A 48,321-nucleotide genomic window follows, 5' to 3' on the forward strand; every position below is an offset into this window, starting at 1 on the left:
ATCCATGGCGGTAGACTCGGTCTAAACAGACCCGTGCCACCCCATCAATTCCTTTTGATAGCCAAGTAAAGAAAAAGTAGCGACACGTGCGGGTACTGCTTTCTTGCTCAGCACCATGCGTGATCTCAAACGCGCATTTCTAGCCCCCTAAACATCTCAGAGAAATTTCCGGCTAATTTAAAGAGGTGGCCTACAAATTCATCCAGTCGAACAAGGGATTGGCCCGATGTTTCCAATGCGATGTTTAAGTCCCGCGCAACAGGCATAAAAAATCCGGGGCCTTTGTCAGACTCCGGATTTTTCAGCTGTTCAAGGATTAATCAATCATTCTCAAGTGAACAACATTGCGCGTCAGGCCGGCTGTTCGACGCTGCCGATAAAATTCGCCAGCTCCGGCGTTTGCGGACGGGCAAACAGCGCCTTGGGGTCGCCCACTTCATGCACCTTGCCCTGGTGCATGAACACCAGCTTGTCGCCGACTTCCCGGGCGAAGCGCATTTCGTGGGTGACCATGATCAGGGTCATGCCTTCCTTCGCCAACTGGCGGACCACGCTGAGCACTTCATTGACCAGTTCCGGGTCCAGGGCCGAGGTGATTTCGTCGCACAGCAGCACCTTGGGCGACATCGCCAGGGCCCGGGCAATCGCCACGCGCTGCTGCTGGCCGCCGGACAGGCGCTCCGGGAAGGCGTCGAACTTTTCCCCCAGCCCGACCCGTTCGAGCATCTGCCGCGCCAGCTCGGCGGCCTTGGCCTTGGGCATTTTCTGCACCACCTGGGGCGCGAGCATGACGTTTTCGCCGACGCTCAGGTGCGGGAACAGGTTGAACTGCTGGAACACCATGCCCACCGTTTGCCGCAGGCTGCGCAAATCGGCGCGGGCGGCGTCCAGGTAGTGGCCGTCGACCTCGATCACCCCGTCGTTGATCGACTCCAGGCCGTTGAGGGTACGCAGCAGGGTGCTCTTGCCCGAGCCGCTGCGACCGATGATCGCCACCACCTGGCCTTCCTCGACACTGAGGTCGATGCCTTTGAGCACATGGTGATCGCCGTAGTACTTATGCAGGGCAGAAACTCTAAGAAGCGGCATGCAGTCTCCTTTCCAGGTAGCGCGCACTGAGGGACAGGGGGTAGCACAGCAGGAAATAACCGAGGGCTACCAGGCCATAGATCATGAAGGGTTCGAAAGTGGCATTGGCGAGCATGCCGCCGGTCTTGGTCAGTTCGGTGAAGCCGATGATCGAGGTCACGGCCGTGCCCTTGATCACCTGTACCGAAAAGCCCACGGTCGGCGCCACGGCAATGCGCAGCGCCTGGGGCAGGATCACATGGCGCAGTTGCTCATACGGGGTGAGGGCCAGGCTCGCCGAGGCTTCCCACTGGCCGCCTGGAATCGATTCGACGCAGCCGCGCCAGATCTCCGCCAGGTAGGCGCTGGTGAACAGCGTCAGGGCAATGGCCGCCGCCAGCCAGGGCGAGATATCCACCCCGAGCAAGGCCACGCCGAAAAACACCATGAACAGTTGCATCAGCAGCGGCGTGCCCTGGAACAGCTCGATATAGGCCCGGGCGAAACCCCGGGCAAAGCCGTTGTCGCTGATGCGCAGGACCATCACCAGCAGGCCGATCAGCCCGCCGCCGGCAAAGGCCGCCAGTGACAGGGCGATAGTCCATTGCAGGCCCACCAGCAGGTTGTCGAGGATGTCCCACAAGGTGAAATCCATCAGCGGTTCCTCGTGATGTAACGGCGCCCCAGCCAGTTCAGCAACTGGCGGATCAATAGCGCCATGACCAGGTAGATCAGGGTGGTCAGGGTGTAGGTTTCAAAGGCGCGGAAGTTGCGCGACTGGATGAAGTTGGCGGCGAAGCTCAGCTCCTCGGTGGCGATCTGCGAGCAGACCGCCGAGCCGAGCATGACGATGATGATCTGGCTGCTCAGGGCCGGCCAGACCTTGCCCAGCGCCGGCAGCAGGACCACATGGCGAAAGGTTTCGAAGCGGGTCATGGCCAGTGCCGCGGCGGCTTCCAGTTGTCCGCGGGGGATCGCCTGGATACCGGCGCGAATGATCTCCGTGGAATAAGCGCCGAGGTTGATCACCATTGCCAGTACAGCGGCCTGCCACTCGGAAATTTGCAGGCCGAGGGACGGCAGGCCGAAGAAAATGAAAAACAGCTGCACCAGGAACGGTGTGTTGCGGATCAATTCGACGTAGACGCCGAAGATCGCCGCGAAGGGGCGGATCTGCCAGGCCCTGACCACGGCCCCGACAATGCCCAGGCTGACCCCGAGCAAAGTGCCGATGGCGGTCAGCTCCAGGGTGAACAGGGCGCCGCGCAACAGCAGGTCGGCGTTGTGCAGCACCGGCAGGAAGTCGAACTGATAAGCCATGGAGCGGACCTCAGGCGAGCGCGATCAGAGATCGGCCGGAAGCGGTTGCTTGAGCCACAACTGGGCGTTCTTCTCCAGGCTGCCGTCGGTCTTGGCCGTGGCGAGGATCTGGTTCACTTTTTCCAGCAACGCCGGCTCGTTCTTGTTCACCCCGACGTAGACCGGCGAGTCCTTGAGCTTGACCTTCAGGGCGGGGATACGTTTCGGGTTGCGTTCGGCGATGGCGACCATCACCACGTTGCCGCTGGCGATCAGGTCGACCTGCTTGGCCAGGTAAGCGGCGATGGTGGTGTTGTTGTCCTCGAAGCGCTTGATGGTCACGCCCTCGGGCGCCACGGCGGTCAGCTCGATGTCCTCGATGGCGCCACGGGTGACGCTGATGGTCTTGCCCTTGAGATCACCCAGACCGTTGATCTTGGCGTCTGGCGGACCAAAGACCGCGAGGTAGAAGGGCGCGTAGGCACGGGAAAAGTCGATGACCTTCTCCCGCTCGGGGTTTTTACCGAGGCTGGAGATCACCAGGTCGACCTTGCCGGTGGTGAGGAACGGAATGCGGTTGGTGCTGTTGACCGGGGTCAGTTCCAGCTTGACCTTGAGTTGTTCGGCCAGCAGCTTCGCGGTGTCGATGTCCAGGCCGCGGGGTTTCATGTCCGGGCCCACCGAGCCGAACGGTGGGAAGTCCTGGGGCACGGCGACCTTGAGGGTGCCACGGGCGATGATGTCGTCCAGGCCATTGGCGTGGGCGGGGGCCTGACTCAGCATCAGGCTGGCCAGCAAGGCGGTGAGCAGGGTGCTGCGGCGTTTGGTCATGGCGTCTCTCCGAATCCAGAAGGGCGATCTCTGTCCGGGGCAGTGCACAGCCCATGCCACACTTGGCCGAAGCCGTGTCCCTGCTGGTATGGCTGGGTTTTTCATGGTCTTACTGGTCTGAACAGTTGCGCGGCTTTCGCACCCTTATCGAGCATGGGCTCGTGGCGCTGAACCAGTGCTGGGCGTGACTTGCCGGATCTTGCCAATAGCTTTACAACTAGCGTTTTCCCGGACCAACAGCTGAAAAAAACAATGAATTCGATCTCCCGCGCCGTCCCGGAAGTGGCGCTGCAAGCCATTCGCAAACTGATTGCCGACGAGGGGTTCGGCCCGGGCGACGTGCTGCCCTCGCAGCGCGACCTGGCGCTCCGGCTGGGGGTGAGTCGGGCGTCGCTGCGCGAGGCGCTGTCGTCCCTGAGTGCCCTGGGGGTGATCAGTGTGCAGCCGGGCAAGGGCGTGTTCGTGCAGGCGCCGGTGGAGTTGGCGCCGGCGGCCGGCGGCCTGGCGTGGCCGTTCGCGGCCCAGGCATCGGCGCAAGATATCTTCCAGTTGCGTTATGCCCTGGAGGGCTTTGCCGCCGGCCTGGCGGCGGTGACCTTGAGCGCCGATGAGCTGGATGCCTTGGAGGACAATGTCGAGGCCCTGCGGCTGGAACTCAAGGCCGGAGATTTCAACGCGGCCGCCCGGCTGGACTTCGATTTTCACCGGCGCATCCTGCTGGCCAGTGGCAACCAGGCCATGGTCGGCATCCTCAGCGCCAGCGCCGAGCTGTTCCTGGAAAGCCAGAAGCTGCCGTTCATCCGGGCGGAGCGGGCCATGGAAACCTGGCAGGAGCACCGCAAGATTCTCCGCGCCCTGGCGCGGCGCGCCTCGGGCCCGGCACAGAAGGCGATGCAGGAGCATGTGCGCAACGCGGCCCTGCGCACCGGCATTGTCTTCGTCACGCCCGGCTGATCGTCCCGACCGAGGCTGACACGGACCCTGTAGGAGCCAGGCTCCTGCAAGGCGCGGCGGTGCTCACGCGCGTGCATTTGTGCAGAAGAAATCGGATTGGGCTATACCCAAACTGATGATTTGTCATAGTTAGACTCAATCAACTGCGGCTTCCTGTACGTAGGAAGGCCAGCTATGATGAGCGACGTTTTTTGCTTACAACCTGGAGACTTCCATGAGCAGCGATCTGATCAAACACGTTAGCGACGCTAGCTTCGAGGCCGATGTAATCAAGGCCGAAGGCGCTGTACTGGTCGACTACTGGGCTGAATGGTGCGGTCCCTGCAAGATGATCGCCCCGGTCCTGGACGAGATTGCCACGACCTACCAAGGTAAACTGGTCGTCGCCAAACTGAACATCGACGAAAACCAGGAAACCCCGGCCAAGCATGGCGTGCGTGGTATCCCAACGCTGATGCTGTTCAAGAACGGCAACGTCGAAGCGACCAAGGTCGGCGCGCTGTCCAAGTCCCAGCTGACGGCTTTCCTCGACGCCCACCTGTAAGGTCGGCATCGTCAAAAAAGGCCCCGCAAATAGCGGGGCTTTTTTCGTTGTCAGGGGCTAGACGTCCAGAATTGCAGGTGTTACATTCGGCCCCGCACTGGTTTCTCCACTGCCCCCTGCAAGCCGTCGCCGACGCACTCCTTTTCGAACAAGTACGCGATCCTGTCGCCTTCTCTGCGGCGCGGCCTCATTAAGCCAAAAGCTTAATTTCTCCCCCCTCCATAAATGATTACGTCATTCCTATATGAATCTGACTGAACTCAAGCAAAAGCCGATTACCGAACTGCTCGAATTGGCCGAACAGATGGGCATAGAAAATATGGCCCGTTCGCGCAAGCAGGATGTGATTTTCTCCCTGCTGAAAAAGCACGCGAAAAGCGGCGAGGAAATCTCCGGTGATGGCGTGCTGGAGATCCTCCAGGACGGCTTCGGCTTCCTCCGCTCTTCGGATGCCTCCTACCTGGCCGGCCCGGACGACATCTACGTCTCGCCGAGCCAGATCCGCCGCTTCAACCTGCGCACCGGTGACACCATCGTCGGCAAGATCCGTCCGCCGAAGGAAGGCGAGCGTTATTTCGCTCTGCTCAAGGTCGACACGATCAACTTCGATCGTCCGGAAAACGCGAAGAACAAGATTCTCTTCGAGAACCTGACCCCGCTGTTCCCGACCGTACGCATGAAGATGGAAGCCGGCAACGGTTCCACCGAAGACCTCACCGGTCGTGTGATCGACCTCTGTGCACCGATCGGCAAAGGCCAGCGCGGCCTGATCGTGGCGCCGCCGAAAGCCGGCAAGACGATCATGCTGCAGAACATTGCGGCGAACATCACCCGCAACAACCCGGAAGTGCACCTGATCGTTCTGCTGATCGACGAGCGCCCGGAAGAAGTGACCGAAATGCAGCGCACCGTGCGCGGCGAAGTGGTCGCCTCGACGTTCGACGAGCCGCCAACCCGTCACGTGCAAGTGGCCGAAATGGTCATCGAGAAGGCCAAGCGCCTGGTCGAGCACAAGAAGGACGTGGTGATCCTGCTCGACTCCATCACCCGTCTGGCGCGTGCCTACAACACCGTGATCCCGAGCTCCGGCAAGGTCCTGACCGGTGGTGTCGATGCCCACGCCCTGGAGAAGCCAAAGCGTTTCTTCGGTGCCGCGCGTAACATCGAGGAAGGCGGTTCGCTGACCATCATCGCCACCGCGCTGGTTGAAACCGGCTCGAAGATGGACGAAGTGATCTACGAAGAGTTCAAGGGTACCGGCAACATGGAACTGCCCCTGGACCGCAAGATCGCTGAAAAGCGCGTCTTCCCGGCGATCAACATCAACCGTTCCGGCACCCGCCGCGAAGAGTTGCTGACTGCCGACGACGAGCTGCAGCGCATGTGGATCCTGCGCAAGCTGCTGCATCCGATGGATGAAGTCGCGGCCATCGAGTTCTTGATCGACAAGCTGAAACAGACCAAAACCAACGATGAGTTCTTCCTCTCGATGAAACGCAAGTAAGTCGAGCAGGGCCGCAAAAGCCGGGGAAACCCGGCTTTTTGCTGTCCGGGCGCTGTTCGATTGCGCGATATCGGGGCGAACCGGGTAAACTGCCCACCCCGAACGCCACGGATCTACGAGGCTCACGCATGCAGTATCGCGACTTGCGCGACTTTATCAGCGGCCTGGAACAGCGCGGCGAACTCAAGCGCATCCAGGTTCCAGTGTCGCCTATCCTGGAAATGACCGAGGTCTGCGATCGCACCCTGCGGGCCAAGGGACCGGCGCTGCTGTTCGAAAAGCCCAGCGGTTTTGATATTCCGGTGCTCGGCAACCTGTTCGGCACGCCCGAGCGCGTGGCCCTGGGCATGGGCGCCGAAGCGGTCAGCGAACTGCGGGAAATCGGCAAGTTGCTGGCCTTCCTCAAGGAGCCGGAGCCGCCCAAGGGACTCAAGGACGCCTGGTCCAAGCTGCCGATCTTCCGCAAGATCATTGCCATGGCACCGAAGGTGGTCAAGGACGCGCCCTGCCAGGAAATCATCATCGAAGGCGATGATGTCGACCTCGGCAAGTTGCCGGTCCAGCATTGCTGGCCGGGCGATGTCGCGCCGCTGATCACCTGGGGCCTGACGGTGACCAAAGGACCGAACAAGGACCGCCAGAACCTCGGCATCTATCGCCAGCAGGTGATCGCCCGCAACAAGGTGATCATGCGTTGGCTCAGCCACCGTGGCGGTGCGCTGGATTATCGCGAGTGGTGCGAGAAACACCCGGGCCAGCCGTTCCCGGTGTCCGTGGCCCTGGGCGCGGACCCGGCGACCATTCTCGGCGCGGTGACCCCGGTGCCGGACAGCCTCTCCGAATACGCTTTTGCCGGCTTGCTGCGGGGCAACCGTACCGAGCTGATCAAATGCCGCGGCAATGACCTGCAAGTGCCGGCTTCGGCGGAAATCGTTCTGGAGGGCGTGATTCATCCGGGCGAAATGGCCCCGGAAGGGCCGTATGGCGACCACACCGGCTATTACAACGAAGTCGACAGCTTCCCGGTGTTTACCGTGGAGCGCATCACCCACCGGATCAAGCCGATCTACCACAGCACCTACACTGGCCGGCCGCCGGATGAGCCGGCGATTCTCGGTGTGGCACTGAACGAAGTGTTCGTACCGATCCTGCAAAAGCAGTTCCCGGAAATCACCGACTTCTACCTGCCGCCGGAAGGTTGCTCGTACCGCATGGCCATCGTCACCATGAAGAAGTCGTATCCGGGCCACGCCAAGCGCGTCATGTTGGGCGTCTGGTCGTTTTTGCGACAGTTCATGTATACCAAGTTCGTTATCGTCACCGACGACGATATCAATGCCCGCGACTGGAACGACGTGATCTGGGCCATCACCACGCGCATGGACCCCAAGCGCGACACGGTGATGATCGATAACACGCCGATCGACTACCTCGACTTCGCCTCGCCGGTGTCCGGCCTGGGCTCGAAGATGGGGCTCGATGCCACGCACAAATGGCCCGGCGAGACCACGCGTGAGTGGGGCCGGGTGATCGTCAAGGATGAGGCCGTGACCCGACGGGTCGATGCCATTTGGAATCAGTTAGGAATAGATTGATGCGTGTGACCTTGCAGCCGTCCGGCGCCGTCCTTGAGATACGGCCCGGCGAGCGGATTCTCGACGGTGCCCGGCGCCTGGGCTATGACTGCCCGCAAAGCTGTCGCAACGGCAACTGCCATGTGTGCGCGGCGCTGCTGGTGGAAGGGCGGGTCGCGCAGGCCGGCGACGTGCGTGACCATGGCGAGTTCTACACCTGTATCGCCGAACCCCTGGAAGACTGTGTGCTGCTTTGGGATGGCGTGCTCGCGCAGGGGGAGCTGTCGGTGCGCAAACTGGCTTGCCAGTTGATCGAATGCGCCGAGATCGGCGGCGATGTCTGGCGTGTGCGCCTGCGCGCGCCGGCGGGCAAGCCGCCGCGTTATCACGCTGGCCAGTACCTGATGATCGAGCGCGACAACGGCGAGAAATCGGCGTTTTCCCTGGCCTCGGCACCGCACGCCGGACGTGATCTCGAGTTGCATGTGCTGGTGCGTGAGGCCAGCGCCCAGAGTTTGATCGAGCAGTTGCAGCGCAACGGCATGGCGCGGGTCGAGTTGCCGTTTGGCGATACCCACCTGGCCCAACTGCCCGATGGACCGCTGGTGCTGATCGCCGCGGGCACCGGCATGGCGCAGATGAACAGCCTGATCGAGCATTGCCGTTCCGCTGGCTTCCAGCACCCGGTGCACTTGTACTGGGGCGTGCGTCGGCCCGAGGATTTCTACACGCTGGAGCACTGGGACGAGTGGAAGCAGCTACCGAATCTGTTCCTGCACAAGGTGGTCAGCGATTTGTGTGGTTGGGAAGGGCGTTGCGGCATGCTGCATGAAGCGGTCCGCGAAGACATTGCCGACCTGTCGGGGGTGAGTGTCTATGCCAGCGGCTCGCCGGCGATGATTTATGCGACGCTGGATGCACTGGTGAACGCCGGGATGGATGCGCACCAGATGCGTGCCGATGTGTTTGCCTATGCGCCCAGGCCCTAACCCCGCAGTTGCTCCTGTACGGGTGACACCTTGTGGCGAGCGGGCTTACCCGCGCTGGGCTGCGAAGCAGCCCCGAAACCAGTGATCGAGGAGTATCAGGTAAAACGAGGTGTTAGCTTTTAGGGGCGCTTCGCGCCCCAACGGGGGCAAGCCCCCTCGCCACTGAGGCCCTCAAGACCGCTAAACCCTTAGAAACGCACCCCGGCGGTAAGCATCGCCGCATTAAAACCCAGCAACACCACCTCCGCCGCCACCGGCCCGTAATGGGTGCCGACGGAAGGAATGATCACCGGTGCAACGCCCAAGTGGTTCAGGGGGATCTTGTCGCGATATTCGCCTTTGTAACCCTGCAGCAAGCCACCTGTGACTTTCAGGTACACCGGATAATTGGTGCTCTCGAACCGCTTGCCGGCATAAGCGTAATACGAGCGTTGTCTGAACGAGTTGCGAAATGTCGCTGCCCCATAAAGAAACCCCGAAGCGTCATTGCGTTCCAGGCCGATCAGGTCCTGGTGATTGGTGTGGTCCGGGTCCGGTGAGAAATGCCGGGTGACGACGCTGGTCTGCAGGTACCAGAAGCCCTTGTCCGCACCGTTCGAATCGTTCGACGCCCAGACGGCGGGCGCCAGCAGGAACAGGCACAAGCCCCGAATAAGGAATGATTGCTTCATGGTCATTGGCCCCTGGTGAAACGTAGCGATTGAAGTAGGCGGCCGTTATACGTAAGTCGAAATCGGATTGTCAGACCGTGGCCTCTGAAGTGTATGTAGGGTTTTTCCCGTACGCGATGTTTAGCTTATCGTTATGCGATTTTAATATTTAATTTATTTGTTACGGGACATTAAGATATATAGCCGCCGGGCCGCTGGCCTCCATCGAGTCAGCAATGGCTACATCGATAACGGCGGCATCCTGACCTGCAGCACTTTTTCGCCGTACGGTTACAGCGGCGCGTTTTATTACGGTAAAGTGACTTACAACTGGTAATGATCAGGAACCCCACGCAATTTGTCATGACCGCTATCGATCCTGCGTTGTCGAGTTTGGCCTATCCGCCGCGCCTGGAGCTGGGGGCGCAACTGACCCACGAGCAACTGCTCTGCTCCATGCAGGCCACCATGGCCCGGCACAAGGGCGGACCGGTCTGGCTGTTCGCCTACGGCTCGTTGATCTGGCGTCCCGAGTGCTCCGCCGTGGAGCGGGTACGCGGGCGGGTTCATGGTTACCATCGGGGCTTGTACCTGTGGTCCCATGAGCACCGGGGTACGCCAGAGTTTCCGGGGCTGGTGTTCGGCCTGGACCGCGGCGGTTCCTGTAGCGGTTTTGCCTATCGCCTGCCGGACGATCAACTGGAAGCGTCGCTCTATGCCTTGTGGCAGCGGGAGATGCCGGTGCCGTCCTATCGACCGCACTGGCTCAATTGTCGCCTGGTCTCGGGGCAGACGGTTCAGGCGCTGGGCTTTGTGCTGGAGCGGCACCTGCCCAGTTATGCCGGCAACCTGCCGGACCATGTACTGAACCAGGTATTCGAAAGCGCCTGCGGGCGCTATGGCACCACCCGCGACTACGTCGAGCAGACCGCCAGCGCCTTGCGCAGCCACGCCATGCCGGATCGCAACCTGGAGGCGCGACTCAAGCGCTGCCGCTCGGCTTCTCACTAATACCAAGCACGCCACGAACCTGCAGGAGCCGGCTTGCCGGCGATGAGGCCGGTAAGTCCTGCATCGACTATCCGGCCGCCGTCGCCGGCAAACCGGCTCCCACAAGGGATCGTGTTCGCTTCGATGGATCGGTAAACCCATGTAACGCAGTGCGATCATGTCGATGATCGAGTGGCCGGCATAACTATTAAAAGAAGTAAGGGGAAATATACCTGGTTATTTTTATCGTCGTCAAAAGCGCTATTTGATATCGATGTGGCAGGCGTTATCGATGGGCTGGTTAATGTTTTATTGGGCGGTTTCGTGTTCAAGAATTGTTTCATTGTTCACGTTTATCCGTTTGCTGGGGCGGTGCTATAACAACTGATCTTTTGCGGTCGAGTGAAGTTATAGATGAAACTGAATATAACCCGTGGCCTGTCCGCCATTATCAGTACCGGTATGCCAATACAGCATGGTCGGGCCTTTCAGCGTGTGGCCGACGCTCACAACTGTGTCATTGCCGTGCGGGCCGTGGGGCCTTGTGCCACTGGTTTGTTGTTGGAAAGTTATGCCACCAAGGGGTTTCACAATAAAGCCAAAAGTTGCACCTGGGGGCCAATGGCCGGGTTTGTTCTGGCGGACCCGCGATTCACCAAGAACCCGGACTTCTCCAGTCAGCGAGAAGCACTGCAAGAGGCCGTGGACTTTGGCGCGGACGAAGCACCCTTGTATATTACCGATCACCGCCGTCAAGCGTTGGAGGGCCCGTTGAAGTGCATGACGTTGGTGGGTGGTAATCACCAGGAAATGCGTTATACGGCGCACGGACCGCTGGGCCTTTGCATGAACTTTATCTTGAAATATACAACTTCGGTTGCCGGCGCCAGGGGCGAGGGACTTTGGGGCGTGTTTTATGGGCCGCAAGAGCGCCGGTTGTCCAATAGCCTGACGGGTCTGAATCAGACGCCGGATCGGACAGACCTGCTCCCGGTCATGGCCATCGTCGATCCCGCTTGCCCGGAGGAGGTGCGCCCTACTTATCGGGCCGCGACCACCTGCGATTATGACCTGTGGGCGGTCTTTCCCGGACGCGCCAGCTATTCCCGTTCAGGGGCGGACCGGCGCAGGGTGCCGGGCAGTGATCGCTGGCGCTACGACGAGAGTTTTTTCGATCAGCATGAGGATCCGCATCGGGGCAACATGACGCCGCGTCTCAACCTGCTCCGAAAAGCCCTGAACGCAGCGGTTCGTTCGCAAGGCTATCAAGGCGGTGATGTGGTGCATCACAGCGACGAAGCGGGCCGGCCGCTGGTTTACGATATTGATTTTCCCTGCCTGTTCTTTACGCCCCATGAAGAGGCTTATTGCGCCCGGAGTGTGCAGGATCTGAAGCAGTTGCTCCGTCAGTTGAGCTTCGACTACGTGCTCGGTTTGAATCCGGGCTGGCATCGGCAGTTGGGGCTCACGATGAGCCCGAAAGGACACTACGAGGTCTAGTGTCGCTCCTTCTGCGTCTCAGCCGGGAAATGGCGGTTCCTGGACTTTCTCGCTGCGGGATTCGATCAGTTGCCCTTTATGGTCGAAGCGCAGCACGATCAGCCAGTCATACACCTCTTCCGGCCAGCGCTTGTACCCGGTGAGCTTCTTCGCATCGCCGCCGAAGGCTTCGATCAGATTGTCGATATGTCCGTGGTGCCAGGCGATCAGTACCACCGACGCGCTGTTGTCCTTGCCCAGGGACTTGACCAGCTTGTCGACTTCTTCGTCGGCATAAGGTTGTTCGATAGGCCGTTTCAGGTGCTGCGACAACGGCGTGAGGGTCAGGCGCGGGCGGTCGCTTTCCTTGCTGTCGCGGGTGGCGATCAGGCGTTGCGGGGTCAGTTGCGCGCCGTCCAGCGACAAGGGATCGAAGTAGCTGGCGTAGGCCTGGGCCCGATGTTCTCCGGCGGCACTGAGCCCGCGGCCCTGGTCGGGTTTCTCCGCGTGGCGGACGATCAGTACCGTGACGTCGCGCAGGCCGTCGTCCTTTTGGGCCATGGCCGGTGTGGCGAGGACCAGCGCGCAGAAGGCGAGTACACCGGGCAGCAGGGGCTGTAGCAGTTTGAGCATGGATTTGCCTCGATGGGACACAGGGGCGCGCCCGTCATGAGCGCGCCTCGATCAAGGGCAAAATATAACGGTATTCAGTCGTCTTGCCGGGTGAAACTGTTGTCAGGTGCTCAGCGCACCTGCACCACCACTTTGCCGACAGCCTTGCGCTGGGCCAGGTCGTTGATGGCCTGGCCGGCCAGCGCCAGTGGATAAGTCTGCGACACCAGCGGCTTCAATTTGCCCTCGGCGTACCAACTGAACAATTGCTGGAAGTTGGCGGCGTTGTCCTGGGGTTGGCGCTGAGCGAACGAGCCCCAGAACACCCCGACCACCGAGGCGCCCTTGAGCAGCGCCAGGTTCACCGGCAGCTCCGGGATGCGCCCACTGGCAAAACCCACCACCAGCAGGCGACCATTCCAGGCGATGGAGCGGATGGCCTGGTCGAACAGATCGCCGCCGACCGGATCGTAGATCACGTCGACGCCGTTGCCGTCGGTCAGGCGCTTGATTTCATCCTTGAGATTGTCCAGGCCATAGTTGATCAGCTCGTCGGCGCCGAGGGCCTTGGCCACCGCGAGTTTCTCGGCACTGCTGGCGGCGGCGATCACCCGGGCACCCATGGCCTTGCCGATTTCCACGGCGGCCAGGCCCACGCCTCCGGAGGCACCGAGCACCAGCAGGGTTTCCCCCGGCTGTAACTGCGCGCGCTGCTTGAGCGCGTGCATGGAGGTGCCATAGGTCATGCTGAAGGCGGCGGCGGTGGTGAAGTCCATGGCGGCGGGGATCGGCAGTACGTTATAGCCGGGTACTTTCACCTCTTCGGCAAAACTGCCCCAGCCGGTCAGGGCCATCACCCGGTCGCCGACCCTGAGGTGGTTGACCTTTTCACCCACCGCGGCGACCACACCGGCCGCCTCGCCACCCGGGGAAAACGGGAAGGGTGGCTTGAACTGGTACTTGCCCTCGATGATCAGCGTGTCCGGGAAGTTCACCCCGGCGGCGTGCACCTGCAAGAGGATCTCGTTCTTCGCGGGCACCGGGCTGGCGACCTCTTCCAGCACCAGCGTTTCGGCGGGGCCGAAGGCTTTGCAGAGCACGGCTTTCATCGGGCTATTCCTTTGGGAGTGATGGCCGATAAGTGTAGGTGTGTGAATAGAAGGGTCAACGAGCATGCCCCACCCTGATAGCCCGCCATAAGCTTTTTGCTTGGGCAGGGCGGTGCGGGTCGCTATGCTAGACCGTAAACCGGATAAGGAGCGAATTGTGAAAGCGTTGATCATGTTGATGTTGGCCCTGTCCCTGCCACTGGCGGCAGTGGCGGCGGAAGAAGCCAAGGAAGGGCAAGCGGCGGGCCCGAAAGTCAGCTATATCAGCCTGACGCCGCCGTTTGTCGGTAACTATGGCCTCGATGGCAGTCCGAAACTCAAGGTGTACAAGGCCGATGTGGCTCTGCGCGTGACCGGTGACGAGGCGGCCAAGGCGGTCAAGGCCAACGAGCCGTTGATCCGTAACCAACTGGTGGCACTGTTCGCCCAGCAGACCGTGGAGTCGATGAGCAATGTCGAAGCCAAGGAAAAGATGCGTCAGGAAGCGCTGAAGCAGGTTCAGCAGGTGATGAGCGATGAAACCGGCAAGCCGGTGATCGAAGACCTGCTGTTCAATAACCTGATCGTTCAGTAACGCTCAAGAGGCATACCGGGCCCCGTGTGGCGAGCGGGCTTGCCCGCGCCGGGGCGTGAAGCGGCCCTGAAACCGGCTATCTCGGTCTACCTGACACACCCATTTCTCCGGTTTTAGGGGGCTTCGCCCCCAGCGCGGGCAAGCCCGCTCGCCACAAGACCGTGCTCGGCTTTGGCTGAGTGGCAACTCAGGACGCCAGGCTCTTGCGAAACCGCGCCAGGGCAATCGAGAAGAACACCAGGCCGATAGTCGCCAGCGCCAGTACATCCGGCCAGACCACGCTGACCCCGGCATTGCGGAACAGGATCGCCGACGCCAGGCTGACGAAGTGTGTCGACGGCGAGCCCTGCATCACCCATTGCAGCCAGGTCGGCATGCTGTCCAGCGGCGTGCTGCCACCGGAGAGCAGGAGCATCGGGATGATCACCGGGATCGCCAGCAGGCCGAACTGTGGGGTCGAGCGGGCCAGGGTCGCGAGGAAAATCCCCAGCGCCGTGCTGGCGAACAGATAAAGCGCCGTCACCCCCAGGAACAACCCCATCGAGCCGGCCAACGGCACGCCCAGCGCGCCCTTGACGATCACCTCCAGCGACACCCAGGTGCAGATCACCACCACCAGCAGGTTGCTCCAGATTTTCGCCAGCATGATTTCCAGGGCCGTGAGCGGCAGCACCAACAGGTGATCCAGGGTGCCGTGCTCGCGTTCGCGCAGCAGTGCGGTGCCGGTGAGGATGATCGCCAGGATGGTGATGTTGTTGACGATCTGGATCACCGCCAGGAACCAGCCGCCCTCCAGGTTGGAGTTGAACAACGCCCGACTGGTCAGTAGCACCGGCGTCTGGCTCGCGGCGTCGGCCTGGCCGCCGTATTCGAGGAGTTCGCGTTGGAAGATCCGCCCGATATAGCCGGCGCCCATGAACGCCTGGCTCATGGCGGTGGCGTCGACGTTGACCTGAATGGTGGGTGAGCGGCCGGCCAGCAGGTCGCTCTGGAAGTTGGCCGGCACATTGATCACGAAGGTGTACTGGCCGCTGTCCAGAGCCGCGTCCAGGCGGTCGTAGGCCAGCGCCGCCGGGCGCTGGAATTCCGGTGGTTGCAGGGCATCGCCCAGTTTGCGCGACAGCGCGCTGTGGTCCTCGTCCACCAAGGCGACACTGGCGTTGTGCACGCCGATCACCGAACCGGCCGCGGGCATGTAGATCGCCACGCTGAAGGCATAGAACAGGAACAGCAGCAGGACGCTGTCATGCCGCAGGCTGGTCAGTTCCTTGATGCCGAGGCGCAGGATATGGGCGAGCTTGTGCATCAGGCCTCCTGCTTCTTGAGCATGATCAGGCTCAGGCCGGTAAAGGCGACGAAGAACCCGAACAACGCCAGGCACTGCGGCCACAGCTCGCGCAGGTCCAGGGCCTTGGTGAAGGTGCCGACGGCGATGTCGAGAAAGTGCCCGGCGGGGAACAGCATGCCCATCAACGCGGCACCGCCGTCCAGCGACGAGCGCGGTACGATCAATCCGGAAAACTGGATGGTCGGCAGGCTGGTGATGATCATGGTGCCGAGGATCGCGGCGATCTGGGTGCGGGTGAAGGCCGAGATCAGCAGGCCCATGCCGGTGGTCGCCAGCACATAGAGCACGCCACCCAGGGCCAGGGTCAGGCCGCTGCCCTTGAACGGCACGCCGAACAGCCAGCGGTTCATCGCCACCAGCAGGGCCAGGTTGATCAGGCTCACCACCAGGTAAGGTGCCTGCTTGCCCAACAGGAACTCCAGGCGGGTCAGGGGCGTGGCGTAGAAGTTGGTGATCGAACCGAGCTCTTTCTCGCGGACAATGCCCAGGGCGGTGAGCATCGCCGGGATAAACGCCAGGATCAGCGCCATGACGCCGGGGCCGATGGCATTCACGCTGACCACGTCCTGATTGTAGCGAAAGCGGGTTTCCAGCCGGGCGGCGGGGCGGGCGTCGTAGGCCGGGCTGCTTTGCGCCGCCAGTTGTTCGAGGTTGGCCTGGTGCACGGCCTCGACATAGTTGCGGCTGGTTTCGGCGCGGAACGGCATGCCGCCGTCCAGCCAGGCGGCGACCGTGGGTTGGCGCCCGGCATACAGGTCGCGGCCGAAGCCCGGGGGGATTTCCAGCGCCAGCTTGATCTCCGAACGTTGCAGGCGCTGGTGCAGTTGCGCGGCATCGCGGATCGGGGCTTTTTCTTCGAAGTAGCGCGAGCCGCGGAAGGCTTCCAGGTAGGCCCGGCTTTGCGGCGTCTGGTCCTGGTCATAGACGGCGAAGGCAAGGTTCTCCACGTCCAGCGAAATCCCGTAGCCGAAGATCACCATCATGAACAGCGATCCCAGCAGGGCGAAGGCCAGCCGCACCTTGTCGCGCAGCAGTTCCTTGCCTTCGCGGCTGGCCACGGCCAGCAGGCGTGCGGGGCTGAAGCCGGTCTTGTTCGGTGCCAGGCTGGACGCCGGCGGCGCCGTATCACCACTGCCGGCCTGCGTTTCCGGCGAACTGTCCTGCGCTTGCTCCAGGCAGCGGACAAACGCGGCCTCCAGGGTGTCGCCGTGGAACTGTCGTTGCAGGGCGTCCGGGGTGTCGCAGGCGAGCACCTGGCCGGCATGCATCAAGGAAATACGGTCGCAGCGCTGGGCTTCGTTCATGAAGTGGGTGGAGAGAAAGATCGTCACCCCCTGTTCCCGCGACAGTTCGATCAACAGGCGCCAGAAATCGTCCCGCGCCGCCGGATCGACGCCGGAGGTGGGTTCGTCGAGGATCAGCACTTCCGGGCGATGCAGCACCGCCACTGCCAGCGACAGGCGCTGGCGCAGGCCCAGGGGCAGGGCGCCGGACGGCTGGTCGGCGATCTCGCCGAGATTGAAGCGCTGGATCAGTTCTTCGATCCGTGTCGCGCTGTCGGCCTTGGGTAGGTCGAACAGGCGCGCGTGCAATTCAAGGTTCTGCCGGGTGCTGAGTTCGCCATACAGCGAGAAACTCTGGGACATGAAACCGACGCGCTTGCGGGTCGCCAGGTCCGCGGCGTCCACCGGTTTGCCGAGCAGCGTGGCGCTGCCTTCGCTGGCGGGCATCAGGCCGGTGAGAACCTTCATCGTGGTGGTCTTGCCGCAGCCGTTGGAACCGAGGAAACCGAAGATCTCGCCGCGGCCGATAGCGAAGCTGACCTTGTTCACCGCCGTGAAGTCGCCGAAGCGCAAGGTCAGTTCGTGGGCTTCGATGGCGATATCGGTTTGCTTGGCGTCCCGCGGCGGGATCACCAGGGGCTGGTTGTCGTGGCCGCTGTCGCCCTGGAAATGGGTGAAGGCGTCGTCGAGTTTGCCGCTCGCGGTGCTGGCGGCCAGTTCCTGGCTCAGGCCCGCGGCGATCAGGCGACCACGGTCGAGCATCAGGCAGTGCTCGAACTGTTCGGCTTCCTCCATATAGGCGGTCGCCACCAGCAGCGTCAGTTGCGGGCGCTGGCGGCGGAACTCATCCACCAGTTCCCAGAAGCGCCGCCGCGACAGCGGGTCGACGCCGGTGGTGGGCTCGTCGAGGATCAGCAGGTCGGGGTCGTGGATCAGCGCACAGCACAGGCCGAGCTTCTGCTTCATGCCGCCGGAGAGTTTGCCGGCCGGCCGCTCGCTGAAGTGCTCAAGGTCGGTGGCGCGCAGCAGGTTGTGCATGCGCAGGTCGCATTCGGCCTTGCCCAGCCCGAACAGGGTGGCGAAGAAACGGATGTTCTCGCTGATCGACAAGTCGGGGTAGAGGTTGCCGCCCAGGCCTTGGGGCATGAAGGCGATGCGCGGATATAGGCTGCTGCGGTGGCGGCGCTCGTCGATGGCGCCGCCAAGGACCTGCAACTGGCCTTGCTGGAGCTTCTTGACCCCGGCGATCAGCCCCAGAAGGCTGGATTTGCCGGCGCCATCCGGTCCGATCAGGCCGCAGCGGGTGCCGGCGGGCAGGCTGAACGTGATGTCGATCAGGGCCTGTTGCTCGCCGTAGCGATGCTGGATGCCACTGGCTTGCAGCGCCAGGTCGCTCATTTCAGATTGGCCGGCCAGTCCATGGGGCTTGTGCGCACGTAGCCGGCGCCGGGCATGCCGGGTTTGGCCTGGGGCACGGCGGCGGGCTCGCTCAGGCGCAGTTTGACCCGGAACACCAGTTTCTGCCGCTCGTCACGGGTCTCCACCTCCTTGGGAGTGAACTGCGACTTGGCGGCGACGAAGGCGACTTTCGCCGGCAGCGGGTGTTCGGGCAGGGCGTCGAGGACGACCCGGGCGTCGTCGCCCTGGGTCAGGCGACCGACCACGGAGGCGGGCAGGTAGAGGTTCATGTACTGGTCGTTGGGGTCGATCAGCAGCAACACCCGGCCACCGGCACCGAGGACTTCCCCGGGTTCGGCCAGGCGCAGTTGGATAATACCGTTGAGGGGGGCGCGCAGGCTGCTGTCATCTATTTCGCTGGTCAACTGGGCGACCTGGGCCTGGGCCGCACCGATGGCGGCGTTGGTGGCCGAGACCTGGGCCTTGGCGGCGGTCAGCGCGGCGCTGCTGGTATCGTAGCGGGCCTGTTGCTGGTCGATCACCTGGCCGCTGGCGAAACCGCGCTGGGCCAGTTCGCGAAAGCGCTTGAGCTCCTGGCCGGCGAGCAACAATTCGCTTTGGCGCAGTTGCACGTTGGCCTGGTTCGCCGCGAAGTTCTCACGGGCGCGCAGCACTTCGGCTTCAGCCTGGTTGCGCTGGGCTTCGAGGGTACGGGTGTCGATGCGGGCAAGCAGTTGGCCCTGGGTGACTTTGTCACCTTCGTTGACCAACACTTCGGCCAGCCGGCCCGGGGTTTTACTGGCGATCTGTACTTCGGTGGCTTCGAGGCGGCCGTTGCCCATGCCGAGGCCTTCGGGCAGGCGGTCGTGAAGGGATTTCCAGTAGCCGAAGCCACCGGCGGCGGCCAGCAGCACGAGCAGGGCGGCGGCGAAAAGACGGGAACTGTGTTGATTCATCGACATTACGGCATCCTGCGTCAGTAGCGTCCAATTTTGACCGGATACGCGGCGAAACCCGTTGATATTGGTCAAATGAACGGCAAGCCTAACCTGAATCGAGTGCAGGGTGCATCGTTGGATGTTGTGTTGTTCGTGCCGGCCTCTTCGCGGGCAAGCTCCGCTCCCACATTAGGTCAGTGTCGTGCACAAAATCCATGATCGACACTGTACTGTGGGAGCGGAGCTTGCCCGCGAAGAGGCCAGTAGGCTCAGCGCAAGGCCAGAACCGCTGCCCACTGTTCGGCTGTGACCGGCATCACCGACAATCGGCTGCCTTTCTGCACCAGCGGCATCTCCGCCAACTCGGCCTGCTGCTTCAGATAACCAAGCCCCAGCACCTTGCCAAAGGTCTCCACATGGGCGACCTGCAAGGCGCTCCATGGATTCTTCTCGGCACTGGCCTTGGGGTCGTGATACGCGCTCTCGGGATCCAGTGCTGTCGGGTCCGGGTACGCCGCCGCGACGATCCGGCCAATCCCGGCAATCCCCGGCTCCGGGCAACTGGAGTGATAGAAGAAAAACTCGTCGCCGAGCGCCATTGCCCGCAGGAAATTGCGCGCCTGGTAATTGCGCACACCATCCCAGCGCGTCTCGCCGAGCTTGGCCAGGCCTTCGATAGACAGTTCGTCGGGCTCGGATTTCATCAGCCAATAGGCCATGGGTTTGCTCCTTGGGCAACTTGTCGGGCAATTTCGCGCACTAACCGACGGTCGGTTGACGCCAATGTTTGCGTAGTGCTTCACGTTATCGCAAAATGCCGGGATTTTAAGCTTGACGCTGCTGCACGGCCTATAACGAAAACCGTTGCTGTCATCGTGGATCATTTGCCTAGGGGGGCAATCGATGAAACGCAAACCGGATTTACTATGGATTTTGGTGATTTTGTTCGGTTTGGGCGTGGTCACTACAGGCTATGCCCAAGGCCTTTGGTCCGGCAAGAAAGATGTACCGGTGGAAATCGTCCAGCCGCAGCCGCAGCAGTCGACCCTGTTCAAGCGCTGATCTCGACGGCTCCTGCCGGATCGAGCCGATTCGTTATTGCGCGAAATACCAGGCGCGGTCCGTGACCGTGCCGTGTAACGGCACATCCCAGCTGGCCTGATTCAACTTCCCGACCTTCTGACATTCATGGGCCAGCCCCAGCAGCGTCGGCTTGCGCCAGCTTTGGCGGCGGGCCAGATACGCCAGGCTGCGGTCATAAAAACCGCCGCCCATCCCCAATCGTCCACCCTCGATATCGAAACCCACCAAGGGCAGCAGCACCAGGTCCAAGGTCCAGACCTTGCGTTGCGCGGCCAGGTTGACCCGTGGCTCAAGAATACGAAAACGATTGGGGTGCAGCTTCTCCCCCGGCCGAATGCGCTGGAATACCATCCGCGTGCGCGGCCAGGCGCTCAGCACCGGCAGATAGGTGTGCTTGCCCCGTCGTTGCGCTTCACGCAGCAGCAGGCGCGGATCGATCTCACCGTCGGTGGGCAGGTACAGGGAAATGTGGCGGGCACGGCGAAACAGCGGGTGTTGTGCCAATTGCCGGTACAGGCCGCGGGCAGCCTGGCGTTGTTCACTGGTGCTGAGCGCGCGGCGTGCTTTGCGCAGCAGTCGTCGAAGTTGCGGGCGGGAAGGCAGCGCAGGTTCGGTCATGGCATCTGGCTTGGGCAATCGAGCGGCCAGGACGGCAACCCGTTAACACCACTGCCGGCAGTGATAGCCGGCACCGGGTTGAAATCAGGCTCCCCGACGTACCGCTGTCGGCTTAGCCCTTGAACCCGAGAGTTCAAGGTGGAAGTTGCAGGAGGCCTTAAGGCTTTCCGTCTAGCGGACATGCGCACCGGCCCCAACGTGCAACTCCCGTGGTTTTGCGAATCGGCTCAGGGACATCACCAACTGGCAAGCACTCCAGGGAGTGGCATCAGTATACCCGAAACTGGCTGTAGGAATCAGCCTTTGCTGTTGTCCGGATCAGCGGACAGCGCCAAATCGACACGATCGAGCAGATCACGCACCTGTTCGCGGGTCGAGCCGCTGGCCTGTACATCAGGGCGTTCCTGGCGATGCAGCAGGTCGTGGGTAATGTTCAGCGCGGCCATCACGGCAATGCGGTCGGCACCCACGACTTTGCCGCTGCTGCGGATTTCGCGCATCTTGCCGTCCAGGTAGCGAGCGGCGCTGACCAGGTTGCTGCGTTCTTCCTGCGGGCAGATGATCGAATATTCTTTATCGAGGATCTGCACGGTCACGTTATTGCTTGAACTCATGAGTCTTGCTCCAGGGCTTTTAGGCGCGAAATCATGGATTCGACCTTACGCCGGGCGATTTCGTTTTTTTCAATGAGGGTTGCGCGCTCCTCGCGCCAGGTCTTTTCCTGAGCTAGTAAGAGTCCGTTTTGGCTTTTTAGTTGCTCGACCCGGGTAATCAGCAGTTCGAGTCTGGCCATCAGCGCGTGCAGGTCGGTGTCTTCCATCGGGTATCCACTGAATATGACTGATGATCGGTAGTAAACACGGCGCGGAGCAAACGTTTGGACGGCCGATGGTCTGGCTCGTGCGCGAATGCTAGGATACAAGGCCTTCATTCTAGACATTGCGCCGCTTGGCGCCTAGCCGCCCATGCCTATTCAGAATTCCCCGTATAACGCCTTTGCCACCCTGCTGAGCACCAGCGGTCACCCTGTCTCGCCGGCTGAACTGCACGGCCTGTTGCTCGGCCGCAGCTGCGCCGGTGCCGGCTTCGAAGCCGACAGCTGGCTGGTGGACGCCGCCGAGCTGCTCGAAGGCGAGCCGCAAGACAACGTGCGCAACGCCCTGATCGGCCTGCAAGAGATGGTCAAGGGCGAGCTTACCAGCGATGACATGACCGTTGTCCTGCTGTTGCCCTCCGACGACGCGCCGCTGACCGAGCGCGCCATTGCCTTGGGGCAGTGGTGCCAGGGTTTCCTCGCCGGTTTCGGCCTGACCTACCGCGCCAACGCCCTGAGCGTCGAGGCCACCGAGGTGCTCCAGGACCTGGCGGCCATCGCCCAGGTGCAGGACGCCCTGGAAGAATCCGACGACGGCGAAAGCGATTACATGGAAGTCATGGAATACCTGCGGGTTGCGCCGCTGCTGCTGTTCACCGAAATCAACAAACCGGCTGAACCGGCTGCCAAGCCTTCTCTGCACTAAGACGCCTTCAGACAGGGAGCTCCATCTGCCCATGATCCATATCCCGAAAGCGGAATACGCCCGGCGCCGCAAGGCCCTGATGGCGCAGATGGAACCCAACAGCATCGCGATCCTGCCGGCCGCCGCCGTGGCGATTCGCAATCGCGATGTCGAGCACGTCTATCGCCAGGACAGTGACTTCCAGTACCTGAGCGGCTTTCCCGAGCCCCAGGCGGTGATCGTGCTGATCCCCGGCCGACCCCACGGTGAATACCTGCTGTTCTGCCGCGAGCGCAATGTCGAGCGCGAGCTCTGGGATGGGCTGCGTGCCGGACAGGAGGGTGCGATCCGCGATTTCGGCGCCGACGACGCGTTCCCGATCAACGATATCGACGACATTCTCCCGGGCCTGATCGAAGGGCGCGACCGGGTCTATTCGGCCATGGGCAGCAACCCGGAGTTCGACCGGCACCTGATGGAGTGGATCAACGTGATCCGTTCCAAGGCCCACCTCGGTGCGCAACCGCCGAACGAATTCGTTGCCCTGGATCATCTGCTGCACGACATGCGCCTGTATAAATCGGCGGCTGAAGTGAAGGTGATGCGCGAGGCCGCGGCGATTTCCTGCCGCGCCCATGTGCGGGCAATGCAGGCCGGCCGCGCCGGCTTGCACGAGTTCAGCCTGGAAGCCGAGCTCGACTACGAGTTCCGCAAGGGCGGGGCGAAGATGCCGGCCTACGGTTCCATCGTCGCGGCCGGACGCAACAGTTGCATCCTGCATTACCAGCAGAATGACGCGCTGCTCAAGGACGGCGACCTGGTGTTGATTGACGCCGGTTGCGAGATCGACTGCTACGCCAGCGATATCACCCGCACCTGGCCGGTCAGTGGGCGATTTTCGCCGGAGCAGAAGGCGATCTACGAACTGGTGCTGGCGGCCCAGGAAGCGGCGTTTGCCGAAATTGCGCCGAACAAGCATTGGAACCAGGCCCACGAGGCCACCGTGCAGGTGATTACCGCCGGGCTGGTGGAGCTGGGGCTGTTGCAGGGCGATGTCGACGAACTGATCGCCGCCGAAGCCTACAAGGCGTTCTACATGCACCGTGCCGGCCATTGGCTGGGGATGGATGTGCATGATGTCGGTGACTACAAGGTCGGTGATCAATGGCGCGTGCTGGAGGTCGGCATGGCGCTGACCGTGGAACCGGGGATTTATATCGCCTCGGACAACCAGAACGTGGCGAAGAAATGGCGAGGTATTGGTGTGCGCATTGAGGACGATGTGGTGGTGACCAGACAAGGCTGTGAAATCCTCACCGGTGGCGTGCCCAAGACCGTGGCCGAGATCGAGGCCCTGATGGCCGCTGCCCGGACCCAGGCGGCATGAGCCGGGTCAATCTGGCGATCATCGGCGGTGGCCTGGTCGGTGCCAGCCTGGCGCTGGCCTTGCAGGCCGGGGCCAAGGCCCGGGGCTGGAAGATTACCCTGATCGAACCGTTCGCCCCCGGCGACAGCTATCAGCCCAGCTACGACGCGCGCTCTTCGGCGCTGTCCTTCGGCGCCCGGCAGATCTATCAGCGCCTGGGTGTGTGGCAGTCGATCAGCCAGCGGGCCGAGCCGATCAAGCAGATTCATGTGTCCGACCGCGGACGTTTCTCCACGGCGCGCTTGTCCGCCATGGAGGAGGGCGTGCCGGCCCTGGGGTACGTGGTGGAGAACGCCTGGCTGGGGCAATGCTTGTGGCAGGCGCTGGACCGGGAGGTGATCAGCTGGCGTTGCCCGGCCGAAGTCAGCCACCTGCAACCGCTGGAAGATGGCTATCGACTGACCCTGGGGGATGAAACCCAGCTGGACTGCGACCTGGCGATACTGGCGGATGGCGGTCGCTCCGGGTTGCGCGAGCAGTTGGGGATCGGCGTGCGCAAACGTTCCTATCATCAGAGTGCCTTGATCGCCAATATCACCACCAGTGAAGTCCATAACGGTATGGCTTTCGAGCGGTTTACCGACGAGGGGCCGATGGCCCTGCTGCCGTTGCCGGAGAATCGCTGCGCGCTGGTCTGGACCCGGCAGGGGATGGACGCCCAACGCCTGGCCGAGCTGGACGAGCGCAGTTTCCTCACTGAGTTGCAGGGTGTGTTCGGTTATCGCCTGGGCACCTTGCGCCAGGTCGGTGCGCGGCACCTGTACCCGCTGAGCCTGGTGGAAGCCGAAGAACAGGTGCGTGCGCATCTGGTGGTGCTGGGCAACGCCGCCCACAGCCTGCATCCGATTGCCGGGCAGGGTTTCAACCTGTCCCTGCGCGATGCCCAGGCCCTGGCCGAGGCCTTGCTGGCGAGTACGGCCCCGTTGGGCGACCTGGCGACCTTGCAGGCCTACCAGGCGCGTCAACGCCTGGACCAACAGCTCACCGTGGGCTTCTCCGACCAGGTCACCCGCCTGTTCGGCAACGCCCAGCCGTTGGTGGCCCTGGGACGCAATATCGGCCTGCTGGGCCTGGACCTGCTGCCACCGGCCAAACGCTGGTTCGCCCGGCAGGCCATGGGCCTGGGTACCCGTTCCGATGTCTAGGGCCTTGCCGGACCTGGGATACGCCCGCCTCCACACTCCGAACCGTGTGGGAGCAGAGCTTGCTCGCGAAGAGGCCCTTGAGGCCGCCAAAAGCTTCGCGGGCGGGCCCTGCTCCTGCAAAGTCCGCATAACCTTCACTAAGGCTTAAAGCATGGAAATGCGCGCAGATGTGCTGATTGTCGGGGCCGGAATGGTCGGAAGCGCCCTGGCCCTGGCGTTGAAAGACAGCGGGCTGGAGATTCTCCTGCTCGATGGCAGCCCGCTGAGCGTCAAGCCGTTCGACCCGCAGGCGGCCTTCGAGCCGCGGGTCAGCGCCTTGTCCGCCGCCAGCCAACGGATTCTCGAGCGCCTTGGCGTGTGGGCCGGGATCAGCGCCCGGCGGGCCAGCCCGTACCGCGACATGCAGGTCTGGGACGGCAGCGGAACCGGGCAGATCCACTTCTCGGCGGCCAGCGTGCATGCCGAGGTGCTGGGACATATCGTCGAGAACCGGGTGGTCCAGGATGCCTTGCTCGAGCGCCTGCATGACTGCGACATGGGCCTGCTGGCCAATGCACGCCTGGAGCAGATGCGCCGTTCCGGCGACGACTGGTTGCTGACCCTGGCCGATGGCCGCAAGCTGCGCGCGCCCCTGGTGATCGCGGCGGACGGCGCCAATTCGGCGGTCCGTCGTTTGGCCGGCTGCGCCACCCGCGAGTGGGACTATCTGCACCACGCGATCGTGACCAGCGTGCGCAGTTCGCGACCGCACCAGATGACCGCCTGGCAGCGGTTTACCGATGACGGCCCGCTGGCCTTCCTGCCGCTGGAACGTGACGGGCAGCAGGACTGGTGCTCGATCGTCTGGTCGACTACCCCGGAGCAGGCGCAGCGCCTGATGCTGCTGGAAGAGGAAGACTTCTGTCGGGAGCTGGAGCGGGCTTTCGAAGGGCGGTTGGGCACGGTGCTTTCGGCGGATGCGCGGCTCTGTGTGCCGCTGCGTCAACGCCATGCCAAGCGTTATGTGGCCGAAGGGCTGGCGCTGATCGGCGATGCGGCGCACACCATTCACCCGTTGGCCGGCCAGGGCGTGAACCTGGGCTTTCTCGATGCGGCGGTGCTGGCTGAAGAGTTGCTGCATGCGTGCGAGCGCGGCGAACGGCTGGCGGATGTGCGGGTGCTGAGCCGCTTCGAACGGCGGCGCATGCCCCACAACCTGGGGTTGATGGCGGCGATGGAAGGCTTCGAACGGCTGTTCCAGGCCGACTCATTGGCGCTGCGCTGGCTGCGTAATGCCGGATTGAAGAGCGTCGAGCAGATGCCCGAGGCCAAGGCGCTGTTCGTGCGCCAGGCGCTGGGGCTGACGGGAGATTTGCCGGAGTTGGCGAGGGCCTGATGGGCATCTGTGCAACATCTGGTAACTCCTCTGTCTGCGGTTAAGTTTGAGAAGCGAAATGTGAGTCACTATCATTTCGCGCTCATTTCGAAATCGAGAGACCGCTCCCATGTCGGCACCCAAGCGTCTACTGACGGCCCTGGCCCTTTCTCTCATGGCCAGCACTGCCCACGCCGCCGACGAAGTGGTGGTCTACTCCTCGCGCATCGACGAACTGATCAAGCCGGTCTTCGACGCCTACACCGCCAAGACCGGGGTCAAGATCAAGTTCATCACCGACAAGGAAGCGCCGCTGATGCAGCGGATCAAGGCCGAAGGCGAAAACGCCAGCGCCGACCTGCTGCTCACCGTCGATGCCGGCAACCTCTGGCAGGCGGAAAAAATGGGCATCCTGCAGCCCTTCAGGTCCAAGGTGATCGACGCCAATATTCCGTTGCAATACCGTTCGTCCGCCCATGAGTGGACCGGCCTGAGCCTGCGTGCGCGGACCCTGGCGTACTCCACCGAACGGGTCAAGCCCTCCGACCTGAGCACTTACGAAGCCCTCGCCGACAAACAGTGGGAAGGCCGCCTGTGCCTGCGCACGGCGAAGAAGGTCTACAACCAGTCGCTGACCGCGACCCTGATCGAAGTCCATGGTGCCGAGAAGACCGAACAGATCCTCAAGGGCTGGGTCGGCAACCTGTCCACCGATGTGTTCGCCGACGATATCGCCGTGCTGCAGGCGATCAATGCCGGGCAGTGCGACGTCGGGATCGTCAACACCTACTACTACGGTCGCCTGCACAAGCAGAACCCGAACCTGGCGGTCAAACTGTTCTGGCCGAACCAGGACGACCGCGGCGTGCATGTAAACCTCTCGGGCATTGGCCTGACCAAACACGCACCCCATCCGGAAGCGGCCAAAGCCCTGGTGGAATGGATGACCACGCCCGAGGCGCAGCGCATCTTTGCCGACGGGAACCAGGAGTTCCCGGCCAACCCGGCGGTGCCGCCGTCGACGGAAGTGGCGAGCTGGGGCCGCTTCGTGCCCGATAGCCTGCCCGTGGAGATTGCCGGCAAGCGCCAGGCCGAGGCGATCCGCCTTATGGACAGGGCTGGCTGGAACTGAGCACACACAAGTCTTGGTTACATGCCATTTTTTGTGGCGAGTGGTCAGCCCAACTGATCGCCGTATCCCTTTGCTCAGAGAGTCCCCTTGGCCCATCCCGCCCAGCGCCGCTGGTATCCTCTGGTCTTTGCCGTCGCCGCCCTGGTACTGCTGCCCCTGAGCGTGCTGCTGTTGTCCTGGCAGTCGATCGACCTGCAGATCTGGTCCCATCTCTGGGACACCCAACTGCCACGCCTGTTGGGTAACACCCTGACTCTGGTGGTGGGCGTCGGCCTCGGGGTCACCCTGTTGGGGGTGAGCCTGGCCTGGCTCACCAGTCTCTGCGAATTCCCCGGCCGGCGCTGGCTGGACTGGGCGCTGATGCTCCCATTCGCCATCCCGGCCTATGTGCTGGCGTTTGTTTTTGTCGGTCTGTTGGATTTCTCCGGCCCGCTGCAAAGCCTGTTGCGCGAGTGGTTTGGGAGTGGCCTGCGCCTGCCCAGGGTGCGTTCCGCCGGCGGGGTGATCCTGGTGCTGGTGCTGGTTTTCTACCCCTACGTCTACCTGCTGGCGCGCAGCGCCTTCATGGCCCAGGGCAAGGGCCTGATGGAAGCCGCCCGGGTCCTCGGGCAATCGCCCTGGCAGGCGTTCTGGCGGGTGGCGCTGCCCATGGCACGTCCGGCCATCGGTGCCGGCGTGGCCCTGGTGCTGATGGAGACCCTGGCGGATTTCGGTGCCGTCGCGGTGTTCAACTTCGATACCTTCACCACCGCCATCTACAAGACCTGGTACGGTTTCTTCAGTCTCTCCAGCGCCGCGCAACTGGCCAGCCTGTTGCTGCTGGCGGTGCTGCTGGTGCTCTACGGCGAACGTCGCGCCCGTGGCGCCGTGCGCAGCGGCAATGACCGTCCACGGGGCCAGCCGCTCTATCATCTACGCGGCGTGAAGGCACTGGCGGCCAGCGCCTGGTGCCTGTTGGTATTCGCCTGTGCCTTTATCATCCCGCTGCTGCAACTGCTGGTCTGGTTCTGGCAGCGCGGCCGTTTCGATCTCGACGAACGTTACACCGGATTGATCTTGCACACCTTGTACCTGGGCGTCATGGCGGCGCTGATCACCGTCAGCGTGGCCCTGATGCTGGCCTTTGCCCGCCGTCAGGCGCCGACCCGGATCATCCGCTCCGGGGTCAGCCTGGCCAATCTCGGCTACGCGTTGCCGGGCTCGGTGCTGGCGGTGTCGATCATGCTCGCGTTCAGTTATCTGGACCGGATGCTGGTGATCCCGCTGTCGGGCTGGCTGGGTGGGACGGGCAAGCCGTTGCTGCTGGGCAGTCTGTCGGCCTTGCTGCTGGCCTATCTGGTGCGTTTTATCGCCGTGGCCTATGGCCCGCTGGAAAGCAGCCTGGCGCGTATCCGGCCGTCTTTGCCCGAGGCGGCGCGTAGCCTTGGGGTCAGTGGGCCACTACTGTTTTGCAAAGTGTATCTGCCGTTGTTGCTGCCCGGCGCCTTCAGTGCGGCGTTGCTGGTGTTCGTCGATGTGCTCAAGGAAATGCCCGCCACCCTGCTGATGCGCCCGTTTGGCTGGGACACGCTGGCGGTGCGGATCTTCGAAATGACCAGCGAAGGGGAGTGGGCGCGGGCCTCGCTGCCGGCCTTGACGCTGGTGCTGGTCGGGCTGTTGCCGGTGATCGGCTTGATTCGCCGTTCGGCACATCGAATCGGCTAGGTGTCATGGTTCTCCCTTGCGGCTACAATGCGCGGCATTCGGTGCGGTCCGTCTGACAGACCGGGTACGAAACAGGACTCAAGGCCCCATCCATAAAGGGCTCAAGCCGGTTTCCTGCCTGTCCGCGCCTTCGCCACGCCCGGAAGGAGAAACCCATGGGACAGCGTACGCCTCTCTATGACCTGCACCTCGCCCTTGGCGCGAAGATGGTCGATTTTGGCGGTTGGGATATGCCACTGCATTACGGCTCGCAGGTCGAGGAGCACCATCAGGTGCGACGTGACTGCGGCGTGTTCGATGTCTCGCACATGACCGTGATCGATATCAGCGGCAGCCAGGCCAAAGCCTGGTTGCGCCACCTGCTGGCCAACGATGTCGAGCGTCTCGAGAGCACCGGTCGCGCCTTGTACAGCGCGATGCTCAACGAGCACGGTGGGGTGGTCGACGACATGATCGTCTATCGCACCGAGGCCGGTTATCGCCTGGTGGTCAATGCCGCCACCCGTGATCAGGACATGGCCTGGATGCAGGCCCGGCTCGCCGGCTACGACGTGCAATTGCACGAGCGCCCGGAGCTGGCGATGCTGGCGATCCAGGGGCCCCAGGCCCGGCACAAGATCGCCGAGTTGGTGAGCCAGTCCCGCGGCCAACTGATCCAGCAGCTCAAGCCCTTCGAAGGCCGCAGTGACGGTGATTGGTTCATCGCCCGCACCGGCTATACCGGGGAAGACGGCCTGGAGATTGTCCTGCCGGCCGACCAGGCCCCCGGCTTTTTCAACGACCTGGTGGGCGCGGGTATTTCGCCCATCGGTCTTGGCGCCCGGGATACCTTGCGCCTGGAGGCCGGCATGAACCTTTACGGCCAGGATATTCACCAGGACGTTTCGCCGCTGGCGGCCAATATGGCCTGGACCATTGCCTGGGAGCCGGCCGATCGCGACTTTATCGGGCGTAGCGCCCTGGAGGCGGAAAAAGCCGCCGGCGCCAAGCTCAAGCTGGTCGGACTGGTGCTGGAAGAGCGCGGCGTTCTGCGGGCGCATCAGGTGGTTCGGATCGCCGAGGTTGGCGAAGGAGAGATCACCAGTGGTAGTTTCTCTCCTACGCTTAGCAAGTCGATTGCGCTGGCGCGTGTTCCCTCGGCCACGGCTGATCGCGCCGAAGTTGAAATTCGTGGCAAATGGTACCCGGTTCGTGTGGTAAAGCCGACGTTCGTGCGTCATGGCAAAACCTTGATCTGACTTTTCCGGCGGGCCCTCAATCGCTCCGCCACTGATACTTAAATTTGAGGACACTGAATATGAGCGATATCCCAGCTGATCTGCGTTTTGCCGAAAGTCACGAGTGGGCCCGCCTGGAAGCTGACGGTACAGTTACCGTCGGCATCAGCGACCATGCCCAGGAAGCCTTGGGCGATGTGGTGTTCGTGGAACTGACTGAAGTCGGTACCGAGTTCGCTGCTGGCGAGGCGGCCGGTGTGGTCGAGTCGGTGAAGGCCGCTTCGGATATCTATTCGCCAGTGTCGGGCGAGGTGATCGCGGTCAACGAGGCGTTGTCCGGCGAACCTGAGCTGCTGAACTCCGATCCGTACGGCGCGTGGATCTTCAAGCTCAAGCCGAGCAATGCGGCGGAGCTGGAGAAGTTGCTGGATGCGGCGGGTTACAAGAAGGCTATCGGCGAGTAATCCACCAGCCTGGTTTTTGTGGGAACACTCATTTTGTGGGTGTTCTCACTTGTGGTGAGTGGGCTTGTCGGAACGCCGCACCGCCACGCTCAGCTGCGAAGCAGTCGCAAAACCGACTAACTCGGCTTACCTGATCTACCGTGTTCGTTGGTTCTAGGGCCGCTTCGCGCCCCAGCGCGGGCAAGCCCGCTCGCCACAGGACTGAGCAAGCCCTCTCTCCACCGCAGCGGGAGAGGGCGCTCTTGCTGTTACGGTTGCAAAACCGCCTTGACCGCCGCCACCGAACGCTCGACATCGGCCTTGGTCATGGCGTTGAACATCGGCAACGACACGATCAGGCGCCCGACGCGTTCGGCGATCGGGAACATGCCTTCCTTGAAACCGCGTTTGCGGTACAGGCTCAGCAGGTGGATCGCCGGGTAGTGATAGCCGATGCCGATGCCGCGCTGCTTCATCTCTTCCATGAAGGTCGCCCGCGCCGGCTGGCCGTCCTGACGCTCCGGCAGTACCAGCTGGAACATGTGCCAGTTGCTGTTGGTGAAATCCTTCACCGGTAGCTGCGCGCCGTATTTCTCCTCGAAATCACTGCCGAAGCATTCGAAATAGTATTCGGCCAGCTCACGGCGGTGCGGGGTGATCTTGTCGATATGGGCAAACTGGCCCAGGCCGATGGCCGCGGCGACGTCGGTCATGTTGAACTTGCCGCCCAGCACGTCCACGTCGAGGCCGTCATGGCCGGTACGGGTCACGCCCTGCAGGCGATATTTCTCGGCCAGGCGGGCTTCTTCGGCGTTGTTCAACACCAGGCAGCCGCCTTCGGACGAAGTGATGTTCTTGTTCGCCTGGAAGCTGAACGACACCAGGTCACCGAGGGCACCGATCTTCTGGCCGTTCCATTCCGAACCCAGGGCCTGGGCGGCGTCTTCGACGATGCGCAGGTTGTGTTTCTTGGCGATGGCGTACAGGCGATCCATATCCACCGGCAGGCCGGACAGGTAAACCGGGATGATCGCCTTGGTGCGCGGGGTGATGGCGGCCTCGACCTTGTCCAGGTCGATATTGCGGGTCACCGGGTCGATATCGGCGAACACCGGGGTCGCGCCGACTTCGATGATCACGTTGGCGGTCGCTACCCAGGAGATAGGCGTGGTGATCACCTCGTCGCCCGCGCCGATGCCAGCGATGCGCAAGGCGATTTCCATGGTGCAGGTGCCGGAGTTGAAAGTGCGCACCGGACGCCCGCCGAAGTATTCCGACAGTTGCGCTTCAAAGGCCGCGACCTTCGGCCCGCTGGTGATCCAGCCGGAACGCAGGACATCGCCCACGGCGGCAATGGTCGCTTCGTCGATGGTCGGTTTGGAGAAAGGCAGGAAAGGAAGTTCGCTCATGGGGTCGTGACGTCCGCTGTGAAGGCCGGCAGTGTTCTACCGGCAGTGAAGAGTAGACAGCAAGGCTGCAATACTGGCGATGATACTGTTTTAAGGTGAAAATTCAGTGCTTTTTTTGCTGTCCGGACGCTGAACGAACACACCGGGCCGCTGCCCGGGCAAGGCAAAACGCCGCGGTTAAGCGGCGTTTTGACTGGGGGGGAAGCCTTTGGATCAGTCTTCAGCGACGGTGTTCTTCGCCAGGATGGCGTTGGCCAACTCCATGTCGGTGACCTTCAAGCCCGGGTTGTCGGCTCGCAGTTTCTGCATGGCGGCCTCCAGGTAAGGGCCGCGGATGCCGCCATCGCTGGCTACGAAGCTGCTGGCATCATCCTGGGCCGCGACCACCAGCTTGTGGTCCTTCCTGAAGGTCAGGTAGGTGGAACCGGTGGTGGCGCCAGAGGAAAGGACGTTGCGCCAGAACTCGTCGGCCATCGCGGCGCCAACGGGAAGGGTAAACAAGGCCAATGCGACAACTGCTGTTTTAAGACGCATGAGGGTGACTCCGGTGTGGGTATTTGAGAGGTTTGATTGCCGTTGTCATACCGGAGTTCAATTGACTTCACTCAATCCTTTGCACATGCAAGGTACTGCCGTCCTGGCCGACCACCCGGACCTGGGTGCCGACTTCGCAATCCGGTCCGCTGGCCATCCAGACGCTGTCGCCGACCTTGATCTTGCCGCGTCCGGCGACAATGGCGACATGCACCATGAAGGTCCTGCCGAGCAGATCATGCCCGCGCTCATTGAGCCCCGGCTGGTCGCTGGGCCGGGCGTTGCTGCGCTGGCGTTTCCACCAGAGCCATGCGGTGAGAATCGACAGCACGCCGAACAGCACGAACTGCAGGGTCCAATGCAGGCCGGGAATCAGGTAGGTCAGGATGCCCACGGCCGCGGCGGCAGTCCCGACCCACAGCAGGTAACCGCCGGCGCCGAATATTTCGAGAATCAACAACAGCGTGCCGAGGGCCAGCCAGTCCCAGAAGGACAGGTGTTGCAGGAATTCCCACATGGGCGTTGCCTCAGGGTTTCTTGCTGTCGAACGTGGCCTTGACGATCTCGCCGATGCCGCCAATCGCGCCGATCACCTGGCTGGCTTCCAGCGGCATCAGGATCACCTTGCTGTTGTTGGCCGAGGCCAGCTTGCCCAGGGCGTCGATGTATTTCTGTGCGACGAAGTAGTTCACCGCCTGTACGTTACCCTTGGCGATGGCCTCGGAGACCACCTGGGTCGCCCGGGCTTCGGCTTCGGCCTGGCGTTCACGGGCCTCGGACTGGAGGAAGGCCGACTGTCGGGCGCCCTCGGCCTCGAGGATCTGCGCCTGTTTCTTGCCTTCGGCGGTGAGGATCGCCGAGGCGCGCAGGCCTTCGGCCTCGAGGATTTGCGCGCGCTTGACCCGCTCGGCCTTCATCTGCCCGGACATGGCCGCCATCAGGTCGGCGGGCGGGCTGATGTCCTTGATCTCGATGCGGGTCACCTTGATGCCCCACGGCGCGGTGGCTTCATCGACGGTGCGCAGCAGGCGCTCGTTGATGGCGTCGCGTTGGCCGAGCATGGCGTCCAGCTCCATGGAGCCGAGCACGGTACGGATATTGGTCTGCAACAGGTTGCGGATGGCGTGTTCGAGGTTGTTCACCTCGTAGGCGGCCTGGGCGGCATTGACCACCTGGAAGAAGCACACGGCGTCGATCTGGACCGTGGCGTTGTCGGCGGTGATGACTTCCTGGGGCGGAATGTCGAGCACGCTTTCCATCACGTTGATCTTGCGCCCGATGCGGTCCATGACCGGGATGATGATGTTCAGGCCCGGCTTGAGGGTGTTGGTGTAGCGCCCGAAGCGCTCCACCGTCCATTGATAGCCCTGGGGCACGACCTTGAAGCCCATGAACACCAGGGCGATGGCCAGGCCGACGAAGAGTAGGAGTACGCTGCCGATTTGCATGACAATTCCCTGTTGCAAGTGTTTATCGAGAAGGCGGTTACCTTGAGTGTAACGGGGCTTGCGCGGATAAAAAGTGTTTACTCGGCTGCGGACGCATGTCGTGACACTTTCATCAGCGCTGCTCGCTCTGTGGCGTGACCCGCAGCACCTCCTCGACGGTGGTCAGCCCCGCCGCGACCTTCTGCGCGCCGGACAGCCGCAGGCTGCGCATGCCGTCCTTGAACGCCTGACGGCGCAGGGCCAGGAGGTCGGTGTCGGCGTGGATATGCGTTTTCAGGCCATCGTTCAACACCAGGATCTCATAGACCCCGGCGCGCCCGTGATAACCGGTGTCGCGACATTCCAGGCAACCGACGGCGCGCTGGGCGCCGCTCGGCATCGGCGCCTGCCAGGGCCGGGTCAGGCTTGCCCAGTCGTCCTCTTCCAGCTGGGTCGGCGCCTTGCAGTGCGGACACAGGGTGCGCACCAGGCGCTGGGCCATGACCCCGAGCACGGTGGCTTTGATCAGGTAATGCGGCACGCCCAGTTCCAACAGGCGGCTGATGGCGCTCGGCGCGTCGTTGGTGTGCAGGGTCGAGAGCACCAGGTGCCCGGTGAGCGCGGCCTGGATCGCCATTTCGGCGGTTTCCAGGTCGCGGATCTCGCCGATCATGATGATGTCCGGGTCCTGGCGCATCAGTGCGCGCACGCCGCTGGCAAAGGTCAGGTCGATATTGTGCTGGACCTGCATCTGGTTGAAGGCCGGCTCGATCATCTCGATCGGGTCCTCGATGGTGCAGAGGTTGACCTCCGAGGTCGCCAGCTTCTTCAGGGTGGTGTACAGCGTGGTGGTCTTGCCCGAGCCGGTCGGGCCGGTGACCAGGATGATGCCGTTGGGCTGGCGGGTCATCTCCTGCCAGCGGCGCAGGTCGTCGGCGCCGAAGCCCAACTGGTCGAAATCCTTGAGCAGTACTTCCGGGTCGAAGATCCGCATGACCATCTTCTCGCCGAAGGCCGTGGGCAGCGTCGACAGGCGCAACTCGACCTCGCCGCCGTCCGGGGTCTTGGTCTTGACCCGGCCGTCCTGGGGCCTGCGCTTTTCCGCGACGTTCATCCGACCCAGGCTTTTCAGGCGGCTGACAATCGCCATGGTCACCTGGGGCGGGAACTGGTAGACGTTGTGCAGCACGCCGTCGATGCGAAAGCGCACCGTGCCCTGTTCGCGGCGCGGTTCGATGTGGATGTCGCTGGCCCGTTGCTGGAAGGCGTACTGGAACAGCCAGTCGACGATATTGACGATATGGGCATCGTTGGCGTCCGGTTCCTGGTCGCTGGCGCCGAGGTTGAGCAACTGTTCGAAGTTGCCCGGGTTATGGTTCTTCTGGTCGACCAGGCTGGCCCCGCTGACCGACTTGGCCAGGCGGAAAAACTCCACGGTGAAGCGCTGGATATCCAGCGGGTTGGCCACCACCCGGCGGATCGGCAGTTTCAGCACGTGGCTGAGGTCGGCTTCCCAGGTCCGTACATGGGGCTGGGCGCTGGCGATGGTCACGCCGTCGCGGTCGACCGCCACCGCGAGAATCTTGTGCCGTTGCGCGAAAGCGTAGGACATCAACCCGGTGACCGCCGCCACGTTGATCTTCAGCGGGTCGATGCGCAGATACGGTTGGCCGGCCTGGCGGGCCAGCCAGACGGTCAGGTTTTCCAGATCCAGGGGCTTGCCCGGACGGCTCAAGTCGGCCAGCTGCTGGCTGGCGATGAACTCCAGCGGGTGCTGCTGGGTATTGCGTGAGGTGCGTCGGGTGGCCAGGGCCTGTTCGGCGACTTCCTGGCTGATAAAACCCTGGGCGACCAGTTCGCGCAACAGCTCATTGACATCCAGCCAACGGTCCGGGGAGAGGGGGGCGACGGGCATGCGGGCTCCTATTCGGTCGGTCCTGCAACCAGCGATGCAGACGTAGTCCCTGTCTGATCGTCAATTGCCAAGAATAGACGCGAGGCTGCCTGACGTCGGCGTCGATACCAAGACAAAGATTGCGATTTTTTTCAAAAACACCATCAGCCCGCGGCTTGTGCGCTGTGCAGCTGTGCGCCTTGGGTCGGTTGCAGGGCCACGGAACAGACACTGATCAGATTGCGCATTTTTTCCGCGATGACCTGGGCGCGGTGCCAGCTCAGGCCGTCCAGCACGACATCGATCGCCAGCAGCCCGTCGTCTTGTTGCGCCTGCACCTGTTGCGGAGTCAGGAACTGCAGGGCGAACAGGTTCAGCAGGCGACAGAGCAGATCCGGTTCCGCTTCGGCGAGGACCTGGTAGCGCACCTGGCAGTGGGCATTGCCCGCCGCCCAGACATCGGCACGGGTGGGAGCGTCATGGAGGGCTTCGGGGGAAGGCATGATGAGGATCCTGGGGCGGCGGCGGGATAGTCTTGGGAAATTTTTACACGCCGAGCCGGGCATTTCTTGTCTATGATGGGCTGGTATTGTCTGATCAGGACATAATCTATTCGCTAGTATGCTTTTATGGGGTTTTTATATGCACGGCGAGCTGGACACCTATGACCGCCGGATCCTGGCCTTGCTGCAAGAAGATGCCTCGCTTTCCAGCGCGCAGATTGCCGAACAGGTGGGACTGTCCCAGTCGCCCTGCTGGCGGCGGATTCAGCGGCTCAAGGAAGAGGGGGTGATCCGTGCCCAGGTGACCTTGCTGGACCGCAAGAAAATCGGCCTCAACACGCAGATCTTCGCCGAGGTCAAACTCAACGCCCATGGCCGCTCCAACTTCACCGAGTTCACCGAGGCGATTCGTGGTTTCCCGCAAGTGCTGGAGTGTTATGTGCTGATGGGGGCGGTGGATTTCCTGCTGCGGATCGTCACGGCGGATATCGAGGCCTATGAGCGGTTTTTCTTCGAGAAGCTGTCGATGGTGCCGGGGATCCAGGAGGTCAACTCCATCGTTGCCCTGTCCGAGATCAAGTCCACCACGAGCTTGCCGGTATTGCGTCCGGCTTGAGGGTTTATTGGGCAAAGACGTCCTTGACGGACACCAGCGTCGGTTTGCCGTTTTGAGACAGGATCAGCACCGTGTAGCGTTCTCCCTGTTCCAGCAGACCCAGGCTCAGGGGCTCGGTGAGTAAGGTGTCGCTGCACAAGCCTCGCACGGAGAGCTCTACCGGATTGACCTCGCGACGGTCGAGCAGACCAGGGTTCACGTCATGGAAAATCTGCCGATCCTGGTGGTCTTTGCGCTTCGAATCGTCACCGCTATGTTGGCCTGCACGCTGCAAACCTCCAAGGGGGCAGTCGGGGTCGGCGTTGATGAATGCCACTGAGGCCTGGAGGCCATTGAAGTCTTTCGGTTGCTCACGCACGGTCAGCAGTTCAAAACCCTTGTCGCCGGGCACCACCACCAAGGTCACGAACTCGCCGGGGGACAGCTCCAGCTTGACCGGCACGCTGACACCGGCACTGCTCAAGGCGCCCGTGACCGGTTTGTCAGCGGGTACCGTGGAGAACGCCGAAATGACTGACGGGGCCAGCGTCTTAGGTGCCTGCTCGCCTTCCGGGAGCACCTCGAGGGGCGTGTCGAGGGCGTTGACAAAGCGAATGAAAGCCGAGTCCCGGCTCGGCCCGGTGGGATAGAGCGCGGTATCGGCGTGGGTAGCGGCAAAGCTCATCAGCGTCGCCAGAGCCAACAGCAGTTTGCCTGTCCTGTTCATTTGCCGACCGCCTTGAGCGCCGGGGCCTGCAACAGGGCCTTGACGATGTCCTCGCTCCAGGTCTGGTAGCCGGTGCGGGTCAGGTGCTGGCCGTCAATGGTCGCCCACTGGCCTTTGGCGGAGAACTGCAATGAGTCGATATAGCTGCACGGCGCGACGTTTTTTGCCAGGAAGTCCGACATCACCTTCACGCGTTCATAGGTCTTGCCATATTTGCCGCCCTCGCTGCCCCAGTTCGGTCCGACCCAGACGCAGGGGGTGTGATGGGCGGCAATGGCCTTGACCAGGTTGTCGGTCTGTTTCCAGATCCAGGCCTTGGGGAAGCTCGGTTTGTCGTAGCTGGCCATGGTGTCACCCATGACGATGAGGGTGAGGTTGGGTTTGTCGCTGTCCAGCAAGTCGCCGATCGGCCGGGTCGATGCGTCTGTCAGCATCTTGGCCGCTGCGCTGCCCCTGCGTTCGGCGCCGCCGCAGGGGCTGGGCGTGGTCTTGAGCCAATCGCCGGCATTGGCCCCGCAGATTCCCAGGGAGTGGACCTGGGCGCCCTGCCGGCTGAGGGCATCGTGCAGCGGATTGAGCAGGAAATCCGGGGTGGCCACGTGGCTGTCGCCGATGATCAGGATGGTCAGGCCCGCCAGTACGGATGAAGTTGCCACGGTGCATGCTCCCAGTGATCAGTTGGAGTAGGGCGAACGATATGGACTGACCGGCAAGGCCATGGGCCCGGTCATCCTCTCGAACAGGTAGCGCAGGTACAGTTCGGCGGTCACCTCGCGGTAATCCTGGGCGTTATCCACCCCCAGCGCACCGCCGAGCAGCACGTTCGAACCGAGCCGGTACTCGCCCGCCGCATTCAGGTTGTAGCCGATGCCGGTGCTGCTCTGGCCCGGATAGGAGAGGTTGTTGGCGGCCTGCTCGGCGCTGTGGCCGGGAAAATAGTCGGCGCCTTTCTGGTCGATATGCTGGACCCCCACCGCGCCGCTGAGCTTGTAGGTGAAGCGCTCGGAGCGCTGCGACCAGGTGACCGGAACCGCCACGGAAAAGAACGTCTGTGGACTGAAGTAGCCGCCGTGGCCGTAGGTGAAGAAACCCTGGTTATTCTCGTAGGACAAGGCCGTGGTGCTCAGGCCCAGGGTCAGCTTGTCGTCGGGCTGGTTGTCCAGGTACCAGTAGATCCCGCCGCCGAGTTCGGCGCGGGTGTTGGACTCGACGTTGTTGCCGATCAGCTTGTGCAGGGCGCCGTAGCCGTAGACCCCGACTTCCTGGTCGTCGTAGCCGAGCTGGGCGCGTCCGCCGTTGGCTGTCACGCCACCCCACTTCACGCCGGTTCGCCGGTCTTCGGTCCCGGCGAAAGAGGTCAGACTGTCGGTGACCGGGCGCCGCGACAGGGCGATGCTGTAGTGCATGTTGGGGCTGGACACCAGCGGCTGGTCCAGGCTCACGCCGCCGATCACGGTGTTGTAGGTGAAACCCACCGGGCTGACGCCGATATCGGCCTTGATGCCGTGCTCCGGATTTTCCATCGCCACCGCCAATCCCACACCGTTGGCCTGTTGCGAACCTGGGGAACCGCTGGGCAAGCCGCTGCCCAAGCGCGTGAGGCTATAGCTCCGGACACTGCCGGCGTGCAGCGACACCGGCGTCACCCGCAGCGCCACGCGATTGTCACCGGCGGGCAGATTGGCTTCGAAGGGGGTTTCAACATCGGTCAGTTTGCTCAGACCCGATTCATTGTTGTTACTACGCACGCTCAGGCCCTGGGCTATATAACCGCTGCGCTCCTGGAGAATCTCATCCAGGGCCAGTTGCGCCGGACTCTGGTTCAGGCGCGCGGAATCGTCTGAACGGCGACCGGGGGCAAAGGGGTTGCCGCTTGGGGCCGGGTCACTGTCCAGGCCGCTGTCGGGCACGGCGTCCGAGGAACTGTAGAGCTGTGGTGCAAGGGCCGGATCGGGCGGCATCGTATCGGCCGCCTCGTTGCCTGGCATCAGCGGATCGGCCGCATGGGCGGCACTTCGGCGCGGTTGTCCGGACTGATTGCGGAAAGGGTTGTCGCTGTCGTCGTCCAGGTTGCCCTGGGGCTGGCCGTCGCGGCGTTGACCGCCTTCGATGGCCACGGCCTGGCGCAGCAGCTCGGCGGCTTCGGCGCTCTTGCCCATGGCGCGGTAGGTCCCGGCGGCGCTGGTCAGCACTTTCGGCACCCCCGGCTTGAGCGCCAGGGCGGTCCTGAGGGACTTGTCGGCCTGGGCGTAGTCATGGTCCTGGGCGGCCAGGCTGGCCACGCTCAGTTGCAGGTCGGCGTTGCGTGGGTCGTTCTGCAGCAGGGGCTTATACAGGGCCATGGCCTTGGCGTTGTTGCCGCTGGCGGCATACATCCGCGCCAGTGCCGAGACCGCCTGGGTGTCGTGGGGGTACTGCTTCAAGGTCGGCTTGAGGATGTCGTAGGCCCCGGCCAGATTGCCCTTCTCGCGCAACTGGTCGGCCTGTTTGATGCGGTAGAGTTTCACCAGCTCGGCATAGTGCCGACGATTCGCCTCGTTGAAACGCGATCCTTGCAAGGCGCGCAGGATATCCGCGGCATCACTGTCCTGGTCGGCCTTGAACAGGATGTCGGCATACAGCAGTTGCAGTTTGGCGTCGGGGCTGGGGGAGCGCTCCACCAGGTCGCGCATCAGGGCTACGCCCTGTTGTGGCTGCCCGGCGTCGATATAGGCCGAGGCCAGGATCGCTACCCGCTCCGGCTTGCCGGCGGTCAGCGCCTGGCTGCGGGCCAGCAGGGCCCGGGCCTCCTGGCGTTGTCCGCGCCTGAGGTTGTCGACGGCGGCTTCGGTCTGCACATGCAGGGCGATTTCCTTGCCCAGTTCGTCCATCTCGCGGCTGCGCCGGGCCGGCGGGATGCGCGCGAGACTGGCCTGGGCGTCCTGCCATTCACCCAGTTGGGCCGAGAGCAAGGTCCGGGTGTACAGCGCGTCGGGCTGGTCGGGGTGGCGTTTGAGCAGGTCATTGACCTGGTCCTTGGCGGCCTGGGTACGGCCTTGCCCGAGGTAGATCCGCGCCAGGGCAAAACGTGTCCAGGTATTGCCCGGGTCGTCCACCAACGCCTCGCGGTAGGCTTGCTCGGCGGCACGCAGGTCGCCGCGCTGTTCGGCGAGCCGCGCCACCTGGGTGGCGCGCAACGAGCGGATGGACACCGTGGAGCCCAGGCGGGCCTGGGCCGCTGCCGGGATCGAGTCGATCAGCTTGAGCGCCTCATCGGATTTACCCTGCTGTGAGAGCACCGCGATCAGGCCGCCCAGGGCCTGGGGATCGTCGCGATGACTGGCGAGGATGCGCCGGTAACTGGCTTCGGCCTGGGCCAACTGGCCTTGCTCGACCTGCAAGTTGGCCAGTGCCACCTGGCTGGCCGGCTCACCGGGGTTCTGGCTGGCGGCCTGTTCGATCATTTGCCGCGCCTGGTCCTGGCGTCCGGCTTTTTGCGCCTCGCTCGCGCCAGCCATCAGCCGCCAGTAGCGGACGTTGTCCAGCGCCTGTTTCCAGGGGTGCCCGCCGGGTAGTCGGGTGGCCCGCTGCAGCAAGTCCTCGGCTTCGTCCAGGCGCTCCTGCTTTTGCCGCAGGACACCCAGGCCGCCGAGGGCGTCGGGGTCGTTGGGTTTCTCCTTGAGGCGGATTTGAAACGCCTGCTCGGCGGCGACCAGGTCACCGCCTTCGAGTGCCTGCAGGCCTTGGGCATCTTGCGGGTCGCGCTGCCAGGCGGGCGCTTTGCGGGCGGATGCCGCACCCCTGCGGGCCAGGGTCTTGCCCTTGTTCATCAGGTCGCGGATTTCCTTGTCGTCCGGGTGCGCGGCGAGGAACTGTTCGAACAGCGGGACTTGCGTCGGCGCCGGCGGGCCGATCCAGGTCAGGGCGAAGCGCCAGGTTTCGTTGGCGTCACCGCCGACATCCTTGTCCTTGGCGAGGAGCGCCAGGCGGCGGATCCCTTCAGCCCGGGTGTCGAGGTTGCGGACCATGTGCTTGGCCAGGAACAGCGCCACGGCACGGTCGTCCGGGCGCTCGCGCAGCAGTCGTTCGAGACCGGCGCGGGCTTCCTGTTCGCCGCCCTTGGTGTAACCCAGCAGGTAATAATACTCGCGGGCCAATGCCCCCTGGGGCTGGCGACCGTCGAGCAGTTGGCGGTAGATCTTCACCGCGTCGTCGTATTTGTCGGCGTCCACCAACTGCCGGGCCTGGGCCAGCAGTCGGGCCTGGTCATCGCTGCCCAGGGCAATGTCCTGTTCGAGTTGTTGGGCCTGACGGGGCTGTGGCACCAGCGCCTGCAAACGGGCGAGGTATTTTTTCGCTTCCTCCAGATGCTTGAGCTGGACGTTGCTCAGGCCCAGGCCATAGAGCGCTTCCGGTCGGTCGGGGGCGATCAGCAGCAACTTGTTCCAGGCGTCGATGGCCCGATCGGGGTTGTTCTGCGACTGCCAGTAGCGCCCTTGCTCGATCAGTTGCGCCTGTGGGTCGTCAGCCCGGGTCTGAAGGGCGGTACTGGCCAGGGCAAACAGCAACGTCAGGGTGAGGGTATGGCGCATGGCGGTTCTCCCGCGCCGCGAATTCACGACAGCCGCCGTTTGGCCTGGGCGCGCAGGCCCAGGAAGATCAAGGCGCAGAGCAGCACGAAGCCGATCAGGACGGCGAGCAGCATCCCGCTCAGATGCCGCGACAGCAGCAACTGCAAGTGCCGGAACCAGCCCAGGTGGCCGACGTAGTACGGCTGGTCGGCGGTCAGGGTAGTGATCTGCTTGTCCTGGATCACTGCCAGGCGGCCCTGGATCAGATCCTTGTAGTCATCGCCGCCGATCATCGCCGCGGTCACTTCGGTCAGCCGTGCCGGGTCGCTGCTGGCGACTACCACCACACTGCGGCCGCTTTTGAGTGGCGACTCGAAGCCCGCCAGGTAGGGTGTGCCGCTGCCCGACCAGGCGAGTGTGGTGCGGGTCTTGCGCACCGCCGCTTGCGAGTCGGGGCTGAACCAGTCGTGGATGCGCAGGGCCAGGTCGCTCAGGTCGAAGAAGTGCCGGCCGCTTTCGCTACGGGCCGGCAACGCGTCGGCCCATTGCTTGATCAGGGGCTGGTCGCTGCCGGTGGCGAACACCAGCAGGTCCTTGTCGCTGGCCGCCTCGACATCGCGGGCCTGGATCACCTGCAGGCCGGTGGCCGGATAGCCGGTGGATTCGCCGAAGCGTCCGAGCACGGTGAGGAAGGCGCTGAGGGTGGCGGGCTCCTGGCTGTCGGGCATCACCACCGCGGTCTCCGAGAGGTCGGCCAGGCGGGTGAAGGGGAAGCCGCTGTCGCGGAACTTGCCCAGATCGGGCATTGCGGTGTAGTGGTCCAGGCCGCTCAGGTCGAGGGTCGAATCGCCTTCGATCTGGCCGCGCATGTCTTCGACGATAACGTCCCGGCACTCGCCTTGTTTGACATAGTCGTACAGGTAGCGCATTTGCAGCTGCGACTCGAAGGTGGCGATGTCCAGAGGCAGGAACATGTTGGCTTCACGAGGCAGGCTGTCATCTTTCTTAAGCCAGTCGAGCAGGGCCGGGCCGCCATTGAGGTTGGGGATCGAGGGCAATTGCATCGAACGCACCAGGTGATCGTTGAGGTGCACCAACAACGCCGAATTGGTCGAGAATTGCTGGGGCGTGTAACGGTATTTGAGCAGCAGCGGCGCCCCGCGCCCGCGCCATTCGAACAGGTCCGGCGGCAGGCGCAGCGGAATGATGATGTCCTCGGGGCTGTAGCCGGAGACGTGCAGTTGCCGGGCGTCGACCAGTTCGCCGAGCTTCACCGGCCGGTCGGTCGGCAGCCAGTTGGGCGCGTCATAGGGGACGCGGACCGGCAGCGGGTCGAGGTGGTCGATCAGCGCGGTGGCGCCGGACATCGACTTGCTGCCCAGGGCAACGGCCAAGGCGGCGGTCTTCAGCTCGGCGTCGTTGCGCCCGCTGATTACCAGCAACTTGCCATAGGGGTCGTTGGGGTTGGTCATCATGGTCACGCTGGGACCGCTGGCGGCGTTGCTCGACAGCTCGCCCAGCGCCAGGGCCTCACGGTGGGTGACCAGGACAATGGCATTACCCTTGGCCGGCAGTTGCCCGACGCTGACGGGAAAGGTCGCGGTACGGTAGGCGGCCAGGGCGCCGAACTTGGAGGAGAGCGCGGCGGCGGCTTCCAGCTTGGTGGGGCTGGGTGAGGTATCGAAGACGAAGGGCAGGACCAGCGGGCGGGCATCATGCCGGTCGAAAAACGGCACTGGCAGCAGCGCCAGATCATTCTTCAGGGCGATGGGCGAATACTGGATAATCAGTTGGCTGTCGTTGCTGGCCCTGGCCCACAGGCTCGAGTGCAACGGGTCTTCGCATTGCATCGTGTAGTGCCCGATCAGTTGCAGGTCCAGCCGGTTGAAGTCGGTGATCAGTCGCGCGGGGATCTCCACCACCCGTTCCAGGTCCTTGCCGGCCTGTTCCCGGGGCAGCGGCAGGCTGGCGGCGACCTTGTCGTTGACCAGCACGTTGATCTGCGACAGCTCGGGCAGCATCAGCGCCGAATAGCCGTAATGCAGGACCACCTGGGCACCGGTCACCACCTGGTCGGCGCGAATCCCGAAGTCGACGCTGTCGGTTGACTCGACACCACGCAGGTACATGGGGTCGCGGCGGCCCAGTTGCTTGAAGGTCAGGCTGTAGCTGTTCTTGTCACTGGCGAGCGCCTGGGGTTGGCTGATGCCGGCGGGGCTGACGCGGTTGTCCGTTTGCGTCACGCTGGCGCCGGAGGCCGGATAGATGCCACAGCAGACCAGCAAAAGGAGGGCGTAACGAATGCAGCGTCCATCGCTGCCAGCGGAGAATGTCGGGCTCATGGCGTGTCCAGGGCAGGTGCGGAGGGAGAGGTGTCGGCGCGCCGCCGTTCGAGCGCCTGGCCGGGTAATCTGAGGGTGGCCTTGAGCAACTCGGACAGGCCATGCAAGGCGATGACGCTGATTGCGCGCAGGGCCATGAGCGGCGAGTCGGGGGTGCTGGTGCCCCAGTTCCGCGCCCAGGTGTCGGCGCGTGAGTAGGTCAGGTGGACCAGGTCGCTTTGCTGGCTCAAGGTCATCGGGTCGAAATGGATGCCGACCACATTGTCACGGCTGAAGACCACGCTGCCGTCGAAGTGATAGTGCTGCTGATGGCGGGCCAGCGAGACCCGCAGGGGCGTGCCGAGGGGGATCGATTGACCTTGCGCGAGCTTCAGGCCCAGGCCGTGCTGCGAGAAGTCCTGGGTGAGGCTGTGATACTCCGTGCCGTCGGCCAGGTGCAGGCCGACCGGCAGCTGCGCCTCGACCCGGGGTTCGGCCCGCACCTGGCGGGTTTCGCTGGCGACTGCGATGGCGGCGGCGCACATGATGGTGTTGTACAGCGCCCAGACCTGGTTGAGCAGTACCGTTTCATCGGTGGTGACATCGGCCCCGAGATAGTCGTAGATCCCGTACGCCACTGCGGCGATATTCAGGACCAGCAGCACGATGTAAGGGCGTGCCATCTTCCAGTCGAAGAAGTCTGGATGCAGGTCACCGCCCTTGTCCGTGACGTTGAAGTGCCCGGATTTTGGCTTGAGCATGCCCATCAGCACCGGTACCAGGATGTACCAGGCCAGCACCGTTTCGTAGACCTCGTTCCAGTACGAATGGCGGAAACGGCCCTGGATGCGCGAGTTGGTCAAGTTGGCCAGCAGCAGGTGTGGCGCCGCGTAGGCGGCCACCATCAGTGGCGCCGCGTGGAAGATCTGTGCGCCGAAAATCAGATAGGCCAAGGGGGCGGTGAGAAACACCAGGCGCGGGAAGCCATAGAAAAAGTGCAGCATGGCGTTGCTGTAGCAGATGCGTTGGCCCAGGCTCAGGCCGCGTCCGAGCATGGGGTTGTCGGTGCGGAAAATCTGCGTCATGCCGCGGGCCCAGCGCACGCGCTGGTTGATATGCCGCGAGAGGTTCTCGGTGGCCATGCCGGCGGCTTGCGGCAGCGCCAGGTAGGCGGTGTTGTAGCCGGCGCGGTTGAGTTTCAGCGAGGTATGGGCGTCTTCGGTGAGTGTCGTTTCGTCCATCCCGCCGATGGCTTCCAGCGGTGCCCGGCGCATCAGCGCGCAGGAGCCGCAGAACATCGCCGCGTTCCACAGGTCATTGCCGTCCTGCACCAGCCCGTAGAACAACTCGGCTTCGTTGGGGACCGTCTGGTAGGTCTTGAGATTTTTTTCGAAGGGGTCCTGGGAAAAGAACACATGCGGGGTCTGCACCATGGCCAGCTTGGGATCCTTGAGAAACCAGCCCATGCTGATTTGCAGGAAGGAGCGCGAGGGCACGTGGTCGGCGTCGAAGGCGGCGATGTATTCGCCGTGGGTGACCTTGAGCGCGGCGTTGAAATTGCCGGCCTTGGCGTGCAGGTTGTTGTCGCGGGTCAGGTAGTGGGCACCGACGCTCTCGCAGAACAGGCGGAACTCCTCGCGGTGGCCGTCATCCAGAACGTGGACCTTGAGCTTGTCCTCCGGCCAGTTCATCCGCAGCGCGGCGAATACGGTGATCTTGACGATCTCCAGCGACTCGTTGACGGTGGTAATGAACACATCGACAGTGGGCCATTGCCGCGGATCCTCGCTGAGCAGGATTGGCCGGCGCTTGAGCGGCCAGGCGGTCTGCACGTAACCGAACACCAGCACTAGCAGCGCATAGAGCTCGGCCAGCACCAGGGTATAGCCGAACAGCATGTCGTGCAGGCTCTCCAGCTCCAGGGTCTCGGTCAGACGCCAGTACATGTAGCGCAGTGAGGCGATCAGCGACAGGCTGATCATTGCGATGATCGGCAGGCGACCGGGCAGGCGGCGCAAGACCAGCACCGCGACCAGGCAGGCGAGGCCGAACAGCGCTTGCTGGAGCAGGTCCGCGGGAGCGCTGATCACCCCCGCCAGGACCACGGCGCAGAGTATCGCGGTACCCAGGACAAGGCCCAGGCGCAAGGGCGTGGACCATTGGCGCATGTGTCGCAGGGAAGTGCCGAGCAGGCGATTGACGCGGCGTTCGAAGGTCATGGGCGCTGTGACTCCAGTTGATCGTGGAGTTTGTCGGCGATGGCCAGGATGTCCTGGCAGCCACGGGATTCGGCGGATTGCTCGAACGGGTTGCATTCATAGGCCAGCGCCTCGGCGATGGCGTCGTCCCAGATGACCGTGCCGAGCAATTGGCTTTTCAGTTGGTTTTCGAGGATCTGCGCGATGTCCACGGACAAGGCGTGGGAGGTATCCACGCCGTTGATCACGAACCAGCAGGCTGTGTGCCGTTCACCTTGCAGATGGGGCTTGAGCGAGGCAATCAGTCGCTCGAGGGTGGCGTGGGAGGCGGCGTCCGGGCGAATCACCGCGATGATGAGATTCGCCATGCACAGGGCCTGGTCCTGATAGACGTTGGTGCCGGCGGGTGTATCGATGATCAGCGTGTCATGTTCGCCCAGCCCCAGTTCGTCCAGGTGTTGGGCGAGCCAGTGGGGGTTGTCCTTGAGTTCCTGTTCAAGGGCGTGCAACTGCTTTGAGTCGCTCTCGCCGAAGGCCAGCAGTCGGGTATTGGCATAGCCGGTTTGGGCCAGTTCGCGCCAGCTGTGCCGTTCCAGGCTGGCCTGGCAGATGCCTGATGTTTGCGGGCCGATGCCCAGATGTTGGTGCTGGGCATTCTGTGGGTCGAGTTCGAGGACGATGGCCTGCCGGTCGGCACCGTTGAGCAGAATCGCCAGCAGGCTGGCCAGGGTGCTGCGGCCGACGCCGCCGCGGGTCGAGACTACCGCGATGACCTGGGCCGCGACGTGGGGCTCCTGATGTGGCTGCGTCACCTGGGCCTGGCGTTGCCGGGCGAGATCGTGGAGCAGTGTGCGCAAGGATGGGGTGGTGGTTTTTCCAGGCGCGACGGCATCAGCCTGGACGAGCGGCGGCGAGGCAGGTTCGATCGGTGTGGACGCTGGAGGTTGGGGCGCCGCAGGGGGAGGCGCTGGCGTTTCGGTGAAGACCCGGGCCACCTCGATTTCCCGATAGCGGTCGGCCTTGGCGCCGAACTTTCCCATCAGGTTCGCAACATCATCGTCGTCATCTGAAGGCTGCATGAAAGCACCCATCCGTACCATTCTAAGAAAATCTTGAAAGGGGACAGATACGGCTAATCACACAATGCCGTCGTGCTGCATGCCCACCTGGCGGTGTGGCAAACGATGGTGTTCTTAAAGGTGTCGCCTGAACGTCTTGCGATAGAACCGAAGGCACTTAGTGTTAATCCTGAGTGCTTTATCGTTCTATCAGGTTCAAATGTAGACCAGATTTACCGAAGCAAGAAATTTTCGGTGGGTCGCGTGTCGAACCGCATGCCGGCGCCCGACACGTTCTTGTGGTGAAACGCGGATCTGTGGGAGCGGAGCTTGCCCGCGA

The 48,321-nt window shown here is 63.1% G+C and carries 44 protein-coding genes and 1 other RNA gene; 18 read left to right on the forward strand and 27 right to left on the reverse strand.

Going from position 1 to position 48,321, the window contains the following annotated elements; translation table 11 throughout:
* Positions 1 to 351: 351 nt before the first annotated feature.
* Genes M5B99_RS25485 through M5B99_RS25500 form a run of 4 tightly spaced genes read right to left on the reverse strand, consistent with a single transcriptional unit; the run spans position 352 to position 3,198 of the window.
* Positions 352 to 1,089: an amino acid ABC transporter ATP-binding protein gene (locus M5B99_RS25485; protein ID WP_248806652.1), complete on the reverse strand. Its 738-nt coding sequence runs from the start codon at positions 1,087 to 1,089 to the stop codon at positions 352 to 354.
* Positions 1,076 to 1,726 (reverse strand): amino acid ABC transporter permease, encoded by a 651-nt coding sequence (locus M5B99_RS25490; RefSeq protein ID WP_248806689.1) that lies wholly within the window; start codon positions 1,724 to 1,726, stop codon positions 1,076 to 1,078. Before M5B99_RS25490 ends, M5B99_RS25485 begins: the two co-directional genes overlap by 14 nt.
* Positions 1,723 to 2,388, reverse strand: coding sequence for an amino acid ABC transporter permease (locus tag M5B99_RS25495; protein WP_248806653.1), 666 nt, complete (start codon positions 2,386 to 2,388; stop codon positions 1,723 to 1,725). Before M5B99_RS25495 ends, M5B99_RS25490 begins: the two co-directional genes overlap by 4 nt.
* A 24-nt stretch (positions 2,389 to 2,412) precedes the next feature.
* On the reverse strand, positions 2,413 to 3,198 hold the full coding sequence (locus tag M5B99_RS25500) for a transporter substrate-binding domain-containing protein (RefSeq protein ID WP_248806654.1): 786 nt from the start codon (positions 3,196 to 3,198) through the stop codon (positions 2,413 to 2,415).
* Between the two features lie 252 nt (positions 3,199 to 3,450).
* Here M5B99_RS25500 and M5B99_RS25505 point away from each other — a divergent pair, with 252 nt between their 5' ends.
* From M5B99_RS25505 to M5B99_RS25525, 5 genes are all read left to right on the forward strand, one after another.
* A complete protein-coding gene (locus M5B99_RS25505) occupies positions 3,451 to 4,152 on the forward strand; it encodes a FadR/GntR family transcriptional regulator (protein ID WP_248806655.1) in 702 nt (233 codons plus the stop codon).
* A gap of 214 nt (positions 4,153 to 4,366) precedes the next feature.
* Positions 4,367 to 4,696, forward strand: coding sequence for a thioredoxin TrxA (trxA, locus tag M5B99_RS25510; RefSeq protein WP_248795011.1), 330 nt, complete (start codon positions 4,367 to 4,369; stop codon positions 4,694 to 4,696).
* Between the two features lie 244 nt (positions 4,697 to 4,940).
* Positions 4,941 to 6,200, forward strand: a complete 1,260-nt coding sequence (rho, locus tag M5B99_RS25515; RefSeq protein WP_100942095.1) for a transcription termination factor Rho — start codon at positions 4,941 to 4,943, stop codon at positions 6,198 to 6,200.
* A gap of 128 nt (positions 6,201 to 6,328) precedes the next feature.
* Complete coding sequence (gene ubiD / locus M5B99_RS25520; protein ID WP_248806656.1) at positions 6,329 to 7,795, forward strand: 4-hydroxy-3-polyprenylbenzoate decarboxylase; 1,467 nt, start codon at positions 6,329 to 6,331, stop codon at positions 7,793 to 7,795.
* A complete protein-coding gene (locus M5B99_RS25525; RefSeq protein WP_248806657.1) occupies positions 7,795 to 8,763 on the forward strand; it encodes a CDP-6-deoxy-delta-3,4-glucoseen reductase in 969 nt (322 codons plus the stop codon). The genes ubiD and M5B99_RS25525 overlap by 1 nt, the downstream gene beginning before the upstream one ends.
* A gap of 188 nt (positions 8,764 to 8,951) precedes the next feature.
* On the opposite strand, the gene M5B99_RS25530 is transcribed toward M5B99_RS25525, so the two are convergent.
* Entirely contained in the window at positions 8,952 to 9,434 is a 483-nt protein-coding gene (locus M5B99_RS25530) for a sn-glycerol-3-phosphate transporter (RefSeq protein WP_248806658.1), read from the reverse strand.
* A 342-nt stretch (positions 9,435 to 9,776) separates the two neighbouring features.
* On the opposite strand from M5B99_RS25530, the gene M5B99_RS25535 reads away from it, so the two are divergent.
* Together M5B99_RS25535 and M5B99_RS25540 are read left to right on the forward strand one after the other, a co-directional pair.
* On the forward strand, positions 9,777 to 10,424 hold the full coding sequence (locus M5B99_RS25535; protein WP_248806659.1) for a gamma-glutamylcyclotransferase: 648 nt from the start codon (positions 9,777 to 9,779) through the stop codon (positions 10,422 to 10,424).
* A gap of 393 nt (positions 10,425 to 10,817) precedes the next feature.
* Entirely contained in the window at positions 10,818 to 11,903 is a 1,086-nt protein-coding gene (locus M5B99_RS25540) for a CyaA/EF/ExoY family adenylyl cyclase toxin (protein ID WP_248806660.1), read from the forward strand.
* An 18-nt stretch (positions 11,904 to 11,921) separates the two neighbouring features.
* Here the strand turns inward: M5B99_RS25540 and M5B99_RS25545 are convergent, their stop codons facing one another.
* Both M5B99_RS25545 and M5B99_RS25550 read right to left on the reverse strand, forming a co-directional pair.
* A complete protein-coding gene (locus M5B99_RS25545; RefSeq protein WP_248806661.1) occupies positions 11,922 to 12,515 on the reverse strand; it encodes a flagellar basal body-associated protein FliL in 594 nt (197 codons plus the stop codon).
* 110 nt (positions 12,516 to 12,625) lie between these two features.
* Entirely contained in the window at positions 12,626 to 13,603 is a 978-nt protein-coding gene (locus tag M5B99_RS25550) for an NADPH:quinone oxidoreductase family protein (protein WP_248806662.1), read from the reverse strand.
* A gap of 124 nt (positions 13,604 to 13,727) precedes the next feature.
* Here M5B99_RS25550 and M5B99_RS25555 point away from each other — a divergent pair, with 124 nt between their 5' ends.
* Positions 13,728 to 14,177 carry a flagellar basal body-associated protein FliL gene (locus M5B99_RS25555; RefSeq protein WP_248806663.1) on the forward strand — a complete coding sequence of 150 codons (450 nt, stop codon included), beginning with the start codon at positions 13,728 to 13,730 and terminating at the stop codon, positions 14,175 to 14,177.
* Positions 14,178 to 14,364: 187 nt separating this feature from the next.
* Here M5B99_RS25555 and M5B99_RS25560 read toward each other — a convergent pair whose 3' ends face one another.
* The 4 genes from M5B99_RS25560 to M5B99_RS25575 form a co-directional block, all read right to left on the reverse strand.
* Complete coding sequence (locus tag M5B99_RS25560; RefSeq protein WP_248806664.1) at positions 14,365 to 15,483, reverse strand: ABC transporter permease; 1,119 nt, start codon at positions 15,481 to 15,483, stop codon at positions 14,365 to 14,367.
* Entirely contained in the window at positions 15,483 to 18,206 is a 2,724-nt protein-coding gene (gene rbbA / locus M5B99_RS25565; RefSeq protein WP_248806665.1) for a ribosome-associated ATPase/putative transporter RbbA, read from the reverse strand. The genes M5B99_RS25560 and rbbA overlap by 1 nt, the downstream gene beginning before the upstream one ends.
* Positions 18,203 to 19,168, reverse strand: a complete 966-nt coding sequence (locus tag M5B99_RS25570) for an HlyD family secretion protein (RefSeq protein ID WP_248806666.1) — start codon at positions 19,166 to 19,168, stop codon at positions 18,203 to 18,205. The genes rbbA and M5B99_RS25570 overlap by 4 nt, the downstream gene beginning before the upstream one ends.
* A 245-nt stretch (positions 19,169 to 19,413) precedes the next feature.
* Positions 19,414 to 19,863 (reverse strand): EVE domain-containing protein, encoded by a 450-nt coding sequence (locus tag M5B99_RS25575; RefSeq protein WP_248806667.1) that lies wholly within the window; start codon positions 19,861 to 19,863, stop codon positions 19,414 to 19,416.
* 184 nt (positions 19,864 to 20,047) lie between these two features.
* Between M5B99_RS25575 and M5B99_RS25580 the strand changes: the two genes are divergently transcribed.
* A complete protein-coding gene (locus tag M5B99_RS25580) occupies positions 20,048 to 20,206 on the forward strand; it encodes a hypothetical protein (protein ID WP_248806668.1) in 159 nt (52 codons plus the stop codon).
* Positions 20,207 to 20,239: 33 nt separating this feature from the next.
* On the opposite strand, the gene M5B99_RS25585 is transcribed toward M5B99_RS25580, so the two are convergent.
* The 4 genes from M5B99_RS25585 to M5B99_RS25600 all read right to left on the reverse strand — a co-directional run bounded on the left by M5B99_RS25585 (position 20,240) and on the right by M5B99_RS25600 (position 21,665).
* Positions 20,240 to 20,845 (reverse strand): 5-formyltetrahydrofolate cyclo-ligase, encoded by a 606-nt coding sequence (locus M5B99_RS25585; RefSeq protein WP_248806669.1) that lies wholly within the window; start codon positions 20,843 to 20,845, stop codon positions 20,240 to 20,242.
* Between the two features lie 86 nt (positions 20,846 to 20,931).
* Positions 20,932 to 21,110: non-coding RNA, 6S RNA (ssrS, locus tag M5B99_RS25590), on the reverse strand.
* A 31-nt stretch (positions 21,111 to 21,141) separates the two neighbouring features.
* Entirely contained in the window at positions 21,142 to 21,459 is a 318-nt protein-coding gene (locus tag M5B99_RS25595) for a cell division protein ZapA (protein ID WP_100942080.1), read from the reverse strand.
* A complete protein-coding gene (locus tag M5B99_RS25600; RefSeq protein ID WP_100942079.1) occupies positions 21,456 to 21,665 on the reverse strand; it encodes a TIGR02449 family protein in 210 nt (69 codons plus the stop codon). Before M5B99_RS25600 ends, M5B99_RS25595 begins: the two co-directional genes overlap by 4 nt.
* A 145-nt stretch (positions 21,666 to 21,810) precedes the next feature.
* Between M5B99_RS25600 and M5B99_RS25605 the strand changes: the two genes are divergently transcribed.
* The 8 genes from M5B99_RS25605 to gcvH all read left to right on the forward strand — a co-directional run bounded on the left by M5B99_RS25605 (position 21,811) and on the right by gcvH (position 30,786).
* Positions 21,811 to 22,365 (forward strand): YecA family protein, encoded by a 555-nt coding sequence (locus M5B99_RS25605; protein WP_248806670.1) that lies wholly within the window; start codon positions 21,811 to 21,813, stop codon positions 22,363 to 22,365.
* A gap of 31 nt (positions 22,366 to 22,396) precedes the next feature.
* The gene (pepP, locus tag M5B99_RS25610) at positions 22,397 to 23,731 is read left to right on the forward strand and encodes a Xaa-Pro aminopeptidase (protein ID WP_248806671.1); all 1,335 of its coding nucleotides are present in this window, start codon (positions 22,397 to 22,399) and stop codon (positions 23,729 to 23,731) included.
* Positions 23,728 to 24,915: a 2-octaprenyl-6-methoxyphenyl hydroxylase gene (gene ubiH, locus M5B99_RS25615; protein ID WP_248806672.1), complete on the forward strand. Its 1,188-nt coding sequence runs from the start codon at positions 23,728 to 23,730 to the stop codon at positions 24,913 to 24,915. The genes pepP and ubiH overlap by 4 nt, the downstream gene beginning before the upstream one ends.
* Positions 24,916 to 25,072: 157 nt before the next feature.
* Positions 25,073 to 26,290 (forward strand): 2-octaprenyl-3-methyl-6-methoxy-1,4-benzoquinol hydroxylase, encoded by a 1,218-nt coding sequence (locus tag M5B99_RS25620; RefSeq protein ID WP_248806690.1) that lies wholly within the window; start codon positions 25,073 to 25,075, stop codon positions 26,288 to 26,290.
* Between the two features lie 109 nt (positions 26,291 to 26,399).
* A complete protein-coding gene (locus M5B99_RS25625; RefSeq protein ID WP_248806673.1) occupies positions 26,400 to 27,401 on the forward strand; it encodes an extracellular solute-binding protein in 1,002 nt (333 codons plus the stop codon).
* A gap of 87 nt (positions 27,402 to 27,488) precedes the next feature.
* A complete protein-coding gene (locus M5B99_RS25630; RefSeq protein ID WP_248806674.1) occupies positions 27,489 to 29,105 on the forward strand; it encodes an ABC transporter permease in 1,617 nt (538 codons plus the stop codon).
* Between the two features lie 155 nt (positions 29,106 to 29,260).
* The gene (gene gcvT, locus M5B99_RS25635; protein WP_248806675.1) at positions 29,261 to 30,343 is read left to right on the forward strand and encodes a glycine cleavage system aminomethyltransferase GcvT; all 1,083 of its coding nucleotides are present in this window, start codon (positions 29,261 to 29,263) and stop codon (positions 30,341 to 30,343) included.
* 59 nt (positions 30,344 to 30,402) lie between these two features.
* On the forward strand, positions 30,403 to 30,786 hold the full coding sequence (gene gcvH, locus M5B99_RS25640; RefSeq protein ID WP_248806676.1) for a glycine cleavage system protein GcvH: 384 nt from the start codon (positions 30,403 to 30,405) through the stop codon (positions 30,784 to 30,786).
* Positions 30,787 to 31,034: 248 nt separating this feature from the next.
* On the opposite strand, the gene M5B99_RS25645 is transcribed toward gcvH, so the two are convergent.
* The 6 genes from M5B99_RS25645 to M5B99_RS25670 form a co-directional block, all read right to left on the reverse strand.
* Complete coding sequence (locus M5B99_RS25645; RefSeq protein ID WP_248806677.1) at positions 31,035 to 32,174, reverse strand: DegT/DnrJ/EryC1/StrS family aminotransferase; 1,140 nt, start codon at positions 32,172 to 32,174, stop codon at positions 31,035 to 31,037.
* 213 nt (positions 32,175 to 32,387) lie between these two features.
* Positions 32,388 to 32,708 (reverse strand): DUF2388 domain-containing protein, encoded by a 321-nt coding sequence (locus M5B99_RS25650; RefSeq protein WP_248806678.1) that lies wholly within the window; start codon positions 32,706 to 32,708, stop codon positions 32,388 to 32,390.
* A gap of 67 nt (positions 32,709 to 32,775) precedes the next feature.
* Positions 32,776 to 33,225 carry an NfeD family protein gene (locus tag M5B99_RS25655; protein WP_248806679.1) on the reverse strand — a complete coding sequence of 150 codons (450 nt, stop codon included), beginning with the start codon at positions 33,223 to 33,225 and terminating at the stop codon, positions 32,776 to 32,778.
* A 10-nt stretch (positions 33,226 to 33,235) separates the two neighbouring features.
* Entirely contained in the window at positions 33,236 to 34,156 is a 921-nt protein-coding gene (locus M5B99_RS25660; protein WP_100942067.1) for an SPFH domain-containing protein, read from the reverse strand.
* A gap of 112 nt (positions 34,157 to 34,268) precedes the next feature.
* A complete protein-coding gene (locus tag M5B99_RS25665) occupies positions 34,269 to 36,050 on the reverse strand; it encodes a GspE/PulE family protein (RefSeq protein WP_248806680.1) in 1,782 nt (593 codons plus the stop codon).
* A gap of 143 nt (positions 36,051 to 36,193) precedes the next feature.
* Positions 36,194 to 36,532: a hypothetical protein gene (locus M5B99_RS25670; RefSeq protein WP_248806681.1), complete on the reverse strand. Its 339-nt coding sequence runs from the start codon at positions 36,530 to 36,532 to the stop codon at positions 36,194 to 36,196.
* Positions 36,533 to 36,671: 139 nt separating this feature from the next.
* On the opposite strand from M5B99_RS25670, the gene M5B99_RS25675 reads away from it, so the two are divergent.
* Entirely contained in the window at positions 36,672 to 37,148 is a 477-nt protein-coding gene (locus M5B99_RS25675; protein ID WP_248806682.1) for an Lrp/AsnC family transcriptional regulator, read from the forward strand.
* Positions 37,149 to 37,152: 4 nt separating this feature from the next.
* On the opposite strand, the gene M5B99_RS25680 is transcribed toward M5B99_RS25675, so the two are convergent.
* From M5B99_RS25680 to bcsQ, 6 genes are read right to left on the reverse strand one after another with little or no spacing between them, the layout of a single operon-like run.
* Entirely contained in the window at positions 37,153 to 37,854 is a 702-nt protein-coding gene (locus M5B99_RS25680) for an alginate O-acetyltransferase AlgF (protein WP_248806683.1), read from the reverse strand.
* On the reverse strand, positions 37,851 to 38,510 hold the full coding sequence (locus M5B99_RS25685) for an SGNH/GDSL hydrolase family protein (protein WP_248806684.1): 660 nt from the start codon (positions 38,508 to 38,510) through the stop codon (positions 37,851 to 37,853). The genes M5B99_RS25680 and M5B99_RS25685 overlap by 4 nt, the downstream gene beginning before the upstream one ends.
* Positions 38,511 to 38,528: 18 nt before the next feature.
* Complete coding sequence (locus M5B99_RS25690; RefSeq protein ID WP_248806685.1) at positions 38,529 to 42,425, reverse strand: cellulose biosynthesis protein BcsC; 3,897 nt, start codon at positions 42,423 to 42,425, stop codon at positions 38,529 to 38,531.
* 23 nt (positions 42,426 to 42,448) lie between these two features.
* Complete coding sequence (bcsB, locus tag M5B99_RS25695; protein ID WP_248806686.1) at positions 42,449 to 44,746, reverse strand: cellulose biosynthesis cyclic di-GMP-binding regulatory protein BcsB; 2,298 nt, start codon at positions 44,744 to 44,746, stop codon at positions 42,449 to 42,451.
* Positions 44,743 to 46,944: a UDP-forming cellulose synthase catalytic subunit gene (gene bcsA / locus M5B99_RS25700; RefSeq protein ID WP_248806687.1), complete on the reverse strand. Its 2,202-nt coding sequence runs from the start codon at positions 46,942 to 46,944 to the stop codon at positions 44,743 to 44,745. Before bcsA ends, bcsB begins: the two co-directional genes overlap by 4 nt.
* Positions 46,941 to 48,002, reverse strand: a complete 1,062-nt coding sequence (gene bcsQ / locus M5B99_RS25705; protein ID WP_248806688.1) for a cellulose biosynthesis protein BcsQ — start codon at positions 48,000 to 48,002, stop codon at positions 46,941 to 46,943. The genes bcsA and bcsQ overlap by 4 nt, the downstream gene beginning before the upstream one ends.
* Positions 48,003 to 48,321: the final 319 nt, after the last annotated feature.

The organism is Pseudomonas sp. MWU13-2100 (genome assembly GCF_023242365.1).
In the GTDB taxonomy this organism is placed as follows: domain Bacteria; phylum Pseudomonadota; class Gammaproteobacteria; order Pseudomonadales; family Pseudomonadaceae; genus Aquipseudomonas.

Excerpts from the sequence above, each read along its gene's own strand:
- bcsB (WP_248806686.1), bottom strand. The coding sequence starts at position 44,746 with ATGAGCCCGACATTCTCCGCTGGCAGCGATGGACGCTGCATTCGTTAC.
- M5B99_RS25550 (WP_248806662.1), bottom strand. The coding sequence starts at position 13,603 with ATGAAAGCCGTGCTCTGCAAAGCCTTCGGCCCCGCCGAAACGCTGGTG.
- bcsQ (WP_248806688.1), bottom strand. The coding sequence starts at position 48,002 with ATGCAGCCTTCAGATGACGACGATGATGTTGCGAACCTGATGGGAAAG.
- M5B99_RS25645 (WP_248806677.1), bottom strand. The coding sequence starts at position 32,174 with ATGAGCGAACTTCCTTTCCTGCCTTTCTCCAAACCGACCATCGACGAA.
- M5B99_RS25650 (WP_248806678.1), bottom strand. The coding sequence starts at position 32,708 with ATGCGTCTTAAAACAGCAGTTGTCGCATTGGCCTTGTTTACCCTTCCC.
- M5B99_RS25600 (WP_100942079.1), bottom strand. The coding sequence starts at position 21,665 with ATGGAAGACACCGACCTGCACGCGCTGATGGCCAGACTCGAACTGCTG.
- M5B99_RS25605 (WP_248806670.1), top strand. The coding sequence starts at position 21,811 with ATGCCTATTCAGAATTCCCCGTATAACGCCTTTGCCACCCTGCTGAGC.
- bcsA (WP_248806687.1), bottom strand. The coding sequence starts at position 46,944 with ATGACCTTCGAACGCCGCGTCAATCGCCTGCTCGGCACTTCCCTGCGA.
- M5B99_RS25580 (WP_248806668.1), top strand. The coding sequence starts at position 20,048 with ATGAAACGCAAACCGGATTTACTATGGATTTTGGTGATTTTGTTCGGT.
- ubiD (WP_248806656.1), top strand. The coding sequence starts at position 6,329 with ATGCAGTATCGCGACTTGCGCGACTTTATCAGCGGCCTGGAACAGCGC.
- M5B99_RS25560 (WP_248806664.1), bottom strand. The coding sequence starts at position 15,483 with ATGCACAAGCTCGCCCATATCCTGCGCCTCGGCATCAAGGAACTGACC.
- M5B99_RS25555 (WP_248806663.1), top strand. The coding sequence starts at position 13,728 with ATGCTAGACCGTAAACCGGATAAGGAGCGAATTGTGAAAGCGTTGATC.
- M5B99_RS25505 (WP_248806655.1), top strand. The coding sequence starts at position 3,451 with ATGAATTCGATCTCCCGCGCCGTCCCGGAAGTGGCGCTGCAAGCCATT.
- M5B99_RS25530 (WP_248806658.1), bottom strand. The coding sequence starts at position 9,434 with ATGAAGCAATCATTCCTTATTCGGGGCTTGTGCCTGTTCCTGCTGGCG.
- rbbA (WP_248806665.1), bottom strand. The coding sequence starts at position 18,206 with ATGAGCGACCTGGCGCTGCAAGCCAGTGGCATCCAGCATCGCTACGGC.
- trxA (WP_248795011.1), top strand. The coding sequence starts at position 4,367 with ATGAGCAGCGATCTGATCAAACACGTTAGCGACGCTAGCTTCGAGGCC.
- M5B99_RS25525 (WP_248806657.1), top strand. The coding sequence starts at position 7,795 with ATGCGTGTGACCTTGCAGCCGTCCGGCGCCGTCCTTGAGATACGGCCC.
- M5B99_RS25680 (WP_248806683.1), bottom strand. The coding sequence starts at position 37,854 with ATGAACAGGACAGGCAAACTGCTGTTGGCTCTGGCGACGCTGATGAGC.
- M5B99_RS25595 (WP_100942080.1), bottom strand. The coding sequence starts at position 21,459 with ATGAGTTCAAGCAATAACGTGACCGTGCAGATCCTCGATAAAGAATAT.
- M5B99_RS25500 (WP_248806654.1), bottom strand. The coding sequence starts at position 3,198 with ATGACCAAACGCCGCAGCACCCTGCTCACCGCCTTGCTGGCCAGCCTG.
- M5B99_RS25495 (WP_248806653.1), bottom strand. The coding sequence starts at position 2,388 with ATGGCTTATCAGTTCGACTTCCTGCCGGTGCTGCACAACGCCGACCTG.
- M5B99_RS25655 (WP_248806679.1), bottom strand. The coding sequence starts at position 33,225 with ATGTGGGAATTCCTGCAACACCTGTCCTTCTGGGACTGGCTGGCCCTC.
- M5B99_RS25675 (WP_248806682.1), top strand. The coding sequence starts at position 36,672 with ATGCACGGCGAGCTGGACACCTATGACCGCCGGATCCTGGCCTTGCTG.
- gcvH (WP_248806676.1), top strand. The coding sequence starts at position 30,403 with ATGAGCGATATCCCAGCTGATCTGCGTTTTGCCGAAAGTCACGAGTGG.
- M5B99_RS25485 (WP_248806652.1), bottom strand. The coding sequence starts at position 1,089 with ATGCCGCTTCTTAGAGTTTCTGCCCTGCATAAGTACTACGGCGATCAC.
- M5B99_RS25670 (WP_248806681.1), bottom strand. The coding sequence starts at position 36,532 with ATGCCTTCCCCCGAAGCCCTCCATGACGCTCCCACCCGTGCCGATGTC.
- M5B99_RS25585 (WP_248806669.1), bottom strand. The coding sequence starts at position 20,845 with ATGACCGAACCTGCGCTGCCTTCCCGCCCGCAACTTCGACGACTGCTG.
- M5B99_RS25625 (WP_248806673.1), top strand. The coding sequence starts at position 26,400 with ATGTCGGCACCCAAGCGTCTACTGACGGCCCTGGCCCTTTCTCTCATG.
- gcvT (WP_248806675.1), top strand. The coding sequence starts at position 29,261 with ATGGGACAGCGTACGCCTCTCTATGACCTGCACCTCGCCCTTGGCGCG.
- pepP (WP_248806671.1), top strand. The coding sequence starts at position 22,397 with ATGATCCATATCCCGAAAGCGGAATACGCCCGGCGCCGCAAGGCCCTG.
- M5B99_RS25665 (WP_248806680.1), bottom strand. The coding sequence starts at position 36,050 with ATGCCCGTCGCCCCCCTCTCCCCGGACCGTTGGCTGGATGTCAATGAG.
- M5B99_RS25660 (WP_100942067.1), bottom strand. The coding sequence starts at position 34,156 with ATGCAAATCGGCAGCGTACTCCTACTCTTCGTCGGCCTGGCCATCGCC.
- M5B99_RS25535 (WP_248806659.1), top strand. The coding sequence starts at position 9,777 with ATGACCGCTATCGATCCTGCGTTGTCGAGTTTGGCCTATCCGCCGCGC.
- rho (WP_100942095.1), top strand. The coding sequence starts at position 4,941 with ATGAATCTGACTGAACTCAAGCAAAAGCCGATTACCGAACTGCTCGAA.
- M5B99_RS25545 (WP_248806661.1), bottom strand. The coding sequence starts at position 12,515 with ATGCTCAAACTGCTACAGCCCCTGCTGCCCGGTGTACTCGCCTTCTGC.
- M5B99_RS25540 (WP_248806660.1), top strand. The coding sequence starts at position 10,818 with ATGAAACTGAATATAACCCGTGGCCTGTCCGCCATTATCAGTACCGGT.
- M5B99_RS25620 (WP_248806690.1), top strand. The coding sequence starts at position 25,073 with ATGCGCGCAGATGTGCTGATTGTCGGGGCCGGAATGGTCGGAAGCGCC.
- M5B99_RS25575 (WP_248806667.1), bottom strand. The coding sequence starts at position 19,863 with ATGGCCTATTGGCTGATGAAATCCGAGCCCGACGAACTGTCTATCGAA.
- M5B99_RS25690 (WP_248806685.1), bottom strand. The coding sequence starts at position 42,425 with ATGCGCCATACCCTCACCCTGACGTTGCTGTTTGCCCTGGCCAGTACC.
- M5B99_RS25570 (WP_248806666.1), bottom strand. The coding sequence starts at position 19,168 with ATGTCGATGAATCAACACAGTTCCCGTCTTTTCGCCGCCGCCCTGCTC.
- ubiH (WP_248806672.1), top strand. The coding sequence starts at position 23,728 with ATGAGCCGGGTCAATCTGGCGATCATCGGCGGTGGCCTGGTCGGTGCC.